A 56,992-nucleotide genomic window follows, 5' to 3' on the forward strand; every position below is an offset into this window, starting at 1 on the left:
ACCACCGGCAGGCGCGTGCGAATGGCCGGGGCAAACAGCGGCGCGTGGAAACGCCCCACGCCACGCTCCGGGCGGATGCCGCCTTCGGGGAAAACGCCCACGCGATCGCCGCGACGCATCAGCGCCGCCATGCGGCGAATGATCTTCTGGCGCGAGTCGAGCTGACCGCGCTCGATGAACAGGGTGCCGCCTGCCTGTGCCAGCCAGCCGATCAGCGGCCAGGCGCGGATCTCCGACTTGGCGACCAGCCACATCGGCCACAGCGCTTGCAGCACCACGATATCCAGCCAGCTGATGTGGTTGGCAACAATCAGCGCCGGCCCGTCGGGGAACCGGCCCGAGACCCGCAGGCGCACGCCGAACAGGCGCAGCGTGATGCGCTGCCAGCTGCGGTGCGCGCGCTTTCTCAGCGGCAGGCCGCCCACGGGCATGCGGTGGATGCCGGGCAGAAAGCACAGCAGAGTCAGCGGCAGGCCGATGCACGCATGCAGCACAAACAGCGGCAGCCGCCAGGCCAGGCGCCAGGGCGTGCGAAACGGCGGCGGCTGACGCAGCGGGTCGCTCATTGCCGCAGCTCACGCACGTGGCCGCAGCGCCAGCAGCTGGTGAACTGCCCGGCCAGATGCTCGCCACACCCCGGGCAGACCCAGGGCGGGCCCGCACCGGTCTGATGTCGCTCGGCCAGCACTCGATGGGCGCGCTCGAGGTCTGCCCTGCGCACCCACAGTGACGGCCGCGCTCCCTCCGAGTAGTAGATTTCGACCGCGACGCCCCAAAGCTCCATGCTGCGCAGCTGAACCTCGATGCCCGCCGACTCGACCAGGCCGCGCAGAAAACCTGCCTCGATCGGATCGGCGGCGGTGGTCAATTGCACCCAGTTGCTCACAGCAGGTGCATCCCGGCGGACGCGTCGGATCGGTTCGGATGCAGCAGGAGGAACATACCCGCTTATCGTACAGGCTTTGTGCCGCTTTTCCCGTGGCAATCTGGCATGATGTAGGGTTTGTTACCCATCAGCCGTACTTGCCGAGTGTCCAGTTCCCGAAAAGCTCATATCCGCATTGCCTCCACCGGCCGTGAATTCAGCGCACAAGACGATGAGACCATTCTTACGGCCGCCTTGCGCCAGGGCATTGTGCTGCCCTATTCCTGCCGCAACGGCACCTGCGCCAGCTGCAAGTGCCGCCTGGTGGAGGGCGAGATCAGCTATCCCTACAACCCGCCGGCCGCACTCGAACAGGCCGAGCTGCACGACGGTCAGATGCTCAGCTGCCAGGCCGTGGCCCGGGGTGATGTGGTGATCGAGGCGCGCGAAATCGAGCAGGTTGAAGACATTGCGGTGCGGCTGCTGCCGGCGCGTGTGGAAACCATGGACCGGTTTACCGACGACACCATGCGCCTGCGCCTGAAACTCCCGGCCGCCGCGCGCCTGCAGTTTCTCGCCGGCCAGTACATCGACATCCTGCTGGCCGACGGCAAGCGCCGCGCGTTCTCGCTGGCCTCGCCGCCGTCGGAAAAAGAGTTCATCGAGCTGCACGTCAAGCAGGTCGACGGCGGCGGCTTTACCGGCCATGTCTTCAATGACATGCAGCTCAAGGAAATTCTGCGCTTCGAGGGCCCGCTGGGCACGTTCTTCTTTCGCCGCAGCTCCGAGCGCCCGGCCCTTCTGGTTGGTGGCGGCACCGGCATCGCGCCGCTCAAGGCCATGGTCGAAGAATTGATGTACGCCGGCGATGATCGCCCGCTGGAGCTATTCTGGGGCACGCGCAGCGCCGGCGACCTCTACGCCGCCGAGCTGATCGGCAGCTGGCAGGAGAAACACCCGGCGCTCAATTTCGTCCCCGTCGTCAGCGAACCCGACGCGGGCTGGAGCGGCGAAACCGGCTTCGTCCACGAGGCCGTTCTGCGCCACCACCCCGACCTGTCGGGATGGGACGTGTACATGTCCGGCCCGCCGGCCATGATTCACGCCGCACGCCCGGCCTTTCTCGCCGCTGGCGTGCCCGAAGAGCGGCTGTTCTACGACTCTTTCGACTTCGCCCCGGACGTGCCGCCGGCAGCGGGCTGATTGCTCATTCTCCGTCCAGCTGATCGAGCCGGATATGGTCAGGAAGGCTTTGAAAGTCTTCAACGGAAAGGGGCCTGGCCAACAAGTAGCCCTGGGCAAGCTCGCAGCCATGCTGGCGCAGCCGCTCGAGCTGCTCCCGGGTTTCCACGCCTTCGGCAAGGGCCCGCAGCCTGAGGTTGCGGGCCAGCGACAGTGACGCGATCACCAGCTCGGCATCCTTGGGATCATCGGCAATATCAGCAACAAAGCTGCGGTCGATCTTGAGCATGTCGAAGGGGAGGTGGCGCAGATAGCTGAGCGACGCATAACCGGTGCCAAAGTCATCCATGGCGATGCTTGCGCCGAGCTGCTTGAGCTCGGCCAGGGCCGCGGCCGACTGACCCCGCTCGTCGAGCAACACGCTTTCGGTGATCTCGACCTGCAACGCGCAACCCGGAAGACCGTTTCGGGACAGAGCCTGTTTTACGACGGAGACCAGCTGCGGGTCGCGAAACTGCTGCGGCGAAACGTTGACCGACACCCAGAAGTCCGGGTCGCGCTCGATGCGCCAGCGGGCGGCCTGTTCGAGCGAGCGCTCGAGCACATGCCGACCGATGGCATCAATCTGACCGGTCTGCTCGGCGATGGCGATGAACTCGTCGGGCGGTACCTTTCCGAGGATCGGATTGTGCCAGCGCGCCAGTGCTTCGGCGCCGACCACGGCCCCGCGACGCAGGTCGATGATGGGCTGGAAGGCCAGCGACAGCTCGTCGCGGGCCAGCGCCCCGCGCAGCTGCTCTTCCACGCTCTGGCGTCGCTCCACGTTGCGGTTCATCGCCCGGGTGAAGTAGTGATAGGTATTGCGGCCCTCTCCCTTGGACTGATACATGGCGATGTCGGCGTTGCGCAGCAAATCCTGGGAGGTGACGCCGTCACCGGGTGCAATGGCAATGCCCACGCTGGCGGTGAGCATGAACTCGCGGCCCTGAATATGAAACGGCTGCCGAAAGCTCGTGAGCAGCTTGTCGACAATCGGCTGGGCCGCTGCGCTGTTGGCGAGGCCGCCGACCACGATCAGGAATTCGTCGCCGCCGAAGCGCGCCACGGTGTCGTGATCACGCACGTCTGCCAGCAGGCGCCAGGCAGCTTCTCGCAGAAGCTGGTCACCGGCTTCGTGCCCGAGGGTATCGTTGGCCTTCTTGAAGTGATCAAGATCCAGAAACAGCACCGCGACCTGCTCGTTCCGGCGGTCGGCTGCCTTGAGCAACTGGTTCAGGCGGTCCAGCGCCAGAATCCGATTGGGCAGACCGGTGATCGAGTCGTAATGCGCCAGATGGCGCATCTTTCGCTCGGCGTCACGCTGCTCGGTAATATCACGTAGCGTGCCGGCGCAGCCGTTAATGCATCCTTGTTCATCCACGGTGACGCGGACGTTGACCTCGAGCCAGCGGGAATCATTGCGCTGAGTCAGATAACGCACCTCCGAGCGTGCCGAGGACCGCTGGCCCGCCATCAGCTGGTGAAATTCACGTTCGCTGCCGCGACGGTCCCGCGGGTGCACAAAGTCGATGTAGCGCCGGCCCAGGCTTTCATCCACGGAAAAGCCGGTGATCTCTTCCCAGGCCGGGTTCAGAAACGTCCAGCAGCCCTCACCGTCGGCCTGAAAGACCACTTCGCGGATGTGATCCACTACCGAGCGGTACTTTGCCTCGCTTTCGGCAATCGCCGCCTCGATGCGCTTGCGTTCGGTAATGTCCTGGATGAAACCGCTCATCCGCTGCGCTTTACCCGGCGCGCCCTCGATCTCGGCATAGGTCTTGAGCCAGCGCAGCTGACCATCGTCCTGACGCTGGATGCGATGCTCCACATTGTATGGCGCACCAGTCTCGCGCGCCAGCCGCAGCCGGTGGCGAACAGTATCGATGTCATCGCGGTGAACCAGATCCAGAACTGCGTCCAGGCCGAGCGGATCCTGGTGGCAGCCTGTGACCCGGCGCCACTCTGCCGAGGGGTGGAAAGCATCGTGCTCGAAGTTCAGCTCCCAGCTGCCCAGATGCGCCATGTGCTCGGCGTGGGTGCGCAGCGTCTCGCTGTCGCGCAGCGCGCGGGCCGTGCGTTCGCGCTGGATCACGGCACCAAACAGGTCGGCCAGCACTTCCAGCAGCCGAATCTCCTCATCGCGCCAGACACGCTCGCGGCGCACGGCGTCCAGGCCCACAAAACCGTGCAGCTCATCGCTGACGACGATCGGCACCACGACCAGCGACTGAATATCCTCGGCCTCGAATACGGCGCGGTCGCTGTCCCAGTCGGGCGGCAGATCGGCCACCCGCGGCACGTGCATGATCTCGCGCCGCTCCATGCACTCCACTACCCTGGGCACCGTCCCCCGCGGCAGGTTCTGCAGGCTGTCGATCTCGGCCTTGATGCCTGGCGCACACCACTCGTGGGTGTTGTCCATCAGCGTGCGCCCTTCCTTGAAACGAAACAGATAGCTGCGATCCACTCCGCAATAGCTGCCAACGCGGCTCAACACATCGGTAATCACGTCATCCACATCAGCGGAGTCGAGCGCGATGAAGCGCTTGGAGGCTTCCACCAGCGTGCGCTGCAGCCCCGACAGATAATCCAGCGCCGCCTCGGTGCGCAGGACATCGGTCATGTCGACACCGAGGCCCGTCAGAAATTCTTCATCACCCAGAACGATACGGCGGCCCTGAAAATGATAATCACGTCTGCTGCCGTCCTTGAGCGGCAAAGTCGCTTTGAGCAACCCTTCGCCCTGATCAAACACGGCGCGCATGGCCTCTTCAGCCTTGCCATGCTCGGACGGATCGAGAATGTCCCACACCGTCATGGTTTCGAGCTCGGCAGACGAATAACCGGTGAGCGCCTCCAGGTTGGCGTTCCACTGGCGCATGTGGCCGGATTTGTCCATCAGATAAAAGATGCCGGGCAGGCTGTTGATGATGCCGCTGGAAAACTCCGCCTGCCAGCGCTGCTCAGCGGCAATGCGGCGCCGCTCGGTGATATCGCGCACGGCGGCGACGACCAGCGTCCCTTCATCCGACGACAGCGGGCTGAGGCTGATCTCGACCGGAAACAGGCTGCCGTCGCGGCGGCGCGCCTCCAGATCGAGGTCGGCGCCCATCGGGCGCACGGTCGGCTGCGCGAAGTAGTCCCGCCGCTGGCCACGGTGGCTCGCGGCCGAGTGCTCGGGAACGAGCACCTCCAGGGCTTGCCCCTGCAGCTCCCGGCGCCGGTAACCAAAAAGATTCTCGGCCTGGCGATTGACCAGCCGGATGCACCCGTTCCCGTCCACCACCACCATGGCGTCCGGAACGGCATCCAGCACCTCCTGCAGATCACGATCGGCCAGGCTTTCGGTGTTTTCTATGGCGCCAACCGCAACGGTGCCGGGCGCGGACATTGAGCGTGGATCATACGTCAACGAAACCCCCTGTCGACGCTATGTATCTGATTTCAATGTACCACGAGCGGCACATGCCACGAAAACATCGGCGCGAAGCCCCAGGGCGCCGCAGCCCGGGGGCTCAGATCACGCCCAGAGCCAGCATGGCCCCGGCCACGCGATCGAAGCCGGCAATGTTGGCGCCAAGCACATAGTCGCCGGGATGTCCGTACTGGGCAGCAGCTTCGTGGCAGTCACCGTGGATGTTGCTCATGATCTCGCGCAGGCGCTGCTCGGTATAGCCAAAACTCCAGGAGTCACGCGAGGCATTTTGCTGCATTTCCAGCGCGCTAGTGGCCACCCCGCCGGCGTTGGCCGCCTTGCCGGGGGCAAACAGCACGTCAGCCTCCCGAAACAGGCGAACCGCCCTGGGCCGGCAGGGCATGTTGGCGCCTTCGGCCACGGCGATCACGCCGCCGGCTATCAGCCGGCGGGCAGCCTCGTCGTCAAGCTCGTTCTGGGTCGCACAGGGCAGAGCCACCTGACACGGCACCTCCCAGACCGACGCGCCGCGGACATGGCGCGCCGACGCCCCGCGCCGCCGAGCGTATTCATCGATGCGGCCGCGCTCGATTTCCTTGACCTGGCGCAGCAGGGCAAAATCGATACCGGCGCTGTCGTGGACGTAACCGCCCGAATCGGAGCAGGCCACCACCCGGCCGCCGAGCTCGGCCACCTTCTGCATGGCATAAAGCGCGACGTTGCCCGAACCGGACACCACCACGTCGAGACCTTCAAGCCGGTGCCCATGGGCGGCCAGCATTTCGTGCAGGAAGAAGACGGTGCCGTAGCCGGTTGCCTCGGTGCGCACGCGCGCCCCGCCCCATGCCAGGCCCTTGCCGGTGAGCACGCCCGACTCGTAGCGATTGGTGATGCGCTTGTACTGGCCGAACAGATAGCCGACCTCGCGCGTGCCCACGCCGCTGTCGCCGGCGGGCACGTCGGTGTATTCGCCGATGTGGCGGTAGAGCTCGGTCATGAACGACTGGCAAAAGCGCATGACCTCGCCCTGCGAGCGCCCCTTGGGATCGAAGTCCGAGCCGCCCTTGCCGCCGCCGATGGGCAGCCCGGTGAGCGCGTTCTTGAACACCTGCTCGAAGCCGAGGAACTTGACCACGCCCAGGTTGACCGTCGGATGAAAACGCAGGCCGCCCTTGTAAGGCCCGAGCGCAGAGTTGAACTCGACCCGGAAACCACGGTTGATCTGAACCTCGCCGCTGTCGTCGACCCAGGGCACCCGGAAGATGATCTGGCGTTCGGGCTCGCAGATGCGCTCGAGCAGCTTGGCCTCGGCGTATTCGGGATGCTGGCCAAGCACCGGCACCAGGGTCTCGAGGACTTCGTTGACGGCCTGGTGAAACTCCGGCTCGGCGGGATTGCGGCTGACGATGTTGTCGCGCAGCGTACGCAGCGATTTGGTAATGGACATTGATCTGTTTGCTCAAGCGGCGAAAATGGCGTCGAAGTCCCCGGCCATGGCTCGCCCGACCGTGCATGAAACACATCAAGCCGGACGCCGCGGGCGGATCGTCCCTGCTTGTCATTATACGGACGCGAGCCGGCCGAAAAGAAGCCAGCCATTGATTCCGTGCAACACCGCAACCGAGGCGGCGCGGATATCCTCCCGGTTTCCCTTTTCCCGAACGCTGCGATAGCCTTGCAGCCGAAGATCCCTGCCGCAGCGGCCGCTCGAAGCAGCCAGCCGGCCAGACCAATCAGACATCGGGAGCAGGCACATGAGACGTCTTGCAAGCGTGTTGACTTTTGCAGCACTTATTACCCATGGCATCACGGCGCCCGCTGCCGACCGCACCGCGGCGACGCAATGGCAGCAGCCGCCGCCAGACATCATGCAGGTGCTGCACGCGCCGCAGCTGCCGCGGGTGATGAGCGCGCCTTCGGGCGAACATCTAATCCTGACTGATCCGGTGGTCTACCCTTCCCTGAGCGAACTGGCTGCGCCGATGCACAAGCTTGCCGGCATTCGGGTCAACCCCGCGCTCAACACGGTACACGGCCGCCGCGGCGGCACATCGCCGCGCCTGGTGCGGGTGGCCGACGGCCAGATCACACCCCTGGATCTGCCGGCCGAAGCAGAGGTCCACAGCGTCGACTGGAGCGCCAGCGGCGAGCGCTTTGCGATCACCGCGACGCTTGCCGATCACCTGGGGCTGTGGGTCGGCTCGGTGGACGGCGAGCTGACCCGGATCGAAGGGCTGGCGCTCAATCCGTTGCTGGGCTCGGCGGTCGACTGGCTGCCCGACCAGAAACGCCTGCTGGTGCGCCGCATTCCCGATCGCGGGCCCGCGCCCGAGCCGCCGACCATTCCGGCCGGGCCGGAGGTACTGGCAGGAGAAGGCGCCGAAGCGCGCTCGACCTACGAGGCGCGCAACCTGCTCGAAACCGCGCACGACGATGCGCTGTTCGCCTACTACATGAGCTCCGAGCTGGCGATTGTCGATCCCGACGAAGGCCGCGTCGAGGTCATCGGCGAACCGGCTGCGTATGCCACGGCCAGCTTCTCCCCGTCGGGCGATTACCTGCTGGTCGAGTACCTCGTCGAGCCCTGGTCGCATGAAGTCGCGTGGTGGCGCTTCGCCAGCGAAGTCGAGCTTTGGGACGACAACGGCGAAAAGGTTGCCACCGTGGCCTCGCTGCCGTTGGCCGATGAAGTGCCCACCCACGGCGTGGCCGAGGGGCCGCGCCGGTTTACCTGGCGGGCCACCGCGCCGCGAACGCTCTACTGGGTAGAGGCCCTCGACGGCGGCGACCCGATGGCCGAAGTCGAGCACCGCGATCGCCTGATGCGCCTCAAGGCGCCTTTCGAAAGCGACGCCGAGGAAACATTCCGCGCCGAGCACCGCATCGTGGGCAGCGGCTGGGGCGCGGAAGACGGCACCCTGATGCTCGCCCAGTACGAGCGGATGGAACGCTGGCTGTACGTGTGGCTGCTCGATGTCGACGAAGGCCGCTCGCGCCTGTGGTACGACCGCGATGTCAGCGATCGCTATGGTGATCCCGGCTCTCCGGTCTTTCGTCCGCTGCCCAGCGGGCACTGGGTGATGCAACAAGACGGCGACAACGTCTACTTTCGCGGCAGCGGCGCGACCGAAGAAGGCGACCGCCCCTTCCTCGATCGACGCGATATCGAGACCGGCGAGACCGAGCGACTGTTTCGCAGCGCGCCCGATCGCTACGAAGTCTTCGTGTCCTTTGCCGCCGGTGACAAGGAGCAGTTCATCGTGCGTTCGGAGTCGCCCACCGAAGTACCCAACTACCACCTCGCCACCCTCACTGAACGCGTCGACGCGGCCCAGGGCGAACCCGACTGGCGCCACAGCCGCCAAGCGATCACCGAATTCGAAGACCCCACGCCGCAACTGCGACAAATCGAGAAACGGATCGTGCGCTACGAGCGCGAGGACGGCGTGCCGCTGAGCTTTCATTTGCACCTGCCGCCGGGCTACGAGCAAGGCGAGCGGCTGCCCACCGTGGTCTATGCCTATCCGCAGGAGTATTCCGACGCCGCCACCGCTGGCCAGGTGCGCGGTTCGACCCGGCGTTTCAGCCGCTTCTGGGGCGCCTCGCACCTGTACTTCCTGCTGCGCGGCTACGCCGTGCTCGACAACACTGCCATGCCCATGATCGGCGATCCGGAAACCGTCTACGACAGCTTTGTCGAGCAGCTCGTCAACGACGCCGAAGCGGCCGTGGCCAAGGCGGTCGACATGGGCATCGCCGACCCCGAGCGCATCGGCGTGATCGGCCACAGCCACGGCGGCCTGATGGTAGCCAACCTGCTCGCGCACACCGATCTGTTCCGAGCCGGCATTGCGCGCAGCGGCTCGTACAACAAGACCAACCAGCCCTTCGGCTTCCAGTCCGAGCGGCGCACGCTGTTCGAAGCCCGCGACGCCTATATCCGGCTTTCACCCACCTTCTACGCCGACCAGGTCGACGAGCCGGTGCTCGTCATCCACGGCAAGGACGACTCCAACCCCGGCACGCTCACTTACCAGAGTGAAGTCTTCTTCGAAGCAGTACGCGGATCGGGCGGCACCGCGCGGCTGGTTCTTCTGCCGTTCGAGGACCACGGCTACCGTGCCCGGGAAAGCATCGAGCACGTATTGTGGGAACAGCTGGAATGGTTCGACCAGCACGTCAAGAACGCGAACGCAGCCGCGGCGCCGTGACGAGCGACGGACCGGCCGGCGAGTCGACGGCGGGCTCGGCGAACCGGGCCTTCTACACGGTGGGCCATTCAACCCGTTCGATCGGCGAATTCGCCGAGCTGCTCGGCCAGGCCGGAATCGAGCAGCTTGTCGACGTGCGCAGCGTGCCGCGATCGCGCACCAACCCCGACTACAACCTCGAGGTTCTGCCCGAAAAACTGGCTCCCTGGGATATCGAGGCGACGCATATGCCCGCCCTCGGCGGCCTGCGCGGCAAGAGCCGGGAGGTCGACGAGGCGGTCAACGGCTACTGGCGCAACCGCAGTTTTCACAACTATGCCGACCATGCCCTGAGCGAAGATTTTCAGACCGCGCTCGAGCAGCTCATCGACCTGGGTTCACGCAAGACCTGCGCGCTGATGTGCGCTGAGGCGGTGTGGTGGCGCTGCCACCGACGCATCATCAGCGACCACCTGCTGGCCGGCGGCGAGCGCGTGTACCACCTGATGGGCCGCGATCGCATCGAGCCGGCGAAGATGACTGACGGCGCCGTCGTTGCAAACGGCCGCGTCGTCTATCCGGCGGGCGCTGAGAAAGGCTGAAGGTCGCTGATCAACCCGCGCCAAGCGCCTGCATCTGCAGCGTCTCGGCACGAGCCATCGCTTTTTGCAGGCCTTTCCAGTTGCGGTTGTAGCGCGCCACGAGATCCGCCAGGCCCTCACCCTCGGCCCTGGCCATCTTCAGCGCCAGCTCGCGCGCGGTGTCCATCCCGGCCTTGAACTGCTGGTCGAGTTCGGCCGCCTCGCTTTTCATTGCGTCACTGCCCTTGTCCTCGATCAGGCCGATGTAGACCGACATCTTGCCCTTCGCTCTGGCCATGCTGCTGTGGGCGTCGCGCATCAATGACGCGCCGGGCTGTGCTGCAGACGGGTCCGCCGGGACTTCGAGCAGGCCGGGGACTTCCCCGCCTGATGACGGATCGGATTGCTGCGCGTTGCCGCAGCCGGCCATGGCCACAGCGGCGGCGAGGATGAGAATGCGTGCGATGGACAATGGATGCGTCATCGACGGGCTCCTGAATCGTTGGAGGCGAGCGGATAACCCGCCGGTGAGTGGTGTCTGAAACATCCTAATGCAAGCGCGGCTCACATACTTGGCAGACCCAGTGTCGACACCCGCCTTTGCCCTGGAGCTGGTCATCACTGAACACACGCAGCATCCGTGATGGGGGTCACGCTCGCCCGGTTGCCTGCCTTTTTTGCCTGAACTCACCGGCTGTGCTACGATCAATCCGAATGTACGCATATAAGCAAAGGGCGGCGTAGTGGCCGGCAGTCGCGGGCTTGTCCCGAAAGGAAGTTTGACCATGACCAAGCACATTCTGGTTGTCGGCGGCGGCATCGGTGGCACGATGACGGCCAACAACCTGGTTGCAAAACTCTATCCGGAAGTATCGCGCGGGGAAGTCACCGTGTCGATGATTTCCGACTCTCCCTGGCACTACTACAAGCCGGCGTTCATGTACGTCGCCTTTGACATGATGTTCAAGGACGAGCTGCGGCGCAAGCAGCGCTCGCTGCTGCGCCCGGAAGTCGATTTCACCCTCGACAAGGTAACCGAGTTCGACTTCAAGGGCTCGTGCGTCAAGACCCGATCCGGCAAGCGTGTCGACTACGACTACATTGTCGTCTCTACCGGCTGCATTCCCTCGCCTGAACGCATCGAGGGCCTGAAGGAAGCCGGCGATCATTTCTATCAGCACGACCCGGCGCGCCAGCTCGCCAACAAGCTGCGCGACTTCGAGAAGGGCCGCATCTTCATCACGGTCAACTTCCCGACCACGCCCAACGTGCCCCATCAGTGCGGCATCGCGCCGATGGAGACCACCTTCATGGTCGATGAATACATGCGCCGCAAGGGCGTACGCGACCAGGTCGAGATCGTCTACACCTACCCGACCATCGCCCAGCTGGTGCGCAACTGCCTGTTTTTGCAGGAACCCACCGGCAATGTCCTGCCGGACATCTTCGACTCCAAGGACATCCGCTACAAGCGCGGCTTCACGCTTGCCAAGGTTGACCCGGACCGCAAGGTGGCCATTTCCGAGGAAGGCGAAGAAGAGAACTTCGACCTGCTCATGGCCACGCCGCCGATTCGCGCCGTCGACGCGGTGCTCGACAGCGGCATCTCCGAAGCGCCCAACAACGAAGGCTGGCTGCCGACCAACCGCGAAACCATGCAGCTGGAGGGTTTCGACAATGCCTTTGTGATGGGCGACACCGTCGACCTGCCGATCAGCAAGGCCGGCGGCTCATGCCACAACCAGAGCCCGGTCATTGCCGACAACATCGCCGGCGACCTGCGCTACGGCCGCAACATTGCCAGCTACGACGGCCGCGTGCAGGCCATCGCCCAGATGGGCCTCGAGGCAGGCATGCCGCTTTGGTACGACTACGACATCGATGTTCAGCCGACCCCGCCGACCAAGCTTGGCGGGCTCTCGCGCAAGGCTTTCAACCGCGGTGTCTACTGGGCAGTGGCCCGAGGGATGGTTTAATGAACGACAAGAGCGATATGGACAAGCATGCCGACAGCGGGCAGCAAACAGCCGCAGCCGGTACCAACGGCCAGGCGCAGGCACCCGCACTTGATGCCGCCACCCAGGAAGGGCTGAACGAGCTGGTTGAAAAGCTCGCTCCGCTGCTCCAGGGCCGGCGCCTGCACAACGTGGTCGACCTGCTTTCGTGGACCTCGGACATGGTCGATCTGGCCGACGAGGAGATGGTCAACAAGCTGGCGGCCAATTACGAGAATCTCGTCAGCGGACTGTGGGCTACCGGCAACGCCGCGCGCTATGCTGCCAACGAGGTTTCACAAGCCGAACCGCCCTCGCGCCTGGGCCTGCTGCGTGCGGCCAAGGACGAGGACGTGCGGCGCGGGCTGCACTTTCTGCTGCGCTTTGCGGCCGTCTTCGGCCGCCAGATGCGTCCCGACTGAGCCGCCGACAAACCATGGCGACCGACGAAGAAGTTGCCGCGCTCTACCAGCGCAAGATACGCGAGCTGTCGGCGCGAGTGCGCGCCGACCGCCGCATTGAGGCGCCGCAGATCAGCGTGACCCGGCGCAGCAAGATCTGCGGCAGCATGGTCACGCTCGACTTCGACTTCGACGGCGAGCGCATCGAGCGCGTCGGCTATCGCGCCCGCGCCTGCAGCCTGGGCATGGCAGCAACAGCCATCCTCGTTGACGCCGGGCCGGGCCAGAACGCCGATCAGGTGGCCCGGGCGCATACCGCCCTGGCCGACCTGCTCGCCGGCAAGCCGGCCGAGTTCGATGCCCACTGGCAAAGCCTTGAAATCCTCGCGGCCGCCATCCCCTTTCCGGCTCGCCACAACTCCGTACTGCTGCCTTTCGAGACGGCGGCTGAAGCTTTCAGTGAGCTGGCCGCAGCGTAACCCTCGCTGCGGCCGGATTGCGCTCAGCTGCGGTTGAAGAAGTCGCGCTCCATTTTCACCGCGTAGTGAAAGGCATCGGTGGCGGCTTCGTATTCATGCTGTGACGCCGCGGCGAGCGCGTCCTCGGTGGCGGCAATCGCCGCGACAGTGCCGTCGGCGAAACTCTGGTCGGCATAGGTGTCCAGCCAGGCACCGTAGGGGTGATCAGGGCCGCGCTGCTGATACAGTCGCAGGCCCACATCCAGATAAACCCAGAAACAGGGCAGCACGGCGGCGGCCACTTCAGCGTAGCTGCCGGTGCCTGCCACCGCCAGAAGGTGGTTGGTGTAGGCACGGGTGGTATCGTCGATTTCGATGGCTGCATCCGTCGCCAGAAAGCCGTCGTGCAGCTCCATTTCGGCAACGATGGCATCGTTTGCCGCCTGTGCCCAGAAGGCTTGCGCCCGCCGGGTCGTGGCCAGCTGGCTGGCGCGGGCAAGCGCGCGCGAGTACTGCCGCAGGTAGGCCGCATCCTGGGCCAGATAGTAATCAAACACGGTCTTTGGGAGCGTGCCCTCACCCAGGCCCTGAATGAAATCCAGCCGGGCAATTTCAGCGTTCATTTCGGCGGCATCCGCCCACAGCTTGGCGGTATGGGGCCCGGCGGGCTCGAGCCCGGTCGGGTTTGTGGCGCCAGCGCTTTGCGTCATGTTCATATTCCTGCCTTTGCGTAAAGTGAGTGAAAATGATGAATCGGGCCGTGGCCGCTGCCGACTTCCAGCTCGTCGGCATGCGCCAGCGCGCCCTGCAGCCAGTGTTTGGTCTGCTCGAATGCCACGGCCCAGTCACCGCTTCGGGCCCGCAATGTCGCCAGCCCCGATGACAGTGAACAGCCGGTGCCGTGGGTGTTGCGGGTCTCGATTCGCGGCGTGGCCAACTCCACCGGGTCCGCCCCCGGCAGCAGCAGGGCATCGGGACAGGACTGGCCCGCCAGATGCCCGCCCTTGACGATCACGCCGGTGTGGTGTCGCGCCATCAAGCGCTGGCCCTGCGCCAGCGCGTCTTCCCGGCCGGCGGCCACGGGTTCGTCGACCAGCAGCGCAAGCTCGGACAGATTGGGCGTCACCATGTCGGCCTGGTTCAGCAGCTCGCGCACGGCGTCTTCGGCCCGCTGCTCCAGCAGGCGATCGCCACTGGTGGCCACCATGACCGGATCGAGGACGACCACCGGCGGCCTGACGGCCTGCAGCCAGCGCCGCACTTCCGTGATCGTGGCTGCATTGCCGAGCATGCCGATCTTGACCGCGTCGATGGTCACATCGTCGCTGACCGCCTCGAGCTGCGCGCGCAGAAAGTCGGTGGGCGGCGTATGGATGCGACGCACGCCGTGGGTGTTCTGGGCCACCAGCGCGGTGACCACGCACATGCCGTAGCCACCCAGCGCGGCTATGGATTTCAGGTCGGCCTGAACGCCGGCACCACCGGTGGGGTCGGTGCCGGCAATGCTCAAGATTCGTTTCACGTCGGACTACCTCCTTGGTCAGGACATATTCAGACGCGCTGCAATCGTGGCCTGATGCAGATTGTGCAAGGCGTCCACAAAAGCCGGCTTGAAGCTGCCCGGGCCGGCCGCATGCGCGGCCGCTTGTTCGGCGGCAATGGCATAGGCGGCGACGGCAGCCGCGACTGCCTTGAACGGCTGGCTGGAATCCAGGGCGACAAAGGCCGCAACGGTCGCGCCCAGGGCACAGCCGCCGCCGGTGATGCGGGTCAGCCACGGGTGACCGTTGCGCACGCGGAGATCGGTCACGCCGTCGGTTACCAGGTCGGTTTCGCCGGAGACAGCCACCACGGCCTGATGGCGCTGCGCCAGATCCTGCGCAGCTTGCCGGGCATCGTCGGCAGTGGCCAGGGTGTCGGTTCCGCGCCCGCCGCGGCCGCTGCCGGCCAGCGCCATGACTTCAGAGGGGTTGCCGCGAATGACGGCAGGTTGATGCCGCAACAGCTCACGCGCCAGGCGGGTTCTTACCGGCAGACTGCCAACCGCCACCGGGTCCAGCACCCAGGGAACGCCGGCGTCGGTGGCCGAGGCCACCGCCTCCAGCGCGGCGGCGCGCGGCTCGGCATAGGGCGTGCCGAGATTGATCAGCAGGGCAGCAGCCGTGCGGGCGAAAGCACCGGCCTCTTCGGGAATGTCCACCATCGCCGGGGCACAACCCAGAGCAAGCAGGGTATTGGCGAGATGATTCAAGACGACCGCATTGGCAATGCACTGCACCAGAGGCGAGGCATCACGCACGGCCGTCAGCCGAGCATCGATATCGGAGGGCGATAATGTCACTGGACTATCCCTTCGCTAGTGCGAACTAGAGCAGGTTCAATGGGTGTAATCTCAGCCGACGGTCAGGTCGGCACCCCAAGTCACATCAATTACTGCGAACAGCTTAACAGATCGGCTCGCGGTGGGTCACTCCGGATGGAAAAACCGCCGGCACGGCCGCAGCGTCACGCCGAGGCCTCCGCGGAAGCGCTCAAGGCACTGTCCAGAAAGCTCTTCAGACCTTCCTGCACAAGATCATAAGTCCTGTCGATATTGGCGGCCACCTCGCCCTGAAGCACATCGAGGCCGCTGAGGATCTCGCGGGCCTCGGCAAATCCACGCTCGATCCCCTGGCCGATCAGCTCGACAAAGTCCTTTGCGGCGGTTGCCGCATCCTTGTCCGGATGCTGTTTCTGATAGGCCTGAAAAAACCCCGTGCTCTGGGAGACGATACGCTTGGCGGTTGCCTCCGGCGAAACGTCCAGCCCGGAGTCGTAGGCCTGCTGAATGGCGTTCGGCCCCAGCTCCGGCGCGAGCACGTCGTTGAGGCTTTCCAGAGCCGTCCTGTAGGTCAGCGCGAGCGGATTGTCACCCGAGCTCAGACGCGCTGCCTGCGCTGAGCCGGCCACGCCCTTGCCAAACGGGGTGTTGACCCCGCCACGACCCGGCTGCCCCCCCTTGGGCTGCGCCCCGGTGGGCGATGCTTTGCTGAAGGCTGGTATTTTCATGGCGATGTCTCCGGCAGGGATTCCAGCCCGCTGTAGCGGCGGCAAGCGTGAAAACTTGAGCCGGGCCGGCAAGGCAGGCTGTCGCGCCTGCTGCCGAACCGGCGGCCGGGGTCATGCAGGCAGTGCCTGATACCCGACAGGTTATGATACAAGCATGCTCGCTTCCGAACATCTTGCGGCCCTGGCCCACCCCATCATCGCCCTGGTCATCGGCCTGTTCTTTCTGATCGCCGCGGCGACCAGAAAGGCCAACTACTTCTTGCCCGCCGCCGCGGCCTATATTGCTTTTGCGGTCGGAATCTTCCTGCAGATACTGCTCCTTCCCGGCAACGCGGAAACCAACGCCATGCTGACCGGCGTGGCCTATGCCATTGCTGCTCTGGGCTTTTACCAAGCGCTGGTCCGCGTGGGCGCAGGCACGCCTTCATGGTCGGTCGCAATCGGACTGACGCTGGCTTTTCTGGCCCTGAGGTATTTTCATACGGCGCAGAGCTTCAACAGCATTGGCCGCATCTACGGCATCCAGACTTACCTTACCGTCATCTTCCTGCTGGCATGCTGGCACGCCCGGGCGCTGTTGACTCGCGGCAGCGGCCCCGAACGCTTTCTGTTTCTGTGCGTATCCATTTTTGCCCTGAGCCTGCTGCCCCGAACCTTTCTGACGGTCGGCACCGATGCATCACGCTACGGTTTTGACAGGACGCCGTTCTGGGTGTCGACCCAAATCGCCTGGAATGTGTTCATCGTCGTCTTTGCGCTGGCACTGCTGCTCGTGCACGCCTCCCGACGCCTGCAGATGGCCGAGCACAGGGCCTCGATCGACCCGCTGACCCGGCTTGACAACCGCGCCAGCTTCAACGCCAAGGCGGAGTTCGCACGTGGCCGCTGCGCTTGCTACTCCCTGATCTCGATCGACATCGACCGCTTCAAGAGCATCAACGACCGCTGGGGCCACCTCGTCGGCGATCGGGTGCTGGAGCGCGTCGCGGCGCTGATTTCGGGCAGCACTCGCGAAGCCGACGAGGCCGCCCGCTACGGCGGCGAGGAGTTTCTCGTTTTTTTGCCCGACACCGGCATCGACAAGGCGCACAAGATTGCCGAAAGACTGCGCCAGAGCGTGGCGGCAGCAGCGATGCAGGACATTGCGCCCGACCTCCGCTGCACCGCCAGTTTGGGCGTTGCGGAGTTCGACTCCAGCGTGCCCCTCAAGTCAGCTCACCAGCGCGTGGATCAGCTACTGTATGCGGCCAAGGGAAAGGGGCGCAACCAGGTCTGCCACGACCCGCAGCCGCTCACCGAGGCGGATGTGCAGTGCGCCAGCGCAGCCATCGTGCCCATCAACAAACCGACACCTGATCACCAGCGCACGACCCCGGAACACGATTGTCCGCCCGGACGGCCGGCTGCGCGCTCAGATCGGTGAACCCGGCGGCAGCGGCACCGGCTCGAATGCCGGCGCCCACTCGCCGTCGTCACGATAGCGCGCTATCTGCTGCTGCAGGTAGCGATGCTGCGCACTGTCGTCATGCGCATCCAGCCAGGCTTCCAGATCCGACAGGTCGGCCGCCATCTGTGCGCGTACTTCCGGCGCCAGCCCCGGGTTGTTCATTGCATCGATCCAGCGGTAGACCACCACGTGCAGAATCCGGTGATGTATCTGCCGCTGGGCGTGCTGCTGCGGCTCGAGCTTGAAGGTGCTCGCCATCAGCTTTTCATACACCTCACGGGTACCGCCGGTGGCTGACATGCGCGCAAGGCGATTGAGCCGCTGCGGATGCAGCAGCAGCTTCAGGGTGTTGTTGGCGGCGGCCTCGGCTGCCGACACCGGATCGAAGGTCAAACCGGTACGCGACTTGAAACTTTCGCGCCCTTCACTGTCGCCATAGGCCTTGGGCGTAATCAGGTGCAGTACGGTTTCTGGGAGGGTCAGATATTCCGGCCGGATGGTCTGCAGCAGGGCATCCATCGCGGCTCGCTGCCGGTCGGCTGATACCGGCCGGACTCCCCTGGGGCGGTCGTGGTCACCCTTGAGCTCATATTCGTAATGCACCCCGCCAATCTGCTTGGCGACTGCTTCCACTTGATAACGATGCAGCAGGTAGATTGGCACCAGCGCTTCGTGCAGGGAAGACAGGGGCTGATTGTCGGCGATGTGATCGAGCCCGAAGTTCTGCAGCGCCAGCTCGCGCACTTCAGACAAGCGCTCAAGCTCGGCCACAGGATCTTCTCCATTGTCCCAGAGGTGGCCAATCGCGCTGGCGCCACCGGCCGGCCGCGCGTCGCGGTCGGCCATGTACTCCAGACCCCGGGATTTGGCGTTGGCCACACGCTCCGCCATTGCCTTTTCTGGCTCGGCAAGATCAGCATAGCCCATGGCAATGGCATAACGATCCCATTCGCCAAGGCCTTCACGATAGGCATTGCTCAAGACAATCCGGCCGTCTTCGATCTCGACCAGGGGATGAGGATAATCCATCACCGAGGCGCGCCCGTTGGCGCTGGCCGCAAAGTTGTGTATCAGCCCCAGCGTGTGCCCGACCTCGTGAGCGGAAAGCTGGCGTATTCTTGCCAACGCCATGTCCTGCTGCCTGTCGGTGTCCGCGGTGCCATCAAACGGCCCGGTCAGGCCATTGGCGATCAGGAAATCCTGACGCACCCGCAGGGAGCCCAGGGTGACGTGACCCTTGATGATTTCGCCGGTGCGCGGGTCGGTAATCGAGGTGCCATAAGACCACCCACGAGTGGCGCGGTGCACCCACTGGATGACGTTGTAACGAACATCCATGGGGTCGGCATCGTCCGGTAACGGCTTGACCTGAAAGGCATTCTTGTACCCGATCTCCTCAAAGGCCTTGTTCCACCACATGGCGCCGTCATGCAGGGCAGTGCGCACGGGCTCGGGCGCGCCCGGATCTAGGTAGAACACGATCGGCTCGACCGCTTCACTGACCCTGGCATCGGGGTTCTTCTTGACCAATCGATGGCGCGGCAGCAGGCGCTTGACCATGGGCTCGTCAATCGCGGCCGCATAATCCATGTACTCGACTTTCCAATAGCCCGAATAAGGGTGAAATGGCCTTGGTTCGTAGCCTTGCGCCGGCAGGGCGACAAGAGAATGATGCAGGTGCACGGAGACCGCCGTCGGCTCGGGCGTGACCTGTTTGACAAAACCTCCGACATCACTGCCGGCAAAGGTCACCAGCGCCTCCAGCTCGGTGTTGCGGGGGAAAGCCTTGCTGCGCTGCAAGAACACGCCGCTGCGGCTGGCGTCGAGTGAAAAACTGCCCTGCCCGGCCTCATCAAGGCGCTGGGCAACCCTGTGGATGTCGGACAACAGAAACTCGGTGTAATCAACCAGTACCGCATCGTCGCTGCTGGCAACCACCGGCAGGCCGGCGAGCACAGACTGGGCAAACGCTTCGTCCACGCTTTGCTGCTCGGCACGGTTGTCGGAATCGGCGCGATAGTAGGTGTTGAGCTGGTTGAGCAGGACCTTGTTGCCAAACTTTTCGAACTGCACCAGCCGGGTCGCGCCCTGCTGGCCCCGATCCAGCCCGATGTCGTTGGAGCCGATACCTCTTGGCAGGCTGCTCTGAAAAATGAAAGGCTTGTCGAGCTTGTCGACCAGCAGGTAGACCTTGTCTTCCTCGCCGTGGTAGTAGAAATCGAAATATCCCTGATGATGCTGCATGCCCTGGGTGAACTCCTTGACTCCGGCCGCCCAGAGCGGAGAGAACAGCAATACCGTGAAGATCAGAACAACTGCGCGCATGGCGGGTCTCACCTGTCATGGATGAACTACAAACGGGCCATCAGCCTACCACTATTGACCCGGCATCAAAGCCAGTTGGCTTTGCCACCTCGAGACCTCAGACTGGCATGCTGTGGCTATCCATTCATGCTGGATCAAGATGTTTGTTGAAGTGCCGTTGAAAAAGTACTGCCTGCTGCTGCTGCTCGGCCTGGCCGTGCTGTTTCCGGTTGCAGGCCCCGCGCAGGGGCTCCCGCTGGCCGGTGCCGGCGAAGCACAGCCAGCGACCGAAGACGAGGCAGACCCACAGGAACTGCAGCAATCGCTGGATGAGGTCATCGGCACGCTCGAAAACGACGCCCGCCGCGCGCAACTGCTCGAGCAGCTGAAGTCGCTTCGTGCTGCGATCGAGGCCGGCGAAGAGGTTCCGGCGAGCGCGGCGGAACAGCGCGAGGGCTTGCTGGGCGCACTCGCCGACTCCTTCGAAGATCTCGGCGCACGGGCGAAAGCCGGCGATTCGGTGCTTGATATCTGGGCCCGGCGAACGCGGGAGGCCGCTGCCGACGCCGCGCGGCTGTTGAACTCGGAAAGCCGCGTCGACCTTTCCCGCAACGCTGCCGAGGCAGCCGGGCTTGTAGCCGCGTGGCTGGCCTTGCTGAGCCTGCTCGCATGGAGCGGGCGGGCGCTGTTCAGGAGGCTGGGCTGGGCGCTGCAGCCGTCGCCGAAACCCCGCATCTGGATGCTGGCAGCCCATTTTCTACGCAGGGTGTTGCCGTGGGTGCTTGCCTTCGCCGCCCTGCTCTTTACGCTGCGAGGCGTCGAGGGGCACACGGCGGTCCGCGTCACTGCGCTTGTGGTGGCCTATACCGGCATGTGCGGCTACCTTCTGGCCACGGTCTTTGACATCATGGTCGCCCCGTTCACGCGCGGGCATCGGCGCATAGCCATCGCCGTGCTGCACCGCATTGCGTTCAAGTGGCTGTTTGTCATCGGCGCCCTGGTGGCGTTCGGCGACGCGGTCAACGGTGATCGGCTGACCGCGCTACTGGGTTCTGCGCTGGCGGACTGGCTGGCGGTTCTGGCAAGCGTGCTGGCCGGGCTGCTTTGCGGCTTTCTGGTGCTGCGGGTCCGGCGGCCGGTGATGCATCTGATCCGCAATCGCCGCTACAGCAAGCGCCGGCACGGCGGCACACTGCGCGACCTGGTTGGCCTGTTCGCACGGGTCTGGCATATCCCCACCCTGCTGCTGATCGGCGCCTCGATCACGGCCACGGTGCTGACCGGCGGCGAAGCAAACGCGACCCTGGCGCGCGCCGTCATCTGCGCCGTTTTACTGATCGTCACTCTGTTTGTGTCTGCAGCGCTGAGCCGCCAGAGCGAACGCGCAGCCGCCCGTCCGCTGCGCGCGACGTATCTCAAGCGACTGGAGCGCCTGGGCTATGCGGTGGCGCAATTCGTGGCCTGGGCGGTGTTCATCGAACTGTCGCTGCGAACCTGGGAGCTCTCCCTGCTGGGGATCGGCGACCAGGGTGAGATCAGCACGCGCATCGGCCAGGCACTGCTGGGCCTGGGCCTGACGGTTCTGCTCGCCTGGCTCGCCTGGATCTTTGCCGACGCCGCCATAGAGCGCGCGCTGCGCGGCGGCGCTGGGCCGCGGGGACGACGCATGAACACCGTGCGGGTCCAGACGATCACGCCCATGCTCAGAAACGTGGTGTTTTTCACCATTCTGGTGATCGCCGGCGTCGTTGGCCTGGCCAATCTGGGCGTGAACGTCACGCCGCTGCTTGCCGGTGCGGGCGTGATCGGACTGGCGGTCGGGTTCGGCGCGCAAACGCTGGTACAGGACCTCATCACCGGCATCTTCATCCTCATCGAGGATTCTCTGGCGGTGGGTGATTTCGTCGAAATCAACGGCCACATGGGAACGGTCGAAGGCATCAACCTGCGCACCGTGAAGCTCAGGGACCTCGACGCCATCGTGCACATCATCACCTTCAGCCGCATCGATTCGATCCACAACATGTCGCGGCAGTTCGGCGTTGCCCTGATGAAGATCCGCATTCCCCACGACATGCTCATCGATGACGCCATCACGTTGATGCAGGAAACCGCCGATGAACTGCGCCGCGATCCCAGGGTCGGTCACTTGATCCGGTCGCCGCTCGAAATTCAGGATATTCACAGCTTCGAAGACGGCTGCCCGATACTGCGCATGCGCCTGTATACCGCGCCGGAATATCAATGGAACGTATCGCGGGCTTTCAACCTGCTGCTCAAACGGCGCATGGAGGCGCAGTCGATGCAGCTGGGCGCCCCCAGGCTGAGCATCGACATGACCGCCAGGGGCGGTGCGCAATACCACCGTGACGAAGGCAGGAGGGCATCTCGCAGCGCCCGCGACGACTACGTCGACCCGGGCAACTCCATCGACTCCTCCGGCGACAACGGGCCGAACGACGGCTCGCCGCATTCAAGTGAATGAACCAACCCGGTCGGTGACAGCACGCCGAATCCCGATCGCACGCTATTTCCAGCGAATGGGGCCAGCATGGGTTGCCGGCGCCATCGCCGCCGGCCCGGCATCGATGGCGAGCCTGATAACCGGCGGTGCGGGGTACGGCTATTCGCTCCTGTGGGTAGTCGTCCTTTCGGCATTCGCCGGGGCACTGGCGCAGTACCTGGCAATGCGTCTGGGCCTTCTCACCGAGCGCGGTATCGTCAGTGTCGTGGAAAGCGTGCTCGGCAAGTGGTGGGCCTGGCTGCTGGTGGCTGACGTCGTCATCGCCGCCGGTACGGCCCAGCTCGTCATCATGAAAACCGTTGCCGCCGTGTCGGCGACGATAACCGGCATCGATGCCCGCGTCTGGGGCATTGGCTGGGCGCTGGTTCTGGCCTTCGGCCTTGCCGGTCGCGGCTATGGCTTCATCGAGCTGGTTGCCAAGATCCTCGTGATCGGAGTCGTCACCGCCTTCGTCGCCTCGTTGTTCGTTGCGCCCATCGATATCAGCCGTGCCGCAGCCGGACTCATTCCATCACTCCCGGCCGGCAGCGCGGTTGTCGCCGCCGGAATCCTTGGCGGCGCCGTTCATATCACGCTGATCACGATGCACTCCTACACCATGCGTGCCCGCGGCTGGACCCGGCGCGACTACAGGCTGGCAAGCTTCGACATCGGAGCCTCCATGCTCGTTGCTTTCGGCATCTACAGCGTTGCGATCTTTCTCGTTGCAGCCAGCGTGCTCACGGATCCGCAGTTGACGGCCCTGAGTGCGGCCCAGGCGCTCGGCCCGCTGCTCGGGCCCGCTGCCCAGTGGCTGTTCCTTCTGGGGCTCGGCGGTGCCGCACTCTCGACGCTGGGCGGGAACACCCTCGTCCCGCCCCTGCTCATTGCCGACAAGCTCGGCTGGGGCACGTCCGTGACCGATGACCGCTACCGCGGACTGCTGGCGGGCTTTGCGCTGCTCTCTTCTCTGGGTGCATTCATCGGCGGCGAGGTTCTGGGCCAGCTCGTGCTCGTGCTCGCGCTGGGCACCGTGGGCACACCCTTCGCCATTGCAGTGGTCCTGTATCTGTTGAACTCGCGCGCTGTGCCGCAAGGCAACCCGATTCTCGCAAGCCTGGGCGGGATCGCGCTGTTTGCCCTTTCCGCAACGCTGGCCTTCAATTTTCTGCGCAGCAAGGCGACCGGCAACATCAACCTGCTGACAGCGCTGGTGCTCGTTTTCGGCATCGTCCTCGGCTTGGCAACCCTTGCGCTGGCCGGCAAGTATCTGCGATCGCGCCTGAGGCCCTGAATCGATGCGTTCCCCCTCGTCAATCCCCGGCTAATCTTTCCGATTGAAGGTCGGCAGCACCCATTTGCGCCGCAGTGAAACCCAGCGAAAGACAAAGCCGGCGACAATCGGCAGCCAGGCACTCCAGAAGGTGGACCAGCCCAGGTAATGGCCATATACGGCCAGGCTGGCGGTAAGGAAGGCCACCGTGGCATACAGCTCCTCCTGCTGCAGCACCAGCGACACCCGGTTGAGCAGCACGTCGCGCAGCATGCCGCCACCGATGGCGGTCACCATGCCGACAATGATCGCCACCTCGGCGTTGTGCCCGAGCAGCAGCGCCTTGTGCGCGCCATAGACCGCAAACAGCGCCAGACCCATGGCGTCAAACAGACGCACCGGATTAGTCAGTTTTTCCACCCGCCGGTAGGCAACGATAGTGATCACCGCGGCGATCATGGCAGTGGCCAGATAGCGCCACTCCATCAGACCGGCCGGCGGCACAGCGCCGATGAGCACGTCGCGAATGATGCCGCCGCCGCAGGCGGTGACATAGGCAACGGCCAGAATGCCGAACAGATCGAGATTCTTGCGCTGCGCGGCCAGTGCCCCGCTGATGGCAAACGCGAAGGTGCCGGCCAGATCGATCAGATGAAACAGGAATTGATCAGGCATGGACAAAAGCGCCGGGGCGGCCGGTGGTTACCTGCCGGGGCCAGCCACGGACCGGCCCCGGAAACAAGGCAGGTCAGCCCTCAGCCGCCAGCTTCGGAGCCTCCTTGATCCATACGTGGTTGAGCGGAAGCACGTCACAGCCCTTTTTATAGGCAATGTCGGCAATGCCCATCAGAATTTCTTCCTGGGCTTCGGCGAAGGCCGCGTAGGGTACGAAGCCGCCGCCCGGAACGGAACGTACCCAGGCATAGATGTTGAGCTTGAGGGCATGGTCTCCAAACCCGCTGAAACGGAAAACGAAATACTCGAGATCATCACGCGAGGCCAGCAGTTTGTTGCCTTCTTCCACGACTTCGCTGATCTTGTCGTAGTCGCTGTAACTCAACAGGATATCCTGCGAGAGCGTACGGTGAGTGAGACGGGAGTGATTGACCAGGCTATGGGTGTTGAAGATGGCATTGGGTACGTAAATACGCTTGCCGTCCCACTCCTCGATAGTGGTCGAGCGCCAGCCAATGTGGACCACCGTGCCCGCCAGACCGGCATCCTTGAGGATGATGTCTTCATCGAGCTTGAAAATTCGGCTGGCAAACACGGTCAGGCCACCAAACAGGTTGGACACCAGGTTCTGCGCCGCAAACCCGACGGCAATACCGGCCGCGCCGCCAAACGCAAGCAGCCCGGCAATGGACATGCCCAGCGCCTGCACGATGGCCAGGGCAACCATCAGAAACACGACGATAGTGGACAGCTTCTTGACCGCTGTAGCAGCGGTACGATCGACGTGCGTACCCTGAACACTGGCGCGCTTGAAATAGTTGTCCTCGACCCGATCGATCAGGCGGAACAGAAACCAGCCGACCAGGAGGATGAACAACACGCTTTGCGCCGGCGGGGCCACCTGATCCATGACCGGATAACCACTGTCTGGCGGAAAATAGTGCCGCAGGGCAATCATGATCCCGAACAGCCACACCGCCGCGCGCAAGGGCATCTCGGAGGCGCGGAATATGGCGCTGCGCCAGACTTTCTTTTCCGGCCTGTCCCTCTTCCACAGAAACATCAGCACCCAGCGCACTACCTGGCTGACCACGAGCACGGCCACTACCAGGGCAAGCGGAAAGAACCACCAGGAGTCGCTGGCTACGAATTTCGTTATCGACTCCAGTAAATCCATACAAAAGCTCCTTCATTCAAGATCCGGAATCTGTTGATCCGACACGAACGCGGATCACCATCAGCGCCAGAAGCCGGGAACGAAAACGCGGATCAGCGTATCGGCCAGCAGCCCGATGACGAACCAGTTGCTGAACGCCTTGTCGTGCACGAAACAGACGGTAGAGTACCAGCGCGGCCACACGGCGGCCGGATAGTCTGCCGGTTTTTCGGCCGGCCGCGGCCGCGACAGCCGCCGCAGTGCGGGGACGGCCGGCCGGATGGCCACAAGCACCAGCAGCATGACCGGCGTGAAGAACGGCAGGCCGAAAACCAGGAAAGCGACAATGGCGTAGGCCAGCACGATCATGGTCATGGTGAGATGGCGCGAGGTCCTCTCGCCGATGACGACCGGCAGGGTGCGCATGCCTCTTTCGACATCGTCGCTGCGCTTGTCGGTGTGCTTGCCGACATTGACCGCGGCCACCACCAGACCAATGGGCAAACTGGCCAGAATCACCAGCCAGCTCCAGTGCGCGGTCAGAACGTAGTACACGCCGCCGATCATCAGCGGCCCCCAGATGAGGAATATGGAAAACTCGCCCAGCGCCAGGTTCTTCAGCGGGTAGGTATAAAACAGGAGCACCAGCGCGCCGAAGCCGAACAGCCACCACACCGGCGCGGAAAAATCGGTGTAGAAGAGCGCGTAAACGCCGGCCAGTGCGGCCACCAGCCCGGTCAGCCAGAACCAGACCAGCTGCGTGCGCCGGCTCCAGAAGCCCTGGGCCAGCGGGTGGCTAGCATACTGGGTGCGAAAATAGTTGCCTTCGTCGATGCCGCGCGTGTAGTCGGTGTAGTCGTTGAGCAGGTTGTTGGCACCATGGGCAATGAAAAGACCGAGCGTGACGATCACCCACGTCAACAAACTCATGAACACCCCGGCCGTGCCGGCGCTTTCATGCAGATAGCGCCAGGCCAGCAGCCCGCCGACGGCGCAGGAATAGAACGTGATCATGGTGACCGCCGAGCGGGTTGCGATCAGCCAGCGAGACAACCAGTCCAGGCGGTCCCAGTCCGCCTGGCTGTCGATCATGATCAGCGCAGACAGCGCCTGCTTCCACATTGCGAAGGTTTCCTTCAACGGCATCACCTGGTGCTCACTTCAGAAAGGCGGTGGCTGCTTGCCCTTGGCGCAGGCACTGTGCATCATGCGTAATTGTGTCACGAAGCGAGAATGAATGATGAGAATTGCAGGCCCCTTTGCCGGCATGTTTGCCGCCGCAGCCCTCAGCGGGGCTCTCTGGGCGGCGCCTAAGCCGTTTGACGCCAACGATCTGGTGAATCTGGATCGGGTCGGCGCCCCGGCGCTTTCACCAGACGGCGAACGGGCCGCCTTTACCGTCCGCTCGACCGATTACGAAGCCAACAAGGCAGAAACCTCGCTGTGGACGACTTCGCTGACGGCAGGGTCGCCTTCGAAGCGCGTCGGCGAAGACATCGGCGCGGCCGATCCGCAGTGGAGCCCGGACGGCTCCGGGATCTATTTTCTCGCTGGCGATGACGGCGTCAATCAGCTCTGGCATATACCATCCGATGGCAATAACGCCAGCGCGGTCAGCGGCCTGCCGCTCGATATCAACAGCTTCAGGCTGTCGCCGGACGGCGAGCGGGCGCTGCTGTCCATCGACGTGTTCATGGACTGCGAGCGCGACAACGCCCTGGCCTGCACTCGCGATCGACTCAAGCAGCGCGAGAACGACCCGGCCACCGGCATGCTCTACGAGAAGATGTTCGTGCGCCACTGGAGCCAGTGGAGCGACGGACGGCGGGCGCAGCTGTTCATCGCCGACTTCAACGACGACGGCACGCTCGGACAGCCGCGCTGGCTCACCCCCGAGCTGGACGGCGACATACCGTCGAAGCCGTTCGGCAGCCGCGCGGAGTTTGCCTTTGCGCCCGACGGCGACAGCATCTATTTCAACGTCAGGCTGGCCGGCCCCGAAGAGCCGTGGTCGACCGACTTCGACATCTACCGCCTGGCACTGGACGGTGCTTCCGATGCCCATAACCTGACCGGCGACAACCACGCCTGGGACGGCTTTCCCCTGCCCTCGCCCGACGGCGAAACCCTGTATTACCTGGCCATGTCGGTGCCCGGCTTCGAAGCCGACCGATTTGCCATCATGGCGCTGGACCTCGACAGCGGCAAGACCCGCGAAGTCGCCCCCGACTGGGACCGCTCGGCCGGGCCGATGCGCATCTCCGCGAACGGCCAGACGCTCTACACCAGCGCCAACGACGAGGGCAACCACCCCCTGTTTGCCATCGATACCGCCAGCGGCGAGGTCGAGATGCTGCTTGGCGACGGCAAGGTGGCGGGCTTTGACGCCGCCGGCGGACAGATCGTCGCCGGCCACCAGGATCTGCAGCATCCCACCGACCTGTACCTGCTGGGTGAGAACGAGCCCGAGCAGCTGACCCATTTCAACCGGGAAGCTCTGGCGGATATCGAGTTCGGCAACGCCGACTGGTTCTGGTTCGAGGGCTGGAACGACGAGCCGGTGCAGGGCTTCGTGGTCAAGCCGGTTGGCTATCAGGAAGGCAAGCAATACCCGGTGGCTTTCATAATCCACGGCGGGCCACAGGGGGCCCTGACCAACGACTTCCACTACCGCTGGAACCCGCAGACCTACGCCGGCCAGGGATTCGCCGTGGTGGGCATCAACTTCCACGGTTCGACCGGCTATGGCCAGGCGTTCACCAACTCCATCAGCCGGCACTGGGGCGACCGTCCGCTGGAAGACCTGCAGAAGGGCTGGAACGCAGCGCTGGAGAAGTATGCGTTTCTGGATGCAGACCGAGCCTGCGCCCTGGGCGCCAGCTACGGCGGCTACATGGTCAACTGGATCGCCAGCCAGTGGAACGAGCCGTGGCGCTGTTTGATCAACCACAACGGCATCTTCGACACGCGCAACATGTACTACGCCACCGAAGAGCTGTGGTTCATGGAGCACGAACACGGCGGCCCGCAATACGAAAGGCCCGCCGCCTACGAGAGATTCAACCCCATCAACCACGTCGAAGACTGGAAGGTGCCGATGCTGGTCATCCACTCGGACCACGACTATCGCATTCCGCTGTCAGAGGGCCTGGCCACCTTTACCGCGCTGCAGCGCCAGGGCATTCCCAGTCAGTTTCTGCGCTTTCCCGACGAAAACCACTGGGTCGCCAAACCGCACAACAGCGTGCAGTGGCACAACACGGTCAACGACTGGCTCAAGCGCTGGACGGAGGCTGATGGCACGAAGTGACCAGGATCCGCAGCAGGTTTGACCCGGCTAATCGGCCACCCGGATCTGGACCTGCTTGTCTTTCAGGTCCATCGTGACCATGAAATTGCGCAGCACTTCGTAGCCGAGGATGCCATCGTAGGGCGAGCGGTCGGAGTTGAGCCGGCTGCCGGTGCGGCTTTCCTGACCGTCAAAACCATCGTTCGACTCGGCGTTGTAGCTTGCCAGCAGTGAATCGAACTCATAAGGCCCCAGCTTGAAGCCGGGAATCTGGAGCAGATGGAGTTCCGCGGTGGTGAATGCGCCGGTGGCGTTGCCGGTCACGCCCTGAACTTCGAACTGCTCGAGGTCGCGATGGCGGACCACCTTGCGTTTGAGAACGGTGGGACCGGCATTGCCGGTATCGAGCAGCATCCACAGATCGGCATCGAGAATGCGCGCGCGGACCATCGGCGCTCCCCGGCGCGTGTTTCTCAGCTCAACATTGCCCTCGAATTCAACAGCATCGCGTCTGATGAAACGGATTCTCTGATTTGGATAGTCGATCTGGACCACGGATGATTCGGCCATCGGGCGACCGAAGACGACGTCAAAGCCCGGCGCCGGCGCCACCGGCACGCGATCGAGCTCGACCTCCTGCCCCGCCATCTCGAGCGTGAATCGCCGCGAGGTGGGGATGGTCCCCTGACCGTGAATGCCAACCAAGCGGATGGAGTCACCCCGATTGAGGTTGATTTCGGCGCGCCGGGCCAGCCCCTCTGAAATCACCGAAGCATCCGCACCCGTGTCGAAAATCGCGCTGGCCGCCTGGCCGTTGACCCTGACATCGAAGGCTATATGCCCGTTCGACTCCTTGAAGGGCATCCAGCCCTGGCCGTTTTCATCATCCGCTGCTTGCGACGATGACAGACCGGCAACGACCAGAAACGCTGCCAATAAAGACATTTCGATCAATCGAATTGCGTATCGCACAAGAATACCTCCCGCTGTTTGTCCACCTTCAAGCACCTGAAACGCAGCACAAACAGAATAGACATCCTCTCCCCCGAAATCCAGAGTCGGCAAGATCCCCAAAGCCATCTGCGCACTGCCGACCCGTGAAGAAGACCCGCCAACCAGCGGAGTCATGGACGTTCTGAAAGCCAGACGCGGGAGCACCGTCATCAGGGAAAGTTCAGGTTGACGCTGGAGCACCACGCGCCGGTCACCGTCGTGCTGATAGCGCGGAAGCTATCATCCGTGGCATCCGTGGAATCAGCCATGGTAGCGAGCTGACGGTGATCGGTATGGCCCCGGCTCACGATCTGTCGCTGGGTCTGCCCGCAGGCGTTGCCGCGGCTCAACCGGGTGTCGGCGCTGCCGAGACCTGCAGAACATCGGCGCCCGCGGCTGGGCCGGGGTGCTGATGTTCATGAGGTGTGGGCCGGCGCTATCAGCCCGCGCGCCACACGCTCACGCTCACTCGAGGAACAATCCGGCTTCGATCAAACCCCGAGGGCTTGCGCGGCCAGCCTGGTCCCTTCCAGACGGGCGCGGATCTTGTCAAAGGCCAACTGCCGGGCGGTTCCCATATCGTCGCCGAATGGTGAAAACCCGCAGTCGTCGGTAGTACCCAGGCGTTCCAGCGGAATGTATTTCGCAGCCTCCAGGACTCGATCCCTCACTTCCTCCGCTGTTTCCACGCGTGGGTCGATCGGGTCGATGACGCCGACAAAAATCATCTGTTCAGGATGCGAATGCTCCTTGATGATCTGCAGAACGCGCGGCCGATCAGGCTCGCTCGCCAGCTGGATATAGAACCTTCCAGTCTTTATCTGGAACAGCTTGGGCAGCACTTCAGCGTAATCGACATCCGCGCTGTGGGTAGAGTCCAGATCACTCCCCGGGCAGGTATGAATCCCGATGCGCTGGCGCTCCTCGGCAGTAAAACGTTCCAGCCCGCGGTTATTCACCTCGACAAGTTCGTCAAGCAGCTGCCCCGAGGGATCGAGCTTCATCGTCAACCGACCTTCGGTAAAGTCGATCTGGACGTTGTGGGCACCCAACTCGAGGCAGCGACGAACTTCCGCCTCGTGGCCCTGCAATATGTCCTCGATATATTCATCGCGGGAGTATCCCGGAATCTCCTTTTCCGGATAGAAAAGACTCAGGGCCGATGCCGAAATAACAGCCTGCTTGAGAGGACGGGAGGCATATTTCTGCGCGGCTTCCAGGTACTGGTCGGCCGTTATTGCGTAGCGGAACGGGCCTTCGGTCAATCGTGGCCACTGCCGTTCATGCCCATCGGCAAACGGGACCTTCATGCCGTCTGCTGCAAAGTTGGGGAGCCCATGAGCGGGATAGGTGAGAAAGCTGGGCTTTTTCTGTTCACCGTCTGCTATCACCGGAGATCCCGTTTCTTCGAAGCGCAGGATGGTCTCGCGAGTTGCCTCATCGTAGAGCGCATCCAGCTCTTCTGCCGAGATCTTGCCGGTTTCGTGATCCTTGATGCCCTGGCTGCGCTTGTCCATTCTCGGCACGCTGCCGATCGGTTCCGTAGGAATTGACAAAAAAACTCTCCTTGTGAAGTCTGAAGTTTCTTGGCGCGGGCGCTGCTGAGCGGCTCTGGCTTGCAGGTCAATGTGTCGACCGGTAGCAATTGCCAGATCATTGGAGACAGGGGATCCCCGCCCGCAGTTCGTCGACGGACGGCGCAATGATGCCGGCCAGGAGCCAGTCACTCATCTGCTTCGGAGCCTGCAGCTCTCTGGGGGCGACCTCCGCCGAAACCGCTTGAAACCCCTTGTTTTTGAAAAGGTTTCCAGCCTCTCAGCAGGGCACTCTACTGTGGCAGGGTGCCTTGGTGTTTGTCAAATCGGGCGACGGCTGGCCCAACCCCGAGAGAAGTTGCGGATCATGGTCTGCCCTGGCCTCGCCAACAACTGCAGCGCCAGGTATCACCGGGGGGGAAGAGCGGTAGAAAAACAGGCTGTTGCTGCGCTGTCGTCAGCAAGCGCGCGCAGAGACCGCAGCTCGCCGCTGCAGCAGCGCCACCGGGAGCGTCAGCAGCGATGCCCCGGACGCCACCAGCAAGGCGGTAGAGAAAGACAGCCCGGCGGCGAGCGTTCCCACGAGAACGGAGCCGATTCCGGTGCCGGAGTCGAAACCGATGTTCCAGACCGCGCTTGCAGTGCTGTATTCCCGGGGACGCACGGCCGAAAGCGACAGCAGCAGCGTCAGATTCTGCAGCCCGCCGTAGGCTATCCCGACGAGGGTCATGGCGATCAGGAGCAGCACCACACGGGTAGCAGCCGGGTCGCTGACTGCCACCGACGCGAGCACCAGCCCCAGACCGCTCAACAGGACCAGCGGCCACACGAACACTCGCGCGCCGTAGCGGTCAGCGAGCGCCCCCAGGCGCCAGCGGCTCAGCGCTGCGGCTGCGGTCAACAGCGCCAGCCCGGCCGTGGTTGCGGCCGGAACCGAGCTCATCTGCGGAGCAAAGGTGATCAAGGCACCGCCCGCCAGCGTCACCCCGATGAGAATGACCATCGGTGGTACCAGAGCACGGACGAGGTATTGCAACCGCCCTGCGCGGAGCGTGCTGGCCTTCCGGAGCGGATCCACGGTGTCGGACAGGACAGTCCCGGTGCTGGCGACCTGCCGCTGTTCCTGTTCCTGTTCTTGCTCTTGTTTTTGCTCTTCTTCTTGTTCCTGACCTTGTTCCTGCTCCCGCAGCACCTGCCCCAGCCGGGCCGCTGCTCCGACGGCCAGCACCGGCACGGTACCGACGGCGAACACCAGCCAGAAACCGACGTTTTCAGCAAGCCACGGCCCGGCCGGCAACAGCAGCAGCTGGGGCCCGGCGACGGCAGCGCCATAGGCACCGATCGCCGCCCCGTGCCGTTCAGGCGGCACCAGCCGGGCGACCGCCGCCGAACCGGTAACGGTGATAATGCCGAAGCCGATTCCGCGCAGCGCTGAAAGCACCAGAATCCACGGCAGCGCATCGGATACCAGATGCAGCAATGCCGGGCCGTTGAGAAAGAGCAGCCCGACGGCAAGCACCCGGCCCGTGCCGAAGTGGCGCAGCAAAGCGGGCACGAACGGCTGCGTCAGGATCGTCGTCAGCATCAGGATGCCGTTGACCAGACCCGAACCGGCTTCGTCAGCACCGCCGCTGACCGCCCACAGCGGCGCAATCGGCAGCAGCGCGGAGAAGCCGGTGAACCCGGCCGCGGTTACTATGAGCAGTGCGGGCATTCCGGCGGCCCGCCAGACAGATGTTGCTGGGGAAAGTGAACTCACGGTCGGTTACTTTAACCCGCCCGGACGGGCACGTTGTCGGTGCCGAAGCCGGCGCCAACCGATGTGGCTGGCCCCGGATCGATGCCGCGCCGCCCGCCCGGACGGCGCTTCAGAACACCTCGCTGATGCCGTTGGCGCGCTCGAGCCCTTCGGGCAGCGCGAACAGCTCGGCGGCCGGAGCCTGATCTTCCACGGCGGTGACCCGCGTGGTGATCACTTCGTCGGAGGCCGGCGCGTGCATGAGGGCGCGCACCGGAAATCCGCCGGTCGCCGCGCTGCTGTAGTCGCGATTGCTCGACAGGCCGTAAAAGCGCTGCGACGAGAAGCTGCCCTGCATCAGCTGCTGTGTCTGGAGAAACGTTGCCGCTTCGAAGCAACCGGTATCCTTCAGCTCCGCGCCCAGCTCGGGCGCGACCCACAGCTCCTGCATCAGGGCCCACTCCGCGTCGGCGCCGCCCTCTTTCTCGTGCGGCCGCCACTGGACTCGGTAATGCCGCGCGGTGTACCCGGCCATCTCTTCCTCGCCTGCCTCGTCAACCCGCACGTCGACGGCGTAACGCACCTGGGGGTCATCCGGCAGAAGTTGAACGGCGATGAAGTTGGACAGCTGCCGCGCAAACTCCCGCATCGGCCCGTACCAGTAGACGCCGCGCTCGGCATTGATGAGATGCACCGGCTTCGCGCTGCCAACGCATGAGACCACCACCCGCGTACCGTCCGGGTTCAGGCGCGCCAGGCGGCCATCGTCGACCACCATCGTCTCTTCCTCATCGGCCGTGGCCATGGTAATTCTCACCGGCTCGGCTGAAGCGTATTCGGCGCAGGCGGCACCGCCCTCGCCGCGCTCTTCGTAGGCCACATTCACTCCCTCAGCCTTGAGTCCATCGATCACCTGCCGGGCAGATGCACCTGCACAGGTGTCCAGTGCCGGATTGCCGTACACGGACAAGCGCGCCAGGCTCGGCAGCTCAGCCAGCGGGCGCAAGTCAGCAAGGGCGTTCTCGTGCAGCTGAAGCATCTCGATCTGATCTGCACCCGCCAGGCCGGAGACATCCTGCAGCCGGTTTTCGCTCAGATTCACGAATCGCAGTGCGCCCAGATCGGCCAGGCCTGCGGCGTTGGCAACCTGGTTCTTGGCCACATCCAGGCGCTCCAGCCGCTTCAGCTCCGACAGTGGCGCAACGCTGGTTATACGGTTTCGGCGAAGCAAGAGCATCTCCAGATTGGCAAGACCTGCCAGCGGCTCCAGATTCTCCACGTCGTGATCGCGCAGGTTCAGATAGGTGAGATTCTTCAGCGCCTCGATACCGCCAAGTGATGTGATGCGGTCTTCTTCCTCGGGCCACTCGGCGGTCAGCCGCTCGATCGCGGCCACGTCCGCGGCATACAGCGGCTCGTTTTCGTCCTTGTCGACCACCTGACCACGCACCGCGCGCTCCAGCGCCGGGTCGTCGAATTGCAACGGCGTGTTTTTCTGCGCGACGGCGTGCGAGGCGGCACCGAGCAGCAGTGTCAATGCAGCGGCGGGCAAGAACTGCGCCAGCAGGCGAAGCGTGGTATCAGGTCTCATGGATGATCGACTCCTCGAAATGAACGTAGCTTCTGCTACAGGGAAATGAACGTAGCCTCTGCTACGGGATGATGGCCACACTAACGCAAATGAGCGCGGCGCTACGCCACGAAACGAGATTGAAGTCAGAGCATGTGCACTGCCGCCCCCTGCGGCCCGGATGGGCCCAGGGCAGGCTTACTGGGGCAGCCGCCCGTCACGCGCCAGCCGGCGCCGCACCCAGCGATCGTAGAGCCGGCGCAGCACGCCTTTCAGACCCGGCAGATTGATCAGCCAGGCCAGCGGCCGCAGCCGTGGCACGCGGCGCATCAGCAGCACATAGGCCTCGATGCCGTCGACGATACGCCCTGTCTCGGCCTCTTCGACGTGCAGCGACAGCAGTGCCGCCGCCGGATCGATTCCCTTCTCGCGCAGGGTCTCGGCGTAGCGCGTCGCATCAAGCCAGCTCACCGCCTCGCCGGCCTTGCCCGCCCAGCGCTCGTAGCGCGCGCGGTCGCGGCGGCAGACCGGACAGCGCTCGTCATAATAGACCGTGAGCTTTGCGGGCCGAGTCATGGGCGCGGGCCATGGCAGTCACGCCGTGGTGACTGCATCCCGGAATGAAACAGGCCCGATATCAACCGCGCCGGTAGGTTCCCACCAGGCGGTTCATGCCGAGCAGATGCGGCTCGACGTGCTCGAGCAGCTCGGCCATCGAGAGCCCGGCAGGCAGATCGGTGGCCTTGTCCAGCGCCAGCACCCAGAAATAATAGCGGTGCACACCGTGACCTTCCGGCGGCATCGGGCCACCGTAGCCCGACTTTTCCAGATCGTTGACCCCGGCGGTTCCCTCCGAGCTGTTTTCGTCCAGCGAGGTGGTCGACGCCGGCAGGTTGTAGAGCACCCAGTGAACGAAGCCATAGCTGCCGTTCTGCACCAGGGGCGCGTCCGGGTCGTGGCAGATCACGGCGAAGCCCTTGGTGCCTTCCGGGGCGTCTTGCCATGCCAGCGCCGGCGAAACATCCTCGCCCTCGCCGGTGTGGCGGCTTGGAATGGCGCCGCCGTCCTCGAAGGACTTGCTGCTAACGCGCATGTTTGAAAGGGCAAATGCCATGGTAAACCTCCTTGGTGGTCTTTCCATCTGATGTTGACTTGGCGGCAATCCAGTCAAAGTCTGCATTCGTGCCGCGTTGCCAATCGGTGTCGTGCCGCCCGGGTCGCGACTGCGATTCATTCTAGCGGCCTGTAATCAATCGTCGGGGCGGCTGGCCGGAAACACAAACCACGTGCTCGCCGACATCGGGCGTCAAGCATCAGACGCGGCCTGCACAAAGCCATCTTTTGCTGCCAGCGTAACGCTGGTTCTTGATCCATGGTGCCTCTGGCCAGGGTCAATCCAGCAAACGCACGTGCACCGTCACTTCTTCACGATCATGATAGAGGTGACGGCAGGCAATGTCTGCGCGCACGCCCGCTTGCCCCAGTGTGGCCTGCAGCCTGACCAATCCATCGCGGACCGCCAGCCAGCGGCGCTTCATGGGCAGCTTCAGGTTGAAGATCGCTTCGCGGCACCAGCGTCTGGCCAGCCAGCGCGTCATCATGTCGATCACCCGCGATGGTTTGTCGACAATATCGCAAACCAGCCAGTCGAGCCTCCTGGGCGGGATCCATGTAAAGCCGTCCTTGCGCAGGTGCGTGACCATCCCGCTGGCCATCAGCTCCGGGTTCATGGGGCCGTTGTCAATGGCATGAACCTGCATCCCCCGGTTGACCAACTGCCAGGTCCAGCCACCGGGGGCCGCACCCAGGTCGGCTGCCTGCATCCCCTCGGCCAGTCGCGTCGGCCATTGATCACGGGGAATGAACTCATGCCAGGCCTCTTCCAGTTTCAGCGCTGACCGACTCGGCGCCGCCCGCGGAAAACGCAGGCGCCGAATGCCGCCGGGCTCGTCGCTGCGATTGCCGGGAAAACTCATTCCCAGCTGCACCCGATCGCCATCGCTCCACCACAGATGCAGCCGTCGCGCTCCCGCCTTGCGTCGCAGGGCGCCGCGTTTCTTCAAGCTCGATTCCAGCGGGCGTTTGAGCGCCTTGATCAGCGGCGACAGCGCCTTGGCCGCGTTGGTGTCCGGCGTCTCCTGCCACAGCGTTTCGAAGTTCCAGCCGCTTGCGGTCACCTGCGCCACGATCGGCGACAGACGGTCATTGCGGTCCAGCGACAGCGGCGGCAACGCTACCAGGCTTTGGCGAGCGAACACCAGCGCCGCCAGCGGCAGGCTGCGGTGCAGGGTGTTGGCGGCCTCACCTGGCGGCAACACGTAGCGCACGCAGCCGCTGTGCGGCTGCGCCCGCGCCTCGCCCTCAAAGCCTTGCCGCCCGGCCTTGTCGTGGAGCTCTGCGGCCAGGTCAGGCTCGAACCCCGGGCGGCAATAACACAACAGTTCGTTGGGCACGCTCATGGCGAGCCCTCGCCCGAGCCGTACGCCGGGCGGGCCCGTTGTCGCTTGCGCATTGGAAACATCGAGGATTCTGCTCCGATCGTATTTCTGGCCCGGCAGATGCCGTTCGGTTAATAAAGGCAGCCCAGTAGCGCTATGATGTAGTGTTACGCGCGCACGGGCCCGACCTTTCCGATGGACTTCATTTTCATGCTTACCCGCCACGACCGCACGGTGGACCACGGGCTCGAACTCATCGAGGCCGCCGTACCGTTGGGCGTACGGCATATCGGCTTCAAGGATGTCGGCGTCAGCCGTGCCCGGCTGGAAGAGTACCATCGCCGCACTCGGGCGCTGGGCGCAAAAAGCTGCCTGGAAATGGTCGACACCCGCCCTGGCGCCGCCCGGCGCACGGCTGCCATGGCCGTGGAAATGGGCGTCGACTGCCTGCTCGGCGGCGTTGATGTGGCTCCCACGCTGGCCCGGCTGCGCGGCTCGGGCATAGAATACTATCCCAATGCCGGTCGCCCCGAAGGCCATCCGGCCCGCCTGCACGCCAGCCCCGAAGACGTAGCCAGAGATTGCCGCCGGGCCATGGCCGCCGGCTGTTCCGGTGTCACCCTGCTGGCCCATCGGGCCGTCGCGGCGCGCCCCGAAACACTGGTAGACGCCGCTCGTCAAGCCCTGGAAGAAACCGACCAACAGCCGCGCGGGCGCCTCATCGTCGCCGGCAACGTCTCCACCCCGGCCATGATCCACAAGCTCGCCCGCGCCGGCGTCGACGCTTTCACGGTTGGCACCGCCATTACCGAACACCAGTTTCTGCCCGACCGGCCCTCCATGAAAGCCCAGATTCAGGCGGTAATGGCAGCCTGTGCAGCGCCGCCGGATCAATCCTGAGGCACACCCTCCTGGTGTCGGCTTGACGGAGGACGCCGACGATCGAGCGCGGCGGCCGGTCAGTTGGCGGACTGCCGCACGAACCCTCGCCAGTCGGCTACTGCGGCGTTGACTCCGGCCAGAATCGCCTCGGCCCGTCCCCGTTTCATCGATGCGTTTCGGGCACATGCGCGAAGGTCTTCCAGCCCGAAGTCCCCGCGCTTGTCCATCAAGAAGGCAATGCTCTTGACGTGGTCGTCCTGGTTGCGCGCTACCAGGTTGAATACCATGCGCTGCAACACCACCGGACCCGCGTCAGAACGACCCCCGCATCTCTTTGATCTGATCGTCTCGCCCGGTCATGATCCAGCGGATCAGCGATATCGGGATGAACCCGGCTGCGCGAAACCGGTCATGGAATGTCTTCATGTCGAAGTCATCGCCCAGATCCATGGCCCGCTCCGCCAGCAGGCTTTCCAGCTCCACCTTGCCCATGTAATAGCCAACGCCATAACCGGGCTGGCGCAGATAGAGCTCGATGTCGAACTCGGCCACCGCATCGCCGGGATCCATCCATTTGGGCGTGCGTTCGATGAGGGATCGATTGGCTTCGGCCCAGGTCCATTCATTGGACTGCATTTTCACTTCCGGGCGAACGCGCGCTGCGCGTTTGGCGCCAAGGATATAGTCGATTTCCCGGGTTTTCGGGCGATCTGCCAGCATTCCGCCTTGAAGAATCAGCTCTTCAAGGTAGAACGCCCAACCCTCAGACCGAATCCCATTGATGAAGAACAGGCGTGGCTCTCCCCGGATGGGCCGATCGTCCCGTTGATACTGCAAGCGGTCAAAGGCGTGTCCGGGCAGGTTGTGTGCCCGCAAGGGACGCCCATCGCGAAACTCGGCCTGAAAGAAAAAGTGCAGATCGAGAGGCGGATCGAAAAGCCCAGGTTTCGAAGGGTCACGGTCCGCAGGAAACACATACGGACCCTCATCGGGATCGTGCTCGAGCCATGCTGGTATCGTCATCCAATCGCCGTCTTTCAGAAAGGCGAGAAGGTCTTCATCTTCTTGCTTGCGTTTGGCATCAAAAGCGCTGCGGGTCGTCACGGGCTCGATCATCGGGATATCGCGATTGCGGTGTTCCTCGATTTTGAGAAAGGCAAGCTGCCGCTGATATTCCCGCTCGCTGATGATTTCTATGGCGTTGACATCATAGGGAAACAGCAAGACATTCTTCAGATACCAGTCATAGTTTTCGCGACCCACACCGCCATGATCCGGAAGGGTGTCTTCTATCTCTTCCAGCCATGCCTTGAATTGCCGGGCCGCGGCCTGTGCTTCCTTCGCCGGCCGAACAAGTGAAGGGTGATGGTCTTCAGCGTCCGTGGCGAACTGGCCATAGACATTGATTTCCACTTTCTTTTGCGCAATGGCCAGACGCGCAAGGTCGCCGCGTGCTTCCACCAGATTGTTGCGCGCCTGCCGCAAGGCCTCTGGCACCGCCTCAAGCTGCGACACCAACGCCTCTACGTCCTGTTCTTTGGCGATAGGCAGCTCAGGCAGGTGAATGGCGCCGTGCATCTTGGGCCCAAAACCCAGGTCGGTAGTGCTGTAGAAGGCCGGATCGCGCGCCCACGGCCTGATGACGCGGTGCTGAAAATCCAGGCCGCGCATTTCGGCCAGAACCAGCATGTAGTCAACGCGCTGCTCGATGGGCCAGTCACTGTCATCAATCGCCCGCAGCCGGTCCATATAGCTCTCGAGCTCGCGGTGCTGCTGCTCCATGGCGCGCCGGGAATAGTCGGGAACCCCCTCGACGACGTGTGGCGGCACAAAGCCCCGAAACTCGGCATAAAGCGCTACCAGCGCGTCATGTCCGGCAGCGCTGGGCTGGGCCGAAACCCGGGCACTGCCCTGCCCTGCTGAAGACAATGCAAAAGACGATATCAAGAGTGCCGAAACGGCGAGTAGTGTACGCAGCATCATGGGTCCTCATTGCGCTGGCTCGAGTTCAAAATCCACCCACGGGCGAACCGCCCGCACATCCGCAGGCTGCGGATTCCTGACCATCATCCAGCAACTCATGGCCATATGGGTGCGATTATGGGTATTTCATTTCGCGCCCATGATACAGGAAAAAGCCGACGGGCAGTGATTGCGCGGGACGGGCTTGTACCGCGCCCTCAGCTCCGGATCGCTTCCAGAGCCACTGCCAGATGCTTCACGGTCCGATCCACATTGGTGAGCTTCTCCAGACCGAACAGGCCCAGACGAAAGGTGAGGAAATCATCCGGCTCGCCACACCTCATCGGCACCCCCGCTGCGATCTGCAAGCCCTGCTCGCGGAACAGGCTGGTGTTGTGGATATTGATGTCGTCGGTATGCAGAACCACGACGCTCGACGATTCAAAGCCCGGAGCAGCGACACTCTTGAAACCGGCGCTGTAGAACAGCTCGCGCACTCGGCTGCCAAGCTCTTCCTGCCGCTGGCGCAGCAGGTCGAGGCCGGTTTCGAGCGCCTCGCTCATGGCGTCGCGAAGAACGACCAGGGCATCGGTTGGCATGGTGGCGTGGTAAGCGTGGCCGCCCGACTCATAGGCCTGCATGATCTGAGCCCATTGGCGCAGATCGGCCACAAAGCTGCTGCTGGTGGTTTCTTCCATGCGCGCAACGGCGCGGGCGCTCAAGGTAATCAGGGCGGCGCAGGGTGAGGCGCTCCAGCCCTTTTGCGGTGCGTTGATCAAAACGTCCACGCCACAGGCTACGGTATCAACCCACAGGGCACCGGAGGCCACGCAGTCGAGAACGAACAAGCCGTTGACGTCCTGGACGGCATCGCCGATGGTTTTCAGATAGTCATCGGGCAAAACGATTCCGGCCGCGGTCTCGACGTGGGGAGCGAAGACAACCGCTGGCTTTTCGGCCCGGATGCGCGCTGCAACCTCTTTGGCCGGCACCGGTGCATAGGCGGTCTGGTCGGCGTCATCCACCGGCTTTGCCTGCAGCACGGTCATGCTGTCGGTGATCCGACCGGCTTCAAGTATCTGCGTCCAGCGATAGCTGAACCAGCCGTTGCGAATCACAAGGCAATGCGCATCATGGGCAAACTGGCGCGCCACGGCCTCCATGCCAAAACTGCCGCCGCCGGGCACAACCACCGCGGCCTCGGCGTTATACACCCGGCGCAGCGCCGCGGAGATATCCCGCATCACTTGCTGGAATATTTCGGACATGTGATTCAACGAGCGATCGTTGAATACCACGGAGTATTCCAGAAGCCCGTCGGGGTCAACAGCGGGAAACAATTTGGACATCAGTAACAGATCCTCACAGGTGTGCTGGTTTGCGCCCGCCTCAGGTTCCGCAGAACGTCGTCAGTACGCGCTCCGACGGCTCCGGGGGGCGGGCCAGGTCTTCATTGCCGGGCTGGTCATCCCAGGGTCTGGACAGAACCCGGCGCAGTCTGTGCATGGGCTCGAAATCGAGCCGGTCAATGGCGGCGTCAACCGCCGCCTGGGCCAGGTGGTTGCGCAGCACAAAGGCGGGATTGACGGCCTTCATCGCGGCGCGCCTGGCGGCCGCATCGCGTGTTTCGGACGCCAGCCGGGCGCGCCACTGCCCGGCCCACTGGTCAAACGCCTCCGGCTGGTCGAAACACTCGCGCACCGGGCCGTCGTGGCGACTGTCCGTTGCCGAGACCTCACTGAGGCGGCGGAAGGTCAGCGTCATGTCGGCACGGTTGGCGGCCATGCGATCAAGCAGCGACTCGGCCAGCTCCACGTCGCCGTCGCGGCGCTCGGCCAGGCCCAGCTTGGCTGCGAGGCCGTCGTGAAAACGACGCTCGAAGCGCGCCGGAAATCGGCCCAGCAGCGTATTGGCCCTCTCCAGCGCCGCGCTCGACTCATCGGCAAGCAGCGGCAACAGGCACTCGGCCAGACGGGCCAGATTCCACTGGGCAATGCCGGGCTGCTGGTTGAAGGCGTAGCGCCCGCCCCGGTCGATAAAGCTGTAGACCGTGGCGGGGTCGAAGGCGTCGACGAAACCGAACGGCCCATAGTCGATGGTCTCGCCGACGATGGAGCAGTTGTCGGTATTCATCACCCCGTGCACGAAGCCGACCAGCATCCAGGAGGTGACCAGATCGGCCTGGGCGTCGACGACGCGGGCGAGCCACTCACTGTATCGAGCGTCGGATCCGGCCAGCTCGGGCCAGTGCCGTTCAATCATGTAATCGGCCAGAATTCGCACCGCATCCGAGTGCCCCTGCCGGTGGAGAAACTCGAAGGTGCCCACGCGCACGTGGCTGGCGGCCACGCGGCACAGAATACCGCCCGGCTCGGGCCGGTTGCGCCGCACCGTCTCACCGGTGGCAACGGCAGCCAGCGCCCGCGTCGTGGGTATGCCCAGAGCATGCATGGCCTCGCTGCCGAGGTATTCCCGCACCACCGGGCCGATCGAGGAGCGGCCGTCGCCGGCGCGCGAAAACGGCGTGGGTCCCGAGCCCTTCAGCTGCACATCCCGTCGTTGGCCGTCGCGATCGATGAGTTCTCCGAGCAGCAGCGCGCGGCCGTCCCCGAGCTGCGGCACCCAGTTGCCGAACTGATGCCCGGCATAGGCCATGGCCAGCGGCTCGGCGGTGTCGGGCAGCTGGCGGCCCGAGAGCATGGCCACGCCGTCGGGGCCGGACAGCCAGTCGGGGTCGAAGCCGAGGATCTCGGCCAGCGGTCGGTTCAGGGCAACCAGCTCGGGGGCAGCGACCGGCTCGGGCCGGACCCGCACGAAGAGCTGCTCGGGCAATCGGGCAAAGCTGTGCTGAAAACGCGCGGAAGCTGTCGGTGGCATATACGGGAGGATACCAAGCGGGCAGTTGCTGAGTGTGGACGTTGGCTTTACCCGGCGCTTGCTGCCCGGTGACGCAGCATGCAGCAGACCACGCCGCGAACGGCGCCTCGAGCCTGGCGAGGCTGCGTTATCGGGGTGCGCCCTGTGCTTCCGGCACGCTGAGCAGGGCAATGTCGCCGCGCCAGCGGGCGCGCAGCGCCACGGCACAATGATGCGCGCGCAGGCCCGTTCGGCAGGCCAGCACAACCCGCTGCGTGTCGGGCGCAACGTCGAGGTCGGCAACGGCCTCGGTCGGAACATGCAGCGCACCGGGGCGAAACGGCGCGGCCGCTTCGCTGCGCACGTCGATCACCATGTCACCGGCACCGATGGCAGAGGCGGCGATGAAAGGCACAGGCGCAACCGGCTCGGGCGCATCGTCAAAGCGGAAATCAACCATGCGCCAGCGCTGGGCGTGGAAGGTCATCATCTGCCCCAGCGGCGAAGGCGACAGGCCCAGCAGCACCGAAAGGGCCATTTGCGCCTGCAACGTCCCCATCATCGCAACGACCGGGCCGAGGATGCCGGCGCTGGAGCAGCTGGGAGCCGCCTCCGGAAGATCGGGAAAGATCGCGCGCAGCGAAGGCGCACCACCGCAGACGCCGGCCACGTAGCCCTCCAGCGCCAGCGCCGAGGCGGTAATGAGCGGCTTGCCCGCCGCATGGCAGGCATCCGACAAGGTGAGGCTGGCAGCAAAGGTGTCGGCGCAGTCGAGCACCAGGTCGGCCGCCTCGATCAGCGCCGGCGCGGTATCGGGATCCAGCCAGGTCACTATCGCATGGATATCGACCTCGGGGTTCAACGCCCGCAACGCGCCCGCGGCCGCCCGTGCCTTGGGCGCGCCGACATCGGCCATGCGATAAAGCGGCTGGCGATGCAGGTTGTCTGCCGCCACGTGGTCGCCATCCACCAGGGTCAGGCGGCCCACGCCAGCGCCCGCCAGATACTGCAAAACCGGCACCGCCAGCCCGCCCGCGCCGACCACCAGAACACGCGCTTCGCGCAGGCGCTTTTGCCCTCCTGGGCCCACCTGCGGCAGAATCATCTGTCGCGCATAACGGCTCATTGGCAGGCCTCCACCCACGCGCGCATGCGCGCATCTGGATCGGCGTGACGCGTGATATCGGTGACGGCCGCCAGCACATCGGCCCCGGCGTCGAACACGCCCGGCGCCCGCTCGACCGACAGCCCGCCGATGGCGCACAACGGCAGGTCACCGATCAGGCGCTTCCACTCGCTCACGCGGCTGAGCCCCTGTTCATGCCATGGCATCTGCTTGAGGATCGTTGGATAGACCGGACCCAGGGCCACGTAGTCCGGCTCGAGCGTCAGCGCGCGATCGAGTTCATGGTGATCATGGGTTGAGATCCCCAGGCGCAGCCCGGCGCGGCGGATCGCCTCGAGATCGGCGCTGTCGAGGTCTTCCTGCCCCAGGTGCAGCCAGTCGGCGCCCTGATCGATGGCAATACGCCAGTGATCATTGATCACCAGCGCCGCGCCATGCTTGCGCGCCAGCGCCAGCGAGCGCGAGATTTCATCGCGCAAGGCGGTCTCGGCGCGCTCCTTGATGCGCAGCTGTATCAGGCGCGCGCCGGCGTTGAGCGCGCGCGCAACCCAGTCGGCGCTGTCGAGCACCGGATAAAAACGTGGCAGAGCGGTCGTCGTCATAACCATGCCTTCCCGATCAGAGGTGTCGAGGGCGCTGCCATGTCGCGCGCCGGCATCGGGCCGGAGCGAGCGGCCAGCTGGCCCGCCTGCGCCGCAAGCGCAAAGGCGCGCGCCATGGCGACAGGATCGTCAGCCTGAGCCACGGCGGTATTCAGCAGCACCGCGTCATAGCCCATCTCCATCGCCTGGGCAGCGTGGCTGGGCAGGCCCAGGCCGGCATCGACCACCAGCGGAATATCCGCAAAGGTCGCCCGCAGGCTGCGCAGCGCAAACGCATTGGCCAGTCCGAGCCCGGAGCCGATGGGCGCGCCCCAGGGCATCAGCACCCGGCAACCGGCCTCGACCAGTCGCGCGGCGATCACCTGATCCTCGGTCGTGTAGGGAAATACCTTGAACCCCTCGGCACAGAGCGTCTCGGCGGCAGCCACCAGCTCAAACGGATCCGGCTGAAGGGTATCGTCGTGGCCAATCACCTCCAGCTTGATCCAGTCGGTTTCGAAATACTCCCGCGCCATCCGGGCCGTGGTGATCGCCTCGCGTGCGCTGTGACACCCGGCCGTATTGGGCAGGATATGTACGCCAAGCGAGCGCACCAGATCCCAGAACGCCTGCCCCTCGCCGCGCTCGCGGCGCAGCGAGACCGTGGCAATGACGGCGCCCGATTCGCGAAACGCTGCCTCGAGCACCGCCGGAGACGGATATTGCGATGTACCCAGCATCAGCGGGCCATCCAGTTTGACACCGTAAAAATCGCGAATCGCTCAGCCCCCCTGCATCGCGGCCAGCACTTCCAGCCGGTCGCCCGCTGACAAGGATGTAGTCGCGCGCTCCTCCACGGGCACAAAGCGCCCGTTGAGCGCGGTTGCGACTTTCGCCTTCCCCCAGCCGAGCTCTTCCAGCGCCCCTTCCAAGTCCTCGGCCGCAATTTCCTGCGTGGCGCCGTTGACTTCAATCATCATGAAAAAGATCTCCCGTTGCTGAATCTGAAATGAAATCCGCGGCCTGATGCGCCAGGGCCGGTGCCAGCAAATAGCCGTGGCGATAAAGCCCGTTGAGGTGCAGCACCCGGCCGCGCGGGACAATGCGCGGCACATTGTCGGCAAAGGCGGGGCGCAGGGCGGCACCGAACTCGACGATCTCGGCCTCGCCAAAGCGCGGGTCGAGCGCATAGGCCGCCGACAACAGCTCCAGCGCCGAGCGGGCGGTGACAGGCCCGCGCGCCGCGCTTTCGATCTGGGTTGCCCCGAGCATGTACAGCCCGCCACCGCGCGGCACGACGTACAGCGGATGGCGCGGATGCAACAGGCGCACCGGGCGTGAAAGTTTGATCTCGGGCGCACGCAGCAGCACCAGCTCACCGCGCACGGCGCGCAAATCCGGCAGGTCGCCCTGCGCTGCAAAACCACGGCAATCGAGCACCCGACCGCTCAGCTCACCCGGCGTGGCCTCTGCGCGCTGCACCGGCACACCTTCGGCCGCCAGCGCCGCCACGAGATCAGCCAGCGCGCGGCGCGGATGCAGACAGGCCTCGGACTCGAAGAACAGCCCGCGCCGATGCCGCGGCGCCAGTTCGGGCTCCAGTTCAGCAATCTCCGCCGCCGTCACCTGCCGGTGGCCGCGGGTGCGGGCAGCAAAGCGGTCAAGCTCGGCGTGGTCGCGCTCGAGCGCAAGCACAAGCGTGCCGGTCTGCTGCACTTCAGTGAACGCACCCCATGCATGTGCCGCTGTCGCACCATGGTGCACAACAATCGGTTCAGCCACCGCACCCTCGCATTGCGGCGCCAACATGCCACCCGCCCACCATGAGCAACCATGCGGCCCCGGGGGCCCGGCACGGTCAATCAGGCGCGGTCGAATCCCGCGATCCAGAAGGGCGCGCGCAGCCCAGAGTCCGGCCACTCCCGCGCCCAGAACGCTCACGTCAGCCATTGCGCCAAACCTCGCGAAAACGATGCACCGGCCGGCGACCCGAAGGAAAGCACAAGCGGCCCACTGCCAGACCTCCAACGGCACCCAGCGCCAGTTCCGATTATAACTGGAAGGGCAACCGCCCCGCCCCTGCCCAGGCCAACAACAGAATCCGGCCCCACGAATCCCTGGGAGACACCTCTGCAATCGAATTTCTAACCGACCGCGGTCATGTCGAAATCTCTGGTTATGCCTGGTCCTAAGTTGGGGGAGTGGACCGCAGAATCCAGGACACCCACGATCCGTAGGGCTTTTCCTACATCCCGGCGCGGCATTCTGAGAATTTCCCCATGCCCGAGCGGGTGGCAGGATCAAGCCATGGCCTATCCACGCAGTCAATTGATCAGCGACGAGGAGCCCGGCTTCTTCCATTGTGTGAGTCGATGCGTACGGCGCGCCTTCCTGTGCGGGGTGGCCGCACAATCCGGCAAGAGCTTCGAGCACCGACGTCAGTGGATCGAGGGCCGGATCTTTAAGCTCGCGGATTCGTTTGCGATTTCCGTTTATGCCTACGCAGTGATGAGCAATCACTTCCACATCGTTCTCCGTAGTGACCCGCAAGCGGCAAGGGCATGGACGGATCGAGAGGTCGCCGAGCGATGGCTGGCGATTTTTCCCGGCTCCATCAGTGATCGCGACGACCCGGCCTGCGTGGAGCGCGCCACACTCGCCTTGCTCGGCAATGGCGAGCGCCTGGATGTGATTCGCCGGCGCTTGGGCTCGATCAGCTGGTTCATGCGGGCGCTCAACGAGCCGATCGCCCGGATGGCCAACCGAGAGGACGGCTGTACGGGACGATTCTGGGAAGGCCGGTTCAAGTGTCAGGCGCTGCTGGACGAGCAGGCGGTATTGTCCTGCATGGCCTACGTCGACCTGAATCCCGTCCGCGCCGGGATGTGCGAGACGCTGCGTGAATCCGAGCACACGTCAGTCCGGCGTCGGACCGAATCGGCTCGGTCTGCAATCGACAAGGCTCTTGGTCGTCGTTCTCATGGGCAGGCGCTCAAGCCGGTCGCGGGGCTGGACGTCGACGCCCTGGCCGACCTCACGGAATCCAGCTACATCGACCTCGTCCGCTGGACCGGGCTACAGGCCCATCCTGACAAGCGCGGTAAGCTTTCTGCCGCCGAAGCGCCGCCCGAGGGCCTATGGAGCGTCGCCAACCATCCACGTGAATGGATGCGGCGCGTGCAAGGCACCGAGAGTCGCTACTATCGGGCGATTGGCTCGGCCGAGGCACTGATGCTCAAGGCCGCCGACCTGGGCCAGCGATGGATGAAGGGCGTTTCCGGCGAGTTCGCGCTCAAGAAGCTTCGAGAACAGCCTATACCCTGGTAGCGCGTTCATGACCAAGACTTAGCCCGGAGCCGACGGCGCCCGGCGCTCCTCATGGGGTGATTCGGCCCAAGACCCGAAATCCAGCGTCCTAGGGGCGATTCAGCGCCCCACTGGCCTTGCTCCCAGGAGATTCCCAAGCGTTACAGCCTGAGAAATTGGCCATTCGGCGAGAAATTTCGTGGGTGTCCTGGTTTTTGGTCGACTACCGGACGGCCTGCAGCTTCTCGACGAGCTTGCCGGATCAATGATCGGTTTGCGGCTCGTCATCGCGTACCCGGAGAAAGCTGGCGAAGCGCGGCAGGCCGCTTGCCGTGTAACCCCGGTAGCGGAACGTGATCAGGCTGCCAATGGCTGGCGGATGGCGTCGGTCGGCATCCGTGAAACCGGTGCCGATACGAAACCGGCGGCCATCCTCCAGTTCGACCTCCAGGGATCCCATCAGGCCCCGGTACTTTCCTTTTCCGGGTAAATGGCGGACTACGGTGGCTTCTGCATCCTGATGGGTCTTGACCTTGAGCAGATCATCAGAGCGGCCGGCCTGATAGAGACTCGCCTTGCGCTTGAGCATCAGCCCTTCCGCACCGTTGGCGACGACTTCAGCAAGCTGCGCCATCAGCGCCGAGTGGCTTGCAATCGGGCGCTGCTCAACCAGGACCAGATAGCGGGCGCCCGACGTCTCTACCAGTTCCTCGAGCTGCCGGTAACGCTGTTCAAACGGCATGCCCCGGCCCGGCTGATCAAACACATGGAAACGGACCTGACGCCACTCGCTGTCGATCGGTTGATGCTTGCGCACCACGCCCGACAATTCGGCAAAGCGCTGCCGGCCGCTCCATAGCTCGCCGTCGAGCGGCTGGTCTGGAAAATCTTCGGTAAACCAGTCCGGGGCGGCGTACACATTCCCGCCGCGGGACCAGAGCTTCTCGCCGTCCCAATACGCCCGGACTCCGTCCAGTTTCTCGCTGACCCAGTAGGCCTGAAGGTCCACGCCGGGGTGATAAACATTGGCCAGCGGCAAGGCTGGTGCCTGTGCGTCCCCGGGTACGGAAGCGAGGGCGATTGGCAGCAGAAAAATCAGGCTGAGCGCCAGAAGCACGGGCCTGGATTGGCCGGTTGTTCGGTGTGACTTGCCCATTGGTCCCGCTTGCGTTGGAATGTAGAGGCATGTTAGCGCACCATCTGTTTGGTGACTTATTCAGCTGAGCTCTACATCCTGGGTTGCACTGACTCACAGGCTGCTCGAGACGATCAGGCGCCAAGTCCCGATCAACACGGCAATCACTGGAATAATAAGCCTGGACCACATTGCTTCAAGCTTCTGAGGCCGGGTAAGATCTGCAAACGATATAGCGCCACAACCGCTCCAACTTGACACACCGGGGACGGCACTTTAATCGCATCGAGAACGCTGACCCGGCTCACTGGAGTTTCACGATTGTTATAGCGTGCTGTTGTGTGCTGTTATAGCGCAAATGAAACAAGGAGCCGTATTGAGGTCAATCATGAAGCGCTATTTCACTATTTTAGCTGCCGCCTGTTTTGCTGCGAGCACCAGTGCAGAAGAAACAGAAACAACGCTGAACGCATACGCCGCCGGCTACAAAGCGAACTTCACGTGCAGCGCAACCTTCAATAGCGGAAAGTCAGAAGCGCAAATCCAGGAAGATGAGCTCACGGGCATCTACCCACTAATTGCCGATAGAGTTGGCCGCCTGAAGGCCAAGGTTAATAGTGACGAAAAATGGGTCAGTGTCGCTTATGACGACAGCAAGCGGGCGCGTTATTCAGTCTGGCGGCCACGACTCGGCTGTGTTGACTTGCCCGTTGGTGCCACTGCGAAAGACACCGACAAGGTTTATAAGCCGTTTCCCCCGGATGCTTCGGAACAACCCGACTCGGGAGAGCCGTGGAACAGTCGCAACGGTATCAATGAGCCCACCGGAAACGAAAAGCTGGACGCAGTAATCGAGCGAGCTTTTAGCAAGCATTATGGTGAGGGCGCACGAACGTCCGCCGTTCTGATTGCGACGCCCGACAAGATAATAGCCGAGCGTTACAAAGAAACCTTTACCCCTGAGACAGCTCAAAGAACGTGGTCCGTAGCAAAAGGTATTGGCGCGAGTGTTATTGGCGCAGCGATTCAACAAGGAATCTTGACTGCTGACCAAAACGCCGGCTTGCAGAATTGGTCACATCCACTGGATCCGCGTCAGCATATTACGCTGGACAACCTGTTGCATATGGCGTCAGGCCTCGACAGCAATCAGGCAGGCAATCGCACCGATCGCGTCTATATGGGTGGCGGCCTGGTCAGTGACACAGCCACCGGAACGGCCCTTGAGGTTGAGCCGGGATCGCGCTGGAAATATGCGAACAATGACACCATGCTCGCGCTTCGTGTGCTGCGTGAAACCATGCCCAGTGAGGAAGCCTACGTGACGTTCCCTTACAAGGCGTTGCTGGACAAAATTGGAATGCAGCACACGTTTCTGGAAACCGACTGGAAGAATGACTTTATCTTGTCGTCACAAGTGTGGACGACATCGCGCGATCTGGCTCGCCTGGGTGTGCTGCACCTGCAAGAAGGAAGGTGGGAAGGAAAGCAAATCTTGCCAACGCACTGGTTGGAATATATCAGCACTCCTGCACCTGCTCAGCCGCCTGAAGGCTTTCCAGGTTACGGGGCGCAATGGTGGCTATACAATGAGCGCTTTCCGGAGCTTCCCAACGACACGATTGCGGCTCGCGGTAACCGAGGACAATTCCTTGTAATTATTCCAAGCGAGAACCTCATTGTGGTGCGTCGCGGTTACGATCTGGCGGGCATGCAGGGTTTCAGTGAGCACAACTTTACCCGAGATCTCCTAAGCGCGTTGCGCTCGACCTCTGTGTAGCTTTCTGTAGCTAGCGGGCAATCTTTTCATCGCGACACGGCGTGCATCCGGCTCGCCACCTGCAGGCAGTGGAGTTATGCTGTACGTTTGCATTGCAACCTCAAGGAGAGCAGTCGATGATTCGAGGAAAAATAGTCGTAGCGTGCGTGATCATGGCCTTCGCGGGCACAGTCAGCGCACAGCTGAACCAGGATCAAGCCCAGCGTGCCGCTGAGACGCGGCAGTCGGTGCTTCACCTGATGGGTTGGAACATGGCGCCGCTCGGGGCGATGGCTCGCGGTCGCATTGAGTTCGATGCTCAGCGAGTCGAGATCAACGCGGGACGACTGCTCGCGCTGTTGCAGATGCTCCCCGATGCCTTTGCCGCCGATACCCGTTCCAACGACGTCACCACCGAGGCGCTGGATGTCATCTGGGAGAAGCCAGACGCCTTTTCCGGCAAGATCGAGGACGCGATCCAGGCTAGCGAACGCCTCGTGGCGGCAACTGAAAGCGGTGACGAAGGCCAGATACGCGAGGCCATCGGCGCGCTTGGCAGCAGCTGCGGCAGCTGCCACGATGACTTCCGGGTAGACAACTGATCGTGGCCCAGGGGATCAAGCGTTACCGCTTTGGCTGCAACGCTCGCTAGCTGTGGCAGGCGGTGTGATGGAGAAGCAACCGGAGCAGCTGGTCTGGGACTGGCCGCTCAGGTTGTGGCATTGGGTGTTCGCGATTGCCGTGGCCGGTGCCTGGATTACTGGTCAGTGGGGTGGCGTCGACTGGCGGCAATGGCACTTTTGGTTTGGCCAGACCGCGGTCGGCCTGTTGATATTCCGGTTCATCTGGGGCCTGGTGGGACCGCGTCACGCCCGCTTTAGCAGCTTCCTGCCTCGCCCGAAAAAGCTGGCTGCCTACATGAAGACGATGCTCCAGCGTGATGCACCGGAAAGCCCCGGCCACAGCCCCCTGGGCGCCCTCGCCACATACCTCATTCTGGCGGTACTGGCTTTGCAGGCCGGGTCGGGCCTGTTCATCAGCGACGACATCCTCTATGAGGGGCCCTGGTACGTGGCCGTGAGCAAAGACACGGCCGGCTTCGCCAGCACTATTCACCACCGACTGGCCTGGCCCGTGGGCGTGTTGCTCGGCCTGCACTTGGTGGCCGTACTGTTCTATCGTGTGTTCAAGGGTCAGCGCCTCGTTCGCGCCATGATCACCGGACGCAAGCCGGCCGACCGAATCCCGGAAACAGCCGCCATCCCCCATTCCCGCACCGTACTGGCGCTGATTCTGATTGCGCTCGTCGCGGCCCTGACCTGGTGGTTGCTAGTCGTCGCACCGCCCGAGCCGCCGCCCGGCATGTACTACTGGTAGCGTTCAAACCTCAACAGAAAGCCGGGTCAAGCTCGTGCTCTGGCCATTCCCCAGCCCAAGGCTGCAACTGAAGCGCTTGGCGCCGGTCGAATAACGTGCATCAGGCGGCCGGTGACAACACTTTCTCCAAAATGCCGCGCACGCGTTCGCCACCCTGTTCCTGTACATAAGAAAGCACCAAGGGCACAAACCTGCTGATCATTTCATTGCTCAGACCAAGTTTCGAAAAGCTGCTCGCCACCGCGGCAAGCTGGCCCATACTTTCGGCCTTGCCGCCCAGCATACCGCCGAGCTTTCCCATCATGCCGCCCGCGCCGCCGGCTTCGGGCGCGCTATCAATAAGCCCCGGGATTTCCGGCACAGCGCTGGCCAGCTGCGCGAAGTCACCGCTAGCCAGCTGTTCCTTGGCCATGCTGAACAGGGCGCCGGCCCCGCCGCCAGCCTGTTTTTCAGTAATGCCAAATTGTTCCATCAATCTATTGACCAGAGACATTCGCGAACCCCGGTAGTTTGAGTATTTTCGACCAGCCGAAGGCCGGGGCAATCAACCATTGCTCAGCTTTTTGTCAAGTCGACAATCTGGGCGTCGTTCGCCGCGCGGCTGATTGCGGCAATCCCGTTATCCCGGCCGCCCTCCGAATCATAGTTCTGACTGGTACCGATAATCTGGTGGTTTTTGGCTTTGAGGTTGAAGCGATACTTGCCAGACGACGTGGTCTTCCTGTCGAAACAGGCGTCGTCGTTGCAGTTTTGCTGAACCGACCGTACACCGTTGAGCGCGCTCTTTTTTGCCTTGTAGCCCTCACTGGCGAGCAGGTTTTCGCCGTTACTCGCCTTCAGACGAAATCGAAACTCGCCGCTTTTATCTTCGTAGATCTCGAATTTCCCAGCCATGTTCAGATTACTCCTGCCCGTTGGGGCGATGTGAGACGGGTGGATCAGTTGTAAAAAGGAAGTATAAACACCCTACCTTTCGAACTCCAGAACTATCTAGAGCCACGCGAATGCGACGTTTAGCCCCGGTTGCGGCCTGTAGCGGAATCTGGACACCGGGAATGCACGCAGCCACGATTTGTAGGAAATTCCCTACGACCAATCACGACGCCAGACTATGAACTATCTCTCGGGGAAGTAACGGCATGCCTACGGAAGGCCCTTGGAGGAGCATCTCAGGATCAACGCCTTGAATCCGATGATGAGCTCGGCCAGGGCGTTGTCGCAGGAGTTACCAGTCGATCCCACCGACCCGTCGATGCCGGCATCATTCAGGCGCTGGGTATAGCGGATCGACACATACTGCACGCCCGATCACTGTGATGGATCAGACCATCACAATCGCCTCGGGCATGCAGCGCCTGCTCGAACGCATCGAGCACCAGTTCGGTGGTCATTGAACGGGCCGTGCGCCAGCCGACGATGGGTTTTGCAAAGGCGTCGATGACGAACGCCGTGTAGACGAAGCCGACCCAGGTTGGCACATAGGTAAAGTCGGCCACCCACAGCTGGTTCGGGCAATCGGCGCTGAACTGTCGGTGGACCCGGTCAGCTGGGCAGACCACCGCCGGCGCGGGCGGCGCGGTACGGCGGTAAGCGCCGCGACTACCACCCTGGCTCGCGATCGTGCTCCGCCTGGGCGCAAAAAGCTGACGCCTTGCGCAGAATCTCATTGGCCCGCTTGAGCTCAAAGTTCTCCCGCTTCAGGCGTTCGATCTCCTCGCTGTCTTCGGTGGTTGGCCCCGGCCGCTGACCCGAATCGTGTTTGCCCAGGCTGCTGCGAAGCGTAGGGCCCGAGGAGTCGGACCGGCCCTTACCGGAATCACCCACGAGAACGGTCCATGGTTGCCATTGGCATTCTGTTGCTCAGTCAAGTAGAGGCGGCGCTGGACAGAAACAGTCTTTGTTGCCTGCCGGTGCTGTCAACACAGGCAACAGGACTTGGGCTTCGAATCTGTCTTTGAAAATCCCGCCCTTCGTTACAGCGACTGTCCAATTATCACCTGTTATGCGTCCGTCGATATAAAGTGCAACTGACTGGGGTGTTTTCGGATAGTTTCCGCCAAACACCAGGCCAAAAGAGAGTGGCCGCCCGGTCGCACTGAAGTCCGGCCTGTCACCCGGCAAACTAAAGTCCGACTCAGTAGCCGTAACGTCAAGAGAAACAGATTGCCCGACGACAACGAAGCTATCGCCATCGGAAAAAGGCTGAACACTACCATCGGCCTGTTCCTGATAAATATAAAGCTGTGCAAAAATGCCCTGATCAGGTGGGACCATGGTGCTGCTGATAACCTCGGCATCCAGGCTCCAGTGGACACTGGATATGCCACCAATATCGGCCGGGTCAAGCTGAAAGTCGGCAGGCGTTGTCAGAATCGGCGCCAGTAGTCCGGCTGAACTCTCCTGGCCGTTGGCGGGCACATCCCAGGTGCCATCAAAGATCAGCCCGTTGGAGGCTCCCAGGCTACCGATCTGGAAGTCGGCCGTGGCGTTGACGGTGGCGTACGTTTGCAGTTGGTAACCTGAAGGAAGGGTATCGAAGTTCTCGTCAATAATCAGTATCTCGCCAGCCAGAGCTGACGATACAGCCATCAACAAGCACAAGGTTATCGCCGCGACAACGACGTTAAATGGTTTATTCACTGCATTTGCTCCCAGCGTTAGGCCGGAAAGCAATAATCCGGCTGATATTAACTAAAGCGATAATCACGGGCCTTCTGTATCACCCACCCCTCCTTGATTACCGCCCATTCGTCACAAGACGCCGCCAGGCCCCGTGGGTGCGGACTTTCACGACGATCGATGCAATCGATGCCTGGCAGCAACGACCTCCGGGAAACCGCCTGCAGCTCGATGGAGCAGTCTCCGAATGGGGGCGTCTTGCCCGACGCCAAAAGCCGACACGCTCTCCGCCTGACCGAGAAGCCAGCTACATCGAGCTCGTGCGCTGGACCGGTCTCCAGGCGCACCCCGAAAAGCGAAGTAAGTTTTCCACGCCTGACCAATCGCCGCCCGAGGGGCTCTGGATCGTCGCCAACCACCCCGGAGAATGGATTCGCCGCGTGCAGGGAACCGAGAGCCGCTACTACCCCGGGCAATCGGTTCGGCAGAAGCGTTGATGCTGAAGGCGGCCGAACTGGGCCAGCGATGGATGAAGGGCGTTTCCGGAGAGCTCGCACTCAAGAAGCTACGGGAACAGCCAGTTCCCTGGTGGCGCTCCCTTGACCTGCACTTCCGGCTGACCGCAATGAGCCGGACGCCAGCCCGTGGGCAAAGTCGGCCCTAAACGGCCGGAGAGCCGCCCAACACGACGAATCTCGGCCACCTCAGAATCAGCAACTCCCAAGGCCCAGCCAGCCATCAAGAGCCGAAAGAATCGTGGGTGACCTGGTTGTTGTCCTGATTTTCGTAAAGTTCAACTGGCAGACTCTGCCAGATTCTGGGTGGCATCCACGAACTGCTGCATTTTCTCCAGCGCAGCGCCGCTTTCCAGCGCCTGACCGGCACGCTGAATACCATCCTCGATGGAGCCGGCCACGCCGGCCGCGTACAAAGCGGCGCCCGCGTTGAGCGTGACGATGTCGTGGGCTGGGCCGGGCTCGCCTTGCAGTATCTTCATGAGGGTGCTGCGTGACTCATCGGCATCATTGACCCGCAGATTGCGGCTGGAGGCCATGGCAAGACCGAAATCTTCGGGCTCGATATCGTATTCGCGCACCTTGCCATCGCGCAGTTCGCCGACCCGGGTGCTGGCGCCCAGTGAAATTTCGTCCAGGCCATCCTGGCCGTAAACAACCAGCGCGCGTTGCGCACCCAGGCGCTCAAGCACGCGCACCTGGATACCTACCAGATCCTCGTGAAACACGCCCATCAGGATGTTGGGCGCCCCGGCCGGGTTGGTCAGCGGCCCGAGGATATTGAACAGGCTCTTGACGCCCATCTCCTTGCGCACCGGTGCCACCATCTTCATGGCCGGGTGGTGGTTGGGCGCGAACATGAAGCCGATGCCGGTGCGCGTGATGCAGTCACTGACCTGCGCCGGGGTGAGGTCGATGCGCGCTCCCAGCGCCTCGAGCAGGTCGGCACTGCCTGATTTTGAAGACACGCTGCGGCCGCCGTGCTTGGCCACCTTGGCCCCGGCCGCGGCGGCCACGAACATGGCCGTGGTGGATATGTTGAAGGTGCTGGCGCCATCACCCCCGGTGCCGACAATATCCACAAAACCCGTGCTGTCCGGCACGTTGACCGGGACTGCCAATTCGCGCATCACGCGCGCGGCGCCGGTAATCTCGTCAATGGTTTCCTTCTTGACCCTGAGCCCGGTGATGATTGCCGCGGTCATCAAGGGACTGACCTTGCCGGCCATGATCTGGCGCATCAGCTCGACCATCTCGTCATGAAAAATTTCCCGATGCTCGATGGTGCGTTGCAAGGCTTGCTGGGCAGTAAATTTCATACCGGTTCCAGGGTGAAGGTTTCAGAGGAGCCCTTGCAGCATGTCATGTCGATGGTGCGTGGGCACAGACTCGGACGGCGCGTGCATGATTTCTTGTTCAGGTGATCAACTGTCCCAGTGCCGCTCCGGGATCAGCCTGGCGCATCAGGGACTCGCCGATGAGAAATGCCCCGATCCCGCCATCCTGCAGCTTCTCGATGTCTTCGGGAGTATGAATCCCGCTTTCGGAAATCACCAGCCGATCCTTCGGCACCATCGGCGCCAGCCTGAGCGTGGTGTCCAGGTCAGTGACGAAACGGTGCAGATCCCGGTTGTTGATGCCCACCAGATCCCCGGGCACTTTCAGCGCCCGCTCCATTTCTTCCTCGTCGTGCACCTCCACCAGTACCGCCAGGCCCAGCTCCTTGCCCAGTTCGGCCAGTTCGGCGAGCTGGTCGTCGGTCAGCGCGGCAACGATCAGC

General features: G+C 63.5%; 51 protein-coding genes, 1 pseudogene and 1 riboswitch (1 of these 53 running past the window's edge). Of the genes and pseudogenes, 16 read left to right on the forward strand and 36 right to left on the reverse strand.

Annotation, left to right across the window (positions count from 1 at the left end):
* Both ACEWQ0_RS05900 and ACEWQ0_RS05905 read right to left on the reverse strand, forming a co-directional pair.
* Positions 1–566: the 5' portion of a lysophospholipid acyltransferase family protein gene (locus tag ACEWQ0_RS05900; RefSeq protein ID WP_476484802.1), read on the reverse strand. The gene continues 220 nt to the left of window position 1, outside the view; 566 of the gene's 786 nt are visible here — the first part of the coding sequence; it begins with the start codon at positions 564–566; its stop codon lies off the left edge, out of view.
* A complete protein-coding gene (locus ACEWQ0_RS05905) occupies positions 563–886 on the reverse strand; it encodes a putative signal transducing protein (protein WP_476484803.1) in 324 nt (107 codons plus the stop codon). The genes ACEWQ0_RS05900 and ACEWQ0_RS05905 overlap by 4 nt, the downstream gene beginning before the upstream one ends.
* A 144-nt stretch (positions 887–1,030) precedes the next feature.
* On the opposite strand from ACEWQ0_RS05905, the gene ACEWQ0_RS05910 reads away from it, so the two are divergent.
* Positions 1,031–2,068: a CDP-6-deoxy-delta-3,4-glucoseen reductase gene (locus ACEWQ0_RS05910; protein WP_476481495.1), complete on the forward strand. Its 1,038-nt coding sequence runs from the start codon at positions 1,031–1,033 to the stop codon at positions 2,066–2,068.
* 4 nt (positions 2,069–2,072) lie between these two features.
* On the opposite strand, the gene ACEWQ0_RS05915 is transcribed toward ACEWQ0_RS05910, so the two are convergent.
* Positions 2,073–5,477 (reverse strand): bifunctional diguanylate cyclase/phosphodiesterase, encoded by a 3,405-nt coding sequence (locus ACEWQ0_RS05915; protein WP_476484804.1) that lies wholly within the window; start codon positions 5,475–5,477, stop codon positions 2,073–2,075.
* 124 nt (positions 5,478–5,601) lie between these two features.
* Positions 5,602–6,948 (reverse strand): NADP-specific glutamate dehydrogenase, encoded by a 1,347-nt coding sequence (gdhA, locus tag ACEWQ0_RS05920; RefSeq protein WP_476481493.1) that lies wholly within the window; start codon positions 6,946–6,948, stop codon positions 5,602–5,604.
* A 307-nt stretch (positions 6,949–7,255) separates the two neighbouring features.
* Here gdhA and ACEWQ0_RS05925 point away from each other — a divergent pair, with 307 nt between their 5' ends.
* Together ACEWQ0_RS05925 and ACEWQ0_RS05930 are read left to right on the forward strand one after the other, a co-directional pair.
* Entirely contained in the window at positions 7,256–9,712 is a 2,457-nt protein-coding gene (locus tag ACEWQ0_RS05925; protein ID WP_476484805.1) for an alpha/beta hydrolase family protein, read from the forward strand.
* Positions 9,709–10,293 carry a DUF488 domain-containing protein gene (locus ACEWQ0_RS05930; RefSeq protein ID WP_476481491.1) on the forward strand — a complete coding sequence of 195 codons (585 nt, stop codon included), beginning with the start codon at positions 9,709–9,711 and terminating at the stop codon, positions 10,291–10,293. The genes ACEWQ0_RS05925 and ACEWQ0_RS05930 overlap by 4 nt, the downstream gene beginning before the upstream one ends.
* 10 nt (positions 10,294–10,303) lie before the next feature.
* On the opposite strand, the gene ACEWQ0_RS05935 is transcribed toward ACEWQ0_RS05930, so the two are convergent.
* Positions 10,304–10,756 carry a hypothetical protein gene (locus ACEWQ0_RS05935; protein WP_476484806.1) on the reverse strand — a complete coding sequence of 151 codons (453 nt, stop codon included), beginning with the start codon at positions 10,754–10,756 and terminating at the stop codon, positions 10,304–10,306.
* 301 nt (positions 10,757–11,057) lie between these two features.
* On the opposite strand from ACEWQ0_RS05935, the gene ACEWQ0_RS05940 reads away from it, so the two are divergent.
* From ACEWQ0_RS05940 to ACEWQ0_RS05950, 3 genes are read left to right on the forward strand one after another with little or no spacing between them, the layout of a single operon-like run.
* Positions 11,058–12,248: an NAD(P)/FAD-dependent oxidoreductase gene (locus ACEWQ0_RS05940; RefSeq protein ID WP_476481489.1), complete on the forward strand. Its 1,191-nt coding sequence runs from the start codon at positions 11,058–11,060 to the stop codon at positions 12,246–12,248.
* On the forward strand, positions 12,248–12,688 hold the full coding sequence (locus ACEWQ0_RS05945) for a helical membrane plugin domain-containing protein (protein ID WP_476481488.1): 441 nt from the start codon (positions 12,248–12,250) through the stop codon (positions 12,686–12,688). The genes ACEWQ0_RS05940 and ACEWQ0_RS05945 overlap by 1 nt, the downstream gene beginning before the upstream one ends.
* Before the next feature lie 14 nt (positions 12,689–12,702).
* Positions 12,703–13,146 carry an iron-sulfur cluster assembly scaffold protein gene (locus ACEWQ0_RS05950; RefSeq protein WP_476481487.1) on the forward strand — a complete coding sequence of 148 codons (444 nt, stop codon included), beginning with the start codon at positions 12,703–12,705 and terminating at the stop codon, positions 13,144–13,146.
* 23 nt (positions 13,147–13,169) lie between these two features.
* On the opposite strand, the gene ACEWQ0_RS05955 is transcribed toward ACEWQ0_RS05950, so the two are convergent.
* From ACEWQ0_RS05955 to ACEWQ0_RS05970, 4 genes are all read right to left on the reverse strand, one after another.
* A complete protein-coding gene (locus ACEWQ0_RS05955) occupies positions 13,170–13,835 on the reverse strand; it encodes a TenA family protein (protein WP_476481486.1) in 666 nt (221 codons plus the stop codon).
* A gap of 2 nt (positions 13,836–13,837) precedes the next feature.
* Entirely contained in the window at positions 13,838–14,647 is an 810-nt protein-coding gene (gene thiD / locus ACEWQ0_RS05960; RefSeq protein WP_476484807.1) for a bifunctional hydroxymethylpyrimidine kinase/phosphomethylpyrimidine kinase, read from the reverse strand.
* Between the two features lie 18 nt (positions 14,648–14,665).
* Entirely contained in the window at positions 14,666–15,466 is an 801-nt protein-coding gene (gene thiM, locus ACEWQ0_RS05965) for a hydroxyethylthiazole kinase (RefSeq protein ID WP_476484808.1), read from the reverse strand.
* A riboswitch (TPP riboswitch) is annotated at positions 15,456–15,554 on the reverse strand. (Overlaps the previous gene by 11 nt.)
* 76 nt (positions 15,555–15,630) lie before the next feature.
* A complete protein-coding gene (locus tag ACEWQ0_RS05970) occupies positions 15,631–16,173 on the reverse strand; it encodes a DUF5610 domain-containing protein (RefSeq protein ID WP_476484809.1) in 543 nt (180 codons plus the stop codon).
* Between the two features lie 154 nt (positions 16,174–16,327).
* On the opposite strand from ACEWQ0_RS05970, the gene ACEWQ0_RS05975 reads away from it, so the two are divergent.
* On the forward strand, positions 16,328–17,596 hold the full coding sequence (locus ACEWQ0_RS05975) for a GGDEF domain-containing protein (protein ID WP_476484810.1): 1,269 nt from the start codon (positions 16,328–16,330) through the stop codon (positions 17,594–17,596).
* On the opposite strand, the gene ACEWQ0_RS05980 is transcribed toward ACEWQ0_RS05975, so the two are convergent.
* Positions 17,585–19,945 (reverse strand): zinc-dependent metalloprotease, encoded by a 2,361-nt coding sequence (locus ACEWQ0_RS05980; RefSeq protein ID WP_476484811.1) that lies wholly within the window; start codon positions 19,943–19,945, stop codon positions 17,585–17,587. The two genes, ACEWQ0_RS05975 and ACEWQ0_RS05980, sit on opposite strands and share 12 nt — an antisense overlap.
* A gap of 151 nt (positions 19,946–20,096) precedes the next feature.
* Here ACEWQ0_RS05980 and ACEWQ0_RS05985 point away from each other — a divergent pair, with 151 nt between their 5' ends.
* Both ACEWQ0_RS05985 and ACEWQ0_RS05990 read left to right on the forward strand, forming a co-directional pair.
* Positions 20,097–22,409, forward strand: coding sequence for a mechanosensitive ion channel family protein (locus ACEWQ0_RS05985; protein WP_476484812.1), 2,313 nt, complete (start codon positions 20,097–20,099; stop codon positions 22,407–22,409).
* A 13-nt stretch (positions 22,410–22,422) separates the two neighbouring features.
* Positions 22,423–23,721, forward strand: coding sequence for an NRAMP family divalent metal transporter (locus ACEWQ0_RS05990; RefSeq protein WP_476484813.1), 1,299 nt, complete (start codon positions 22,423–22,425; stop codon positions 23,719–23,721).
* A gap of 30 nt (positions 23,722–23,751) precedes the next feature.
* Here the strand turns inward: ACEWQ0_RS05990 and ACEWQ0_RS05995 are convergent, their stop codons facing one another.
* The 3 genes from ACEWQ0_RS05995 to ACEWQ0_RS06005 form a co-directional block, all read right to left on the reverse strand.
* Complete coding sequence (locus tag ACEWQ0_RS05995) at positions 23,752–24,375, reverse strand: trimeric intracellular cation channel family protein (RefSeq protein WP_476481478.1); 624 nt, start codon at positions 24,373–24,375, stop codon at positions 23,752–23,754.
* A 73-nt stretch (positions 24,376–24,448) separates the two neighbouring features.
* Positions 24,449–25,552, reverse strand: a complete 1,104-nt coding sequence (locus tag ACEWQ0_RS06000; RefSeq protein ID WP_476484814.1) for a mechanosensitive ion channel family protein — start codon at positions 25,550–25,552, stop codon at positions 24,449–24,451.
* Between the two features lie 60 nt (positions 25,553–25,612).
* On the reverse strand, positions 25,613–26,671 hold the full coding sequence (locus tag ACEWQ0_RS06005) for a prenyltransferase (protein ID WP_476484815.1): 1,059 nt from the start codon (positions 26,669–26,671) through the stop codon (positions 25,613–25,615).
* Positions 26,672–26,768: 97 nt separating this feature from the next.
* Here ACEWQ0_RS06005 and ACEWQ0_RS06010 point away from each other — a divergent pair, with 97 nt between their 5' ends.
* On the forward strand, positions 26,769–28,841 hold the full coding sequence (locus ACEWQ0_RS06010) for a prolyl oligopeptidase family serine peptidase (protein WP_476484816.1): 2,073 nt from the start codon (positions 26,769–26,771) through the stop codon (positions 28,839–28,841).
* A gap of 27 nt (positions 28,842–28,868) precedes the next feature.
* Here ACEWQ0_RS06010 and ACEWQ0_RS06015 read toward each other — a convergent pair whose 3' ends face one another.
* From ACEWQ0_RS06015 to rlmM, 7 genes are all read right to left on the reverse strand, one after another.
* The gene (locus ACEWQ0_RS06015) at positions 28,869–29,765 is read right to left on the reverse strand and encodes an aspartyl protease family protein (RefSeq protein WP_476484817.1); all 897 of its coding nucleotides are present in this window, start codon (positions 29,763–29,765) and stop codon (positions 28,869–28,871) included.
* A 539-nt stretch (positions 29,766–30,304) separates the two neighbouring features.
* On the reverse strand, positions 30,305–31,369 hold the full coding sequence (locus tag ACEWQ0_RS06020) for a cobalamin-independent methionine synthase II family protein (protein ID WP_476484839.1): 1,065 nt from the start codon (positions 31,367–31,369) through the stop codon (positions 30,305–30,307).
* Positions 31,370–31,805: 436 nt separating this feature from the next.
* Positions 31,806–33,062: an MFS transporter gene (locus ACEWQ0_RS06025; RefSeq protein ID WP_476484818.1), complete on the reverse strand. Its 1,257-nt coding sequence runs from the start codon at positions 33,060–33,062 to the stop codon at positions 31,806–31,808.
* Between the two features lie 154 nt (positions 33,063–33,216).
* Positions 33,217–34,677: a leucine-rich repeat domain-containing protein gene (locus ACEWQ0_RS06030; RefSeq protein WP_476481471.1), complete on the reverse strand. Its 1,461-nt coding sequence runs from the start codon at positions 34,675–34,677 to the stop codon at positions 33,217–33,219.
* Between the two features lie 177 nt (positions 34,678–34,854).
* The gene (locus ACEWQ0_RS06035) at positions 34,855–35,232 is read right to left on the reverse strand and encodes a thiol-disulfide oxidoreductase DCC family protein (RefSeq protein ID WP_476484819.1); all 378 of its coding nucleotides are present in this window, start codon (positions 35,230–35,232) and stop codon (positions 34,855–34,857) included.
* A gap of 61 nt (positions 35,233–35,293) precedes the next feature.
* Complete coding sequence (locus ACEWQ0_RS06040) at positions 35,294–35,770, reverse strand: YbhB/YbcL family Raf kinase inhibitor-like protein (protein ID WP_476484820.1); 477 nt, start codon at positions 35,768–35,770, stop codon at positions 35,294–35,296.
* A gap of 277 nt (positions 35,771–36,047) precedes the next feature.
* Positions 36,048–37,115 (reverse strand): 23S rRNA (cytidine(2498)-2'-O)-methyltransferase RlmM, encoded by a 1,068-nt coding sequence (gene rlmM / locus ACEWQ0_RS06045; protein WP_476481208.1) that lies wholly within the window; start codon positions 37,113–37,115, stop codon positions 36,048–36,050.
* Positions 37,116–37,304: 189 nt separating this feature from the next.
* On the opposite strand from rlmM, the gene ACEWQ0_RS06050 reads away from it, so the two are divergent.
* The gene (locus ACEWQ0_RS06050; RefSeq protein WP_476481209.1) at positions 37,305–37,994 is read left to right on the forward strand and encodes a hypothetical protein; all 690 of its coding nucleotides are present in this window, start codon (positions 37,305–37,307) and stop codon (positions 37,992–37,994) included.
* A gap of 59 nt (positions 37,995–38,053) precedes the next feature.
* Here ACEWQ0_RS06050 and ACEWQ0_RS06055 read toward each other — a convergent pair whose 3' ends face one another.
* The 9 genes from ACEWQ0_RS06055 to ACEWQ0_RS06095 form a co-directional block, all read right to left on the reverse strand.
* Complete coding sequence (locus tag ACEWQ0_RS06055) at positions 38,054–38,263, reverse strand: hypothetical protein (protein ID WP_476484821.1); 210 nt, start codon at positions 38,261–38,263, stop codon at positions 38,054–38,056.
* A 25-nt stretch (positions 38,264–38,288) separates the two neighbouring features.
* On the reverse strand, positions 38,289–39,959 hold the full coding sequence (locus ACEWQ0_RS06060) for a DUF885 family protein (protein WP_476484822.1): 1,671 nt from the start codon (positions 39,957–39,959) through the stop codon (positions 38,289–38,291).
* A 197-nt stretch (positions 39,960–40,156) separates the two neighbouring features.
* Positions 40,157–41,287 (reverse strand): pyridoxal-phosphate-dependent aminotransferase family protein, encoded by a 1,131-nt coding sequence (locus tag ACEWQ0_RS06065; protein ID WP_476484823.1) that lies wholly within the window; start codon positions 41,285–41,287, stop codon positions 40,157–40,159.
* A gap of 40 nt (positions 41,288–41,327) precedes the next feature.
* On the reverse strand, positions 41,328–42,815 hold the full coding sequence (locus ACEWQ0_RS06070) for a protein adenylyltransferase SelO (RefSeq protein ID WP_476484824.1): 1,488 nt from the start codon (positions 42,813–42,815) through the stop codon (positions 41,328–41,330).
* 127 nt (positions 42,816–42,942) lie between these two features.
* Positions 42,943–43,920, reverse strand: coding sequence for a ThiF family adenylyltransferase (locus ACEWQ0_RS06075; protein ID WP_476484825.1), 978 nt, complete (start codon positions 43,918–43,920; stop codon positions 42,943–42,945).
* The gene (locus ACEWQ0_RS06080; protein WP_476484826.1) at positions 43,917–44,522 is read right to left on the reverse strand and encodes a thiamine phosphate synthase; all 606 of its coding nucleotides are present in this window, start codon (positions 44,520–44,522) and stop codon (positions 43,917–43,919) included. Before ACEWQ0_RS06080 ends, ACEWQ0_RS06075 begins: the two co-directional genes overlap by 4 nt.
* Entirely contained in the window at positions 44,519–45,280 is a 762-nt protein-coding gene (locus tag ACEWQ0_RS06085) for a thiazole synthase (RefSeq protein WP_476484840.1), read from the reverse strand. Before ACEWQ0_RS06085 ends, ACEWQ0_RS06080 begins: the two co-directional genes overlap by 4 nt.
* 3 nt (positions 45,281–45,283) lie before the next feature.
* A complete protein-coding gene (thiS, locus tag ACEWQ0_RS06090) occupies positions 45,284–45,481 on the reverse strand; it encodes a sulfur carrier protein ThiS (RefSeq protein WP_476481216.1) in 198 nt (65 codons plus the stop codon).
* A complete protein-coding gene (locus ACEWQ0_RS06095; protein ID WP_476484827.1) occupies positions 45,471–46,862 on the reverse strand; it encodes an FAD-dependent oxidoreductase in 1,392 nt (463 codons plus the stop codon). Before ACEWQ0_RS06095 ends, thiS begins: the two co-directional genes overlap by 11 nt.
* On the opposite strand from ACEWQ0_RS06095, the gene ACEWQ0_RS06100 reads away from it, so the two are divergent.
* Entirely contained in the window at positions 46,830–47,828 is a 999-nt protein-coding gene (locus ACEWQ0_RS06100; protein WP_476484828.1) for a transposase, read from the forward strand. The two genes, ACEWQ0_RS06095 and ACEWQ0_RS06100, sit on opposite strands and share 33 nt — an antisense overlap.
* A gap of 241 nt (positions 47,829–48,069) precedes the next feature.
* On the opposite strand, the gene ACEWQ0_RS06105 is transcribed toward ACEWQ0_RS06100, so the two are convergent.
* Positions 48,070–48,924 (reverse strand): DNA ligase, encoded by an 855-nt coding sequence (locus tag ACEWQ0_RS06105; RefSeq protein WP_476484829.1) that lies wholly within the window; start codon positions 48,922–48,924, stop codon positions 48,070–48,072.
* A 406-nt stretch (positions 48,925–49,330) separates the two neighbouring features.
* On the opposite strand from ACEWQ0_RS06105, the gene ACEWQ0_RS06110 reads away from it, so the two are divergent.
* The 3 genes from ACEWQ0_RS06110 to ACEWQ0_RS06120 all read left to right on the forward strand — a co-directional run bounded on the left by ACEWQ0_RS06110 (position 49,331) and on the right by ACEWQ0_RS06120 (position 52,078).
* Positions 49,331–50,722: a serine hydrolase domain-containing protein gene (locus ACEWQ0_RS06110; RefSeq protein ID WP_476484830.1), complete on the forward strand. Its 1,392-nt coding sequence runs from the start codon at positions 49,331–49,333 to the stop codon at positions 50,720–50,722.
* A 116-nt stretch (positions 50,723–50,838) separates the two neighbouring features.
* The gene (locus ACEWQ0_RS06115; RefSeq protein ID WP_476484831.1) at positions 50,839–51,303 is read left to right on the forward strand and encodes a c-type cytochrome; all 465 of its coding nucleotides are present in this window, start codon (positions 50,839–50,841) and stop codon (positions 51,301–51,303) included.
* Between the two features lie 67 nt (positions 51,304–51,370).
* Positions 51,371–52,078, forward strand: coding sequence for a cytochrome b/b6 domain-containing protein (locus tag ACEWQ0_RS06120; RefSeq protein ID WP_476484832.1), 708 nt, complete (start codon positions 51,371–51,373; stop codon positions 52,076–52,078).
* Between the two features lie 100 nt (positions 52,079–52,178).
* On the opposite strand, the gene ACEWQ0_RS06125 is transcribed toward ACEWQ0_RS06120, so the two are convergent.
* The 4 genes and pseudogenes from ACEWQ0_RS06125 to ACEWQ0_RS06140 all read right to left on the reverse strand — a co-directional run bounded on the left by ACEWQ0_RS06125 (position 52,179) and on the right by ACEWQ0_RS06140 (position 54,718).
* Positions 52,179–52,571 carry a DUF2780 domain-containing protein gene (locus ACEWQ0_RS06125; RefSeq protein WP_476484833.1) on the reverse strand — a complete coding sequence of 131 codons (393 nt, stop codon included), beginning with the start codon at positions 52,569–52,571 and terminating at the stop codon, positions 52,179–52,181.
* Between the two features lie 62 nt (positions 52,572–52,633).
* Positions 52,634–52,972: a YegP family protein gene (locus ACEWQ0_RS06130; protein WP_476484834.1), complete on the reverse strand. Its 339-nt coding sequence runs from the start codon at positions 52,970–52,972 to the stop codon at positions 52,634–52,636.
* A gap of 276 nt (positions 52,973–53,248) precedes the next feature.
* Positions 53,249–53,688 (reverse strand): annotated as a pseudogene (locus ACEWQ0_RS06135) (DDE-type integrase/transposase/recombinase); the annotation flags it as partial.
* Between the two features lie 250 nt (positions 53,689–53,938).
* Positions 53,939–54,718 carry a hypothetical protein gene (locus tag ACEWQ0_RS06140; protein WP_476484835.1) on the reverse strand — a complete coding sequence of 260 codons (780 nt, stop codon included), beginning with the start codon at positions 54,716–54,718 and terminating at the stop codon, positions 53,939–53,941.
* Positions 54,719–54,855: 137 nt separating this feature from the next.
* Here ACEWQ0_RS06140 and ACEWQ0_RS06145 point away from each other — a divergent pair, with 137 nt between their 5' ends.
* Positions 54,856–55,194 (forward strand): hypothetical protein, encoded by a 339-nt coding sequence (locus ACEWQ0_RS06145; RefSeq protein WP_476484836.1) that lies wholly within the window; start codon positions 54,856–54,858, stop codon positions 55,192–55,194.
* 296 nt (positions 55,195–55,490) lie between these two features.
* Here ACEWQ0_RS06145 and trpD read toward each other — a convergent pair whose 3' ends face one another.
* Together trpD and ACEWQ0_RS06155 are read right to left on the reverse strand one after the other, a co-directional pair.
* Positions 55,491–56,531 (reverse strand): anthranilate phosphoribosyltransferase, encoded by a 1,041-nt coding sequence (gene trpD / locus ACEWQ0_RS06150; protein WP_476484837.1) that lies wholly within the window; start codon positions 56,529–56,531, stop codon positions 55,491–55,493.
* 97 nt (positions 56,532–56,628) lie between these two features.
* The coding region (locus ACEWQ0_RS06155; protein WP_476484838.1) for an indole-3-glycerol phosphate synthase TrpC at positions 56,629–56,992 on the reverse strand (364 nt) is incomplete at its 5' end.

Source organism: Wenzhouxiangella sp. YN9 (assembly GCF_056324165.1).

Excerpts from the sequence above, each read along its gene's own strand:
- ACEWQ0_RS05915 (WP_476484804.1), bottom strand. The coding sequence starts at position 5,477 with ATGTCCGCGCCCGGCACCGTTGCGGTTGGCGCCATAGAAAACACCGAA.
- gdhA (WP_476481493.1), bottom strand. The coding sequence starts at position 6,948 with ATGTCCATTACCAAATCGCTGCGTACGCTGCGCGACAACATCGTCAGC.
- ACEWQ0_RS05925 (WP_476484805.1), top strand. The coding sequence starts at position 7,256 with ATGAGACGTCTTGCAAGCGTGTTGACTTTTGCAGCACTTATTACCCAT.
- ACEWQ0_RS05935 (WP_476484806.1), bottom strand. The coding sequence starts at position 10,756 with ATGACGCATCCATTGTCCATCGCACGCATTCTCATCCTCGCCGCCGCT.
- ACEWQ0_RS05940 (WP_476481489.1), top strand. The coding sequence starts at position 11,058 with ATGACCAAGCACATTCTGGTTGTCGGCGGCGGCATCGGTGGCACGATG.
- ACEWQ0_RS05945 (WP_476481488.1), top strand. The coding sequence starts at position 12,248 with ATGAACGACAAGAGCGATATGGACAAGCATGCCGACAGCGGGCAGCAA.
- ACEWQ0_RS05950 (WP_476481487.1), top strand. The coding sequence starts at position 12,703 with ATGGCGACCGACGAAGAAGTTGCCGCGCTCTACCAGCGCAAGATACGC.
- ACEWQ0_RS05955 (WP_476481486.1), bottom strand. The coding sequence starts at position 13,835 with ATGACGCAAAGCGCTGGCGCCACAAACCCGACCGGGCTCGAGCCCGCC.
- ACEWQ0_RS05970 (WP_476484809.1), bottom strand. The coding sequence starts at position 16,173 with ATGAAAATACCAGCCTTCAGCAAAGCATCGCCCACCGGGGCGCAGCCC.
- ACEWQ0_RS05975 (WP_476484810.1), top strand. The coding sequence starts at position 16,328 with ATGCTCGCTTCCGAACATCTTGCGGCCCTGGCCCACCCCATCATCGCC.
- ACEWQ0_RS05980 (WP_476484811.1), bottom strand. The coding sequence starts at position 19,945 with ATGCGCGCAGTTGTTCTGATCTTCACGGTATTGCTGTTCTCTCCGCTC.
- ACEWQ0_RS05995 (WP_476481478.1), bottom strand. The coding sequence starts at position 24,375 with ATGCCTGATCAATTCCTGTTTCATCTGATCGATCTGGCCGGCACCTTC.
- ACEWQ0_RS06000 (WP_476484814.1), bottom strand. The coding sequence starts at position 25,552 with ATGGATTTACTGGAGTCGATAACGAAATTCGTAGCCAGCGACTCCTGG.
- ACEWQ0_RS06010 (WP_476484816.1), top strand. The coding sequence starts at position 26,769 with ATGATGAGAATTGCAGGCCCCTTTGCCGGCATGTTTGCCGCCGCAGCC.
- ACEWQ0_RS06015 (WP_476484817.1), bottom strand. The coding sequence starts at position 29,765 with ATGTCTTTATTGGCAGCGTTTCTGGTCGTTGCCGGTCTGTCATCGTCG.
- ACEWQ0_RS06025 (WP_476484818.1), bottom strand. The coding sequence starts at position 33,062 with ATGCCCGCACTGCTCATAGTAACCGCGGCCGGGTTCACCGGCTTCTCC.
- ACEWQ0_RS06030 (WP_476481471.1), bottom strand. The coding sequence starts at position 34,677 with ATGAGACCTGATACCACGCTTCGCCTGCTGGCGCAGTTCTTGCCCGCC.
- ACEWQ0_RS06035 (WP_476484819.1), bottom strand. The coding sequence starts at position 35,232 with ATGACTCGGCCCGCAAAGCTCACGGTCTATTATGACGAGCGCTGTCCG.
- ACEWQ0_RS06040 (WP_476484820.1), bottom strand. The coding sequence starts at position 35,770 with ATGGCATTTGCCCTTTCAAACATGCGCGTTAGCAGCAAGTCCTTCGAG.
- rlmM (WP_476481208.1), bottom strand. The coding sequence starts at position 37,115 with ATGAGCGTGCCCAACGAACTGTTGTGTTATTGCCGCCCGGGGTTCGAG.
- ACEWQ0_RS06050 (WP_476481209.1), top strand. The coding sequence starts at position 37,305 with ATGCTTACCCGCCACGACCGCACGGTGGACCACGGGCTCGAACTCATC.
- ACEWQ0_RS06055 (WP_476484821.1), bottom strand. The coding sequence starts at position 38,263 with ATGGTATTCAACCTGGTAGCGCGCAACCAGGACGACCACGTCAAGAGC.
- ACEWQ0_RS06060 (WP_476484822.1), bottom strand. The coding sequence starts at position 39,959 with ATGATGCTGCGTACACTACTCGCCGTTTCGGCACTCTTGATATCGTCT.
- ACEWQ0_RS06065 (WP_476484823.1), bottom strand. The coding sequence starts at position 41,287 with ATGTCCAAATTGTTTCCCGCTGTTGACCCCGACGGGCTTCTGGAATAC.
- ACEWQ0_RS06070 (WP_476484824.1), bottom strand. The coding sequence starts at position 42,815 with ATGCCACCGACAGCTTCCGCGCGTTTTCAGCACAGCTTTGCCCGATTG.
- ACEWQ0_RS06075 (WP_476484825.1), bottom strand. The coding sequence starts at position 43,920 with ATGAGCCGTTATGCGCGACAGATGATTCTGCCGCAGGTGGGCCCAGGA.
- ACEWQ0_RS06080 (WP_476484826.1), bottom strand. The coding sequence starts at position 44,522 with ATGACGACGACCGCTCTGCCACGTTTTTATCCGGTGCTCGACAGCGCC.
- thiS (WP_476481216.1), bottom strand. The coding sequence starts at position 45,481 with ATGATGATTGAAGTCAACGGCGCCACGCAGGAAATTGCGGCCGAGGAC.
- ACEWQ0_RS06095 (WP_476484827.1), bottom strand. The coding sequence starts at position 46,862 with ATGGAAGAAGCCGGGCTCCTCGTCGCTGATCAATTGACTGCGTGGATA.
- ACEWQ0_RS06110 (WP_476484830.1), top strand. The coding sequence starts at position 49,331 with ATGAAGCGCTATTTCACTATTTTAGCTGCCGCCTGTTTTGCTGCGAGC.
- ACEWQ0_RS06115 (WP_476484831.1), top strand. The coding sequence starts at position 50,839 with ATGATTCGAGGAAAAATAGTCGTAGCGTGCGTGATCATGGCCTTCGCG.
- ACEWQ0_RS06120 (WP_476484832.1), top strand. The coding sequence starts at position 51,371 with ATGGAGAAGCAACCGGAGCAGCTGGTCTGGGACTGGCCGCTCAGGTTG.
- ACEWQ0_RS06125 (WP_476484833.1), bottom strand. The coding sequence starts at position 52,571 with ATGTCTCTGGTCAATAGATTGATGGAACAATTTGGCATTACTGAAAAA.
- ACEWQ0_RS06130 (WP_476484834.1), bottom strand. The coding sequence starts at position 52,972 with ATGGCTGGGAAATTCGAGATCTACGAAGATAAAAGCGGCGAGTTTCGA.
- trpD (WP_476484837.1), bottom strand. The coding sequence starts at position 56,531 with ATGAAATTTACTGCCCAGCAAGCCTTGCAACGCACCATCGAGCATCGG.